The organism is Paenibacillus sp. cl141a (assembly GCF_900109305.1).
Lineage (GTDB): Bacteria > Bacillota > Bacilli > Paenibacillales > Paenibacillaceae > Paenibacillus_AQ > Paenibacillus_AQ lautus_A.
Window position 1 is genome coordinate 461,373 of sequence record NZ_FNZO01000004.1, and the last position, 57,671, is coordinate 519,043.

The 57,671-nt window shown below is 53.5% G+C and carries 47 protein-coding genes and 1 other annotated feature (2 of these 48 cut by a window edge); of the genes, 17 read left to right on the forward strand and 30 right to left on the reverse strand.

Annotated features, from left to right (window positions below; translation table 11 throughout):
* From BMX45_RS14715 to BMX45_RS14730, 4 genes are all read right to left on the reverse strand, one after another.
* A protein-coding gene (locus BMX45_RS14715) for an acyl-CoA dehydrogenase family protein (protein WP_090910307.1) crosses the window boundary here: on the reverse strand, positions 1 to 876 show its start. It extends 915 nt beyond the left edge of the window; the window shows 876 of its 1,791 coding nt (coding positions 1-876); its start codon is at positions 874 to 876; the stop codon falls past the left edge of the window.
* A 575-nt stretch (positions 877 to 1,451) separates the two neighbouring features.
* Positions 1,452 to 2,642 carry an acetyl-CoA C-acyltransferase gene (locus tag BMX45_RS14720; RefSeq protein WP_090910308.1) on the reverse strand — a complete coding sequence of 397 codons (1,191 nt, stop codon included), beginning with the start codon at positions 2,640 to 2,642 and terminating at the stop codon, positions 1,452 to 1,454.
* 347 nt (positions 2,643 to 2,989) lie between these two features.
* On the reverse strand, positions 2,990 to 5,431 hold the full coding sequence (locus BMX45_RS14725; protein ID WP_090910309.1) for a 3-hydroxyacyl-CoA dehydrogenase/enoyl-CoA hydratase family protein: 2,442 nt from the start codon (positions 5,429 to 5,431) through the stop codon (positions 2,990 to 2,992).
* Entirely contained in the window at positions 5,428 to 7,608 is a 2,181-nt protein-coding gene (locus BMX45_RS14730; RefSeq protein ID WP_090910310.1) for a (Fe-S)-binding protein, read from the reverse strand. Before BMX45_RS14730 ends, BMX45_RS14725 begins: the two co-directional genes overlap by 4 nt.
* 480 nt (positions 7,609 to 8,088) lie before the next feature.
* On the opposite strand from BMX45_RS14730, the gene BMX45_RS14735 reads away from it, so the two are divergent.
* The 3 genes from BMX45_RS14735 to BMX45_RS14745 all read left to right on the forward strand — a co-directional run bounded on the left by BMX45_RS14735 (position 8,089) and on the right by BMX45_RS14745 (position 10,736).
* A complete protein-coding gene (locus BMX45_RS14735; protein ID WP_036664878.1) occupies positions 8,089 to 8,679 on the forward strand; it encodes a TetR/AcrR family transcriptional regulator in 591 nt (196 codons plus the stop codon).
* A 38-nt stretch (positions 8,680 to 8,717) separates the two neighbouring features.
* Positions 8,718 to 9,485 carry an electron transfer flavoprotein subunit beta/FixA family protein gene (locus BMX45_RS14740; RefSeq protein ID WP_090910311.1) on the forward strand — a complete coding sequence of 256 codons (768 nt, stop codon included), beginning with the start codon at positions 8,718 to 8,720 and terminating at the stop codon, positions 9,483 to 9,485.
* A gap of 273 nt (positions 9,486 to 9,758) precedes the next feature.
* Complete coding sequence (locus BMX45_RS14745; protein ID WP_090910312.1) at positions 9,759 to 10,736, forward strand: electron transfer flavoprotein subunit alpha/FixB family protein; 978 nt, start codon at positions 9,759 to 9,761, stop codon at positions 10,734 to 10,736.
* A gap of 165 nt (positions 10,737 to 10,901) precedes the next feature.
* On the opposite strand, the gene BMX45_RS14750 is transcribed toward BMX45_RS14745, so the two are convergent.
* Positions 10,902 to 11,219 (reverse strand): MazG nucleotide pyrophosphohydrolase domain-containing protein, encoded by a 318-nt coding sequence (locus BMX45_RS14750; protein ID WP_090910313.1) that lies wholly within the window; start codon positions 11,217 to 11,219, stop codon positions 10,902 to 10,904.
* 215 nt (positions 11,220 to 11,434) lie between these two features.
* On the opposite strand from BMX45_RS14750, the gene BMX45_RS14755 reads away from it, so the two are divergent.
* Positions 11,435 to 12,013 (forward strand): LOG family protein, encoded by a 579-nt coding sequence (locus BMX45_RS14755; RefSeq protein WP_012818487.1) that lies wholly within the window; start codon positions 11,435 to 11,437, stop codon positions 12,011 to 12,013.
* A 165-nt stretch (positions 12,014 to 12,178) separates the two neighbouring features.
* Here the strand turns inward: BMX45_RS14755 and BMX45_RS14760 are convergent, their stop codons facing one another.
* From BMX45_RS14760 to BMX45_RS14775, 4 genes are all read right to left on the reverse strand, one after another.
* Positions 12,179 to 12,922 (reverse strand): SDR family oxidoreductase, encoded by a 744-nt coding sequence (locus tag BMX45_RS14760; protein ID WP_090910314.1) that lies wholly within the window; start codon positions 12,920 to 12,922, stop codon positions 12,179 to 12,181.
* Positions 12,923 to 13,213: 291 nt separating this feature from the next.
* Positions 13,214 to 13,807 carry a TetR/AcrR family transcriptional regulator gene (locus tag BMX45_RS14765; protein WP_254778077.1) on the reverse strand — a complete coding sequence of 198 codons (594 nt, stop codon included), beginning with the start codon at positions 13,805 to 13,807 and terminating at the stop codon, positions 13,214 to 13,216.
* A gap of 281 nt (positions 13,808 to 14,088) precedes the next feature.
* The gene (locus BMX45_RS14770) at positions 14,089 to 14,802 is read right to left on the reverse strand and encodes a class I SAM-dependent methyltransferase (RefSeq protein ID WP_090910316.1); all 714 of its coding nucleotides are present in this window, start codon (positions 14,800 to 14,802) and stop codon (positions 14,089 to 14,091) included.
* 98 nt (positions 14,803 to 14,900) lie between these two features.
* Positions 14,901 to 15,302: a hypothetical protein gene (locus BMX45_RS14775; protein ID WP_254778078.1), complete on the reverse strand. Its 402-nt coding sequence runs from the start codon at positions 15,300 to 15,302 to the stop codon at positions 14,901 to 14,903.
* Between the two features lie 79 nt (positions 15,303 to 15,381).
* Here BMX45_RS14775 and BMX45_RS14780 point away from each other — a divergent pair, with 79 nt between their 5' ends.
* From BMX45_RS14780 to BMX45_RS14785, 3 genes are all read left to right on the forward strand, one after another.
* Positions 15,382 to 16,143, forward strand: coding sequence for a kanamycin nucleotidyltransferase C-terminal domain-containing protein (locus BMX45_RS14780; protein ID WP_090910317.1), 762 nt, complete (start codon positions 15,382 to 15,384; stop codon positions 16,141 to 16,143).
* A 161-nt stretch (positions 16,144 to 16,304) separates the two neighbouring features.
* Complete coding sequence (locus tag BMX45_RS31805; RefSeq protein WP_254778079.1) at positions 16,305 to 16,562, forward strand: hypothetical protein; 258 nt, start codon at positions 16,305 to 16,307, stop codon at positions 16,560 to 16,562.
* Positions 16,511 to 18,052 carry a M28 family peptidase gene (locus BMX45_RS14785; protein ID WP_254778080.1) on the forward strand — a complete coding sequence of 514 codons (1,542 nt, stop codon included), beginning with the start codon at positions 16,511 to 16,513 and terminating at the stop codon, positions 18,050 to 18,052. The genes BMX45_RS31805 and BMX45_RS14785 overlap by 52 nt, the downstream gene beginning before the upstream one ends.
* A gap of 119 nt (positions 18,053 to 18,171) precedes the next feature.
* Here the strand turns inward: BMX45_RS14785 and BMX45_RS31010 are convergent, their stop codons facing one another.
* Complete coding sequence (locus BMX45_RS31010; RefSeq protein ID WP_368087167.1) at positions 18,172 to 18,330, reverse strand: DUF3888 domain-containing protein; 159 nt, start codon at positions 18,328 to 18,330, stop codon at positions 18,172 to 18,174.
* A gap of 213 nt (positions 18,331 to 18,543) precedes the next feature.
* Between BMX45_RS31010 and BMX45_RS14790 the strand changes: the two genes are divergently transcribed.
* Together BMX45_RS14790 and BMX45_RS14795 are read left to right on the forward strand one after the other, a co-directional pair.
* Entirely contained in the window at positions 18,544 to 19,470 is a 927-nt protein-coding gene (locus BMX45_RS14790) for an alpha/beta hydrolase (protein WP_090910420.1), read from the forward strand.
* 311 nt (positions 19,471 to 19,781) lie between these two features.
* The gene (locus BMX45_RS14795) at positions 19,782 to 19,991 is read left to right on the forward strand and encodes a hypothetical protein (RefSeq protein WP_090910318.1); all 210 of its coding nucleotides are present in this window, start codon (positions 19,782 to 19,784) and stop codon (positions 19,989 to 19,991) included.
* Positions 19,992 to 20,197: 206 nt separating this feature from the next.
* On the opposite strand, the gene phnX is transcribed toward BMX45_RS14795, so the two are convergent.
* From phnX to BMX45_RS14820, 5 genes are all read right to left on the reverse strand, one after another.
* Positions 20,198 to 21,016 (reverse strand): phosphonoacetaldehyde hydrolase, encoded by an 819-nt coding sequence (phnX, locus tag BMX45_RS14800; protein ID WP_090910319.1) that lies wholly within the window; start codon positions 21,014 to 21,016, stop codon positions 20,198 to 20,200.
* Positions 21,013 to 22,107 carry a 2-aminoethylphosphonate--pyruvate transaminase gene (gene phnW / locus BMX45_RS14805; RefSeq protein ID WP_090910320.1) on the reverse strand — a complete coding sequence of 365 codons (1,095 nt, stop codon included), beginning with the start codon at positions 22,105 to 22,107 and terminating at the stop codon, positions 21,013 to 21,015. Before phnW ends, phnX begins: the two co-directional genes overlap by 4 nt.
* Before the next feature lie 23 nt (positions 22,108 to 22,130).
* Positions 22,131 to 23,126 (reverse strand): extracellular solute-binding protein, encoded by a 996-nt coding sequence (locus BMX45_RS14810; RefSeq protein ID WP_090910321.1) that lies wholly within the window; start codon positions 23,124 to 23,126, stop codon positions 22,131 to 22,133.
* Between the two features lie 262 nt (positions 23,127 to 23,388).
* Positions 23,389 to 25,005, reverse strand: coding sequence for an ABC transporter permease subunit (locus BMX45_RS14815; protein WP_090910322.1), 1,617 nt, complete (start codon positions 25,003 to 25,005; stop codon positions 23,389 to 23,391).
* Entirely contained in the window at positions 24,998 to 25,750 is a 753-nt protein-coding gene (locus tag BMX45_RS14820; RefSeq protein ID WP_090910323.1) for an ABC transporter ATP-binding protein, read from the reverse strand. The genes BMX45_RS14815 and BMX45_RS14820 overlap by 8 nt, the downstream gene beginning before the upstream one ends.
* Positions 25,751 to 26,001: 251 nt before the next feature.
* Between BMX45_RS14820 and BMX45_RS14825 the strand changes: the two genes are divergently transcribed.
* A complete protein-coding gene (locus tag BMX45_RS14825; RefSeq protein WP_090910324.1) occupies positions 26,002 to 26,766 on the forward strand; it encodes a DeoR/GlpR family DNA-binding transcription regulator in 765 nt (254 codons plus the stop codon).
* A gap of 315 nt (positions 26,767 to 27,081) precedes the next feature.
* Positions 27,082 to 28,140, forward strand: a complete 1,059-nt coding sequence (locus BMX45_RS14830) for a hypothetical protein (RefSeq protein WP_090910325.1) — start codon at positions 27,082 to 27,084, stop codon at positions 28,138 to 28,140.
* A gap of 58 nt (positions 28,141 to 28,198) precedes the next feature.
* Here the strand turns inward: BMX45_RS14830 and BMX45_RS14835 are convergent, their stop codons facing one another.
* Complete coding sequence (locus BMX45_RS14835) at positions 28,199 to 29,083, reverse strand: GNAT family N-acetyltransferase (RefSeq protein WP_090910421.1); 885 nt, start codon at positions 29,081 to 29,083, stop codon at positions 28,199 to 28,201.
* Positions 29,084 to 29,312: 229 nt separating this feature from the next.
* Here BMX45_RS14835 and BMX45_RS14840 point away from each other — a divergent pair, with 229 nt between their 5' ends.
* Both BMX45_RS14840 and BMX45_RS14845 read left to right on the forward strand, forming a co-directional pair.
* A complete protein-coding gene (locus BMX45_RS14840) occupies positions 29,313 to 30,431 on the forward strand; it encodes an ATP-binding protein (protein ID WP_090910326.1) in 1,119 nt (372 codons plus the stop codon).
* A gap of 342 nt (positions 30,432 to 30,773) precedes the next feature.
* Positions 30,774 to 31,589 (forward strand): alpha/beta fold hydrolase, encoded by an 816-nt coding sequence (locus BMX45_RS14845; protein ID WP_254778082.1) that lies wholly within the window; start codon positions 30,774 to 30,776, stop codon positions 31,587 to 31,589.
* Positions 31,590 to 32,648: 1,059 nt separating this feature from the next.
* On the opposite strand, the gene metG is transcribed toward BMX45_RS14845, so the two are convergent.
* The 3 genes from metG to BMX45_RS31335 form a co-directional block, all read right to left on the reverse strand.
* On the reverse strand, positions 32,649 to 34,289 hold the full coding sequence (gene metG / locus BMX45_RS14850) for a methionine--tRNA ligase (RefSeq protein ID WP_090910328.1): 1,641 nt from the start codon (positions 34,287 to 34,289) through the stop codon (positions 32,649 to 32,651).
* A gap of 46 nt (positions 34,290 to 34,335) precedes the next feature.
* Positions 34,336 to 34,607, reverse strand: a binding site (T-box leader).
* A 49-nt stretch (positions 34,608 to 34,656) separates the two neighbouring features.
* Positions 34,657 to 34,977, reverse strand: coding sequence for a sigma-70 family RNA polymerase sigma factor (locus tag BMX45_RS14855; RefSeq protein ID WP_090910329.1), 321 nt, complete (start codon positions 34,975 to 34,977; stop codon positions 34,657 to 34,659).
* 57 nt (positions 34,978 to 35,034) lie between these two features.
* Complete coding sequence (locus BMX45_RS31335; RefSeq protein ID WP_175495112.1) at positions 35,035 to 35,211, reverse strand: hypothetical protein; 177 nt, start codon at positions 35,209 to 35,211, stop codon at positions 35,035 to 35,037.
* A gap of 158 nt (positions 35,212 to 35,369) precedes the next feature.
* Here BMX45_RS31335 and BMX45_RS14860 point away from each other — a divergent pair, with 158 nt between their 5' ends.
* Positions 35,370 to 36,287, forward strand: a complete 918-nt coding sequence (locus BMX45_RS14860) for an ArsR/SmtB family transcription factor (RefSeq protein ID WP_090910330.1) — start codon at positions 35,370 to 35,372, stop codon at positions 36,285 to 36,287.
* Positions 36,288 to 36,475: 188 nt separating this feature from the next.
* Here BMX45_RS14860 and BMX45_RS14865 read toward each other — a convergent pair whose 3' ends face one another.
* The 9 genes from BMX45_RS14865 to BMX45_RS14905 form a co-directional block, all read right to left on the reverse strand.
* Complete coding sequence (locus tag BMX45_RS14865) at positions 36,476 to 37,861, reverse strand: glycoside hydrolase family 30 protein (RefSeq protein WP_090910331.1); 1,386 nt, start codon at positions 37,859 to 37,861, stop codon at positions 36,476 to 36,478.
* A 111-nt stretch (positions 37,862 to 37,972) separates the two neighbouring features.
* Complete coding sequence (locus tag BMX45_RS14870) at positions 37,973 to 39,616, reverse strand: type 2 periplasmic-binding domain-containing protein (protein WP_012818462.1); 1,644 nt, start codon at positions 39,614 to 39,616, stop codon at positions 37,973 to 37,975.
* 96 nt (positions 39,617 to 39,712) lie between these two features.
* Positions 39,713 to 40,597: a carbohydrate ABC transporter permease gene (locus BMX45_RS14875; RefSeq protein WP_090910332.1), complete on the reverse strand. Its 885-nt coding sequence runs from the start codon at positions 40,595 to 40,597 to the stop codon at positions 39,713 to 39,715.
* 23 nt (positions 40,598 to 40,620) lie between these two features.
* Positions 40,621 to 41,610, reverse strand: a complete 990-nt coding sequence (locus BMX45_RS14880; RefSeq protein ID WP_012818460.1) for an ABC transporter permease — start codon at positions 41,608 to 41,610, stop codon at positions 40,621 to 40,623.
* Positions 41,611 to 41,730: 120 nt separating this feature from the next.
* A complete protein-coding gene (locus BMX45_RS14885; protein WP_090910333.1) occupies positions 41,731 to 42,750 on the reverse strand; it encodes a LacI family DNA-binding transcriptional regulator in 1,020 nt (339 codons plus the stop codon).
* A 174-nt stretch (positions 42,751 to 42,924) separates the two neighbouring features.
* A complete protein-coding gene (locus tag BMX45_RS14890; protein WP_254778083.1) occupies positions 42,925 to 43,764 on the reverse strand; it encodes an aminoglycoside phosphotransferase family protein in 840 nt (279 codons plus the stop codon).
* The gene (locus tag BMX45_RS14895; protein ID WP_090910335.1) at positions 43,730 to 45,949 is read right to left on the reverse strand and encodes a DEAD/DEAH box helicase; all 2,220 of its coding nucleotides are present in this window, start codon (positions 45,947 to 45,949) and stop codon (positions 43,730 to 43,732) included. Before BMX45_RS14895 ends, BMX45_RS14890 begins: the two co-directional genes overlap by 35 nt.
* Positions 45,946 to 47,283, reverse strand: a complete 1,338-nt coding sequence (locus tag BMX45_RS14900; protein ID WP_090910336.1) for an ATP-binding protein — start codon at positions 47,281 to 47,283, stop codon at positions 45,946 to 45,948. Before BMX45_RS14900 ends, BMX45_RS14895 begins: the two co-directional genes overlap by 4 nt.
* 62 nt (positions 47,284 to 47,345) lie before the next feature.
* Positions 47,346 to 49,247: a TerB N-terminal domain-containing protein gene (locus tag BMX45_RS14905; protein ID WP_090910337.1), complete on the reverse strand. Its 1,902-nt coding sequence runs from the start codon at positions 49,245 to 49,247 to the stop codon at positions 47,346 to 47,348.
* A 139-nt stretch (positions 49,248 to 49,386) separates the two neighbouring features.
* Between BMX45_RS14905 and BMX45_RS14910 the strand changes: the two genes are divergently transcribed.
* The gene (locus tag BMX45_RS14910; RefSeq protein ID WP_090910338.1) at positions 49,387 to 50,049 is read left to right on the forward strand and encodes a M50 family metallopeptidase; all 663 of its coding nucleotides are present in this window, start codon (positions 49,387 to 49,389) and stop codon (positions 50,047 to 50,049) included.
* Positions 50,050 to 50,258: 209 nt separating this feature from the next.
* Complete coding sequence (locus BMX45_RS14915) at positions 50,259 to 52,949, forward strand: S-layer homology domain-containing protein (protein WP_090910339.1); 2,691 nt, start codon at positions 50,259 to 50,261, stop codon at positions 52,947 to 52,949.
* 156 nt (positions 52,950 to 53,105) lie between these two features.
* On the opposite strand, the gene BMX45_RS14920 is transcribed toward BMX45_RS14915, so the two are convergent.
* Positions 53,106 to 55,874, reverse strand: a complete 2,769-nt coding sequence (locus BMX45_RS14920; protein WP_090910340.1) for a glycoside hydrolase family 2 protein — start codon at positions 55,872 to 55,874, stop codon at positions 53,106 to 53,108.
* 147 nt (positions 55,875 to 56,021) lie between these two features.
* Between BMX45_RS14920 and BMX45_RS14925 the strand changes: the two genes are divergently transcribed.
* Positions 56,022 to 56,954 (forward strand): ArsR/SmtB family transcription factor, encoded by a 933-nt coding sequence (locus BMX45_RS14925; RefSeq protein WP_090910422.1) that lies wholly within the window; start codon positions 56,022 to 56,024, stop codon positions 56,952 to 56,954.
* A 142-nt stretch (positions 56,955 to 57,096) separates the two neighbouring features.
* Here BMX45_RS14925 and fhuB read toward each other — a convergent pair whose 3' ends face one another.
* Positions 57,097 to 57,671, reverse strand: partial view of a Fe(3+)-hydroxamate ABC transporter permease FhuB gene (gene fhuB, locus BMX45_RS14930; RefSeq protein ID WP_090910341.1) — the final stretch only. 1,531 nt of this gene lie beyond the right edge of the window; 575 of the gene's 2,106 nt are visible here — the last part of the coding sequence; the start codon falls outside the window, past its right edge; its stop codon occupies positions 57,097 to 57,099.

Consider the following 57,671-nt stretch of genomic DNA (forward strand, 5'->3'; position numbering starts at 1 on the left):
GGTGTTAGCATATTTCGCGCTCAACTCGATCGATTCCTTCGCTGCACCGACGGTGCCCGCTGCCAATTTATACCTGCCGATGTTCAGGATGTTGAAGGCGATCCGGTGGCCCTTGCCGATCTCGCCAAGCAGGTTCTCCTTCGGCACCTTCACGTCTTCGAAGAAGAGCGGACGCGTCGACGAGCCCTTGATGCCCATCTTCTTCTCCTCCGGCCCGAGCGTGAAGCCTTCCATCTCCTTCTCCACGATGAACGCGGTGAAGTGCTCTCCGTCAATCTTGGCGTAGACGATAAAGATATCCGCAAATCCGGCGTTAGTTATATATAGCTTCGATCCGTTCAAAATATAATACTCCCCGTCGTCGGACAAGCGTGCCGTCGTTTTGGCGCCCAGCGCATCGGAGCCGGAGGTCGGCTCCGTCAAGCAATAAGCCGCGATTTTCGCGCCGCTCGAGAGATCCGGCAGGTACTTCTGTTTCTGCTCGGTCGTGCCGAAGAACACGATCGGCAGCGTACCGATGCCGACATGTGCTCCAAAGGAAAGCGCAAAGGACGATCCCTTCGCCAAGTTTTCGTTAATAATCGTAGAGCTGACCTTATCCAGCCCGATCCCGCCGAACGGCTCCGGCACATCGGCTCCGAGCAGGCCCAGCTCGCCTGCTTTGCGAAGCAGGTCTACCGTCATCTCGTAATTCAGCTTCTCCAGCTCTTCATCGTGGGGCACCACTTCGCCGTCGATAAAATCGCGCACCGTCTCGCCGATCATGCGATGCTCTTCCGTAAAATCCTCCGGTGTCAGAATGCGCTGCACGTCCGGATTGTCGATGACAAAGCTGCCGCCTTTGATTTTCGGTTCTTTGGTTTGGTTATCGCTCATGATTGGTTTCCCCTTTCGGAATTGGAATAAGGTGGAATGCAATGGTGGCCTTGGTGTTTGCTAGGTTGCGAACTTGCTAGTTGGTCATAGATGGTGTATGTGTTACTGCGGCGCAATATTGGCGCTCCGCGTGCGGATTGTACTTCCGATCGCTGTTGAGTTTGGATTTCCGGGAATGAATTGATCCATAGTAGAAATCCAAACTCAAAGGCGACCACTTCGTTTCTCCAGTACAATTCCGCCCTCTCCGCTAGGTTGGCGCACTCAGGTCCTGAGCCGTGCCGACGGTTATCTTGCACTCCACCTGTGGTTGGAGTGAGTGATGCCGTGTCCGATCCGTGTACGGAGCGGACACGGGTACATCGTGCGCACTGCTCCCCGTGCGCACGGTGCGTGGTCCGAGCATGCTTGGATTGGTCGTCGACCCTGGTGACCTTGGCGGGCCACAATTCCCTCCTCGGGACTTGTTCCAGCTCTCCCCAATTAAGAAGGAGGCTACTTCCCTGAGTCTGACAACTAACATGTTTTGCTTTATTTCAATAACGAACGAGTTGCGACTCCTATGGAAGAGGCACTTACGCCCCCGCGGCGTGCACCTCGAACACCCCCGCGGCCCCCATGCCGCCGCCGATGCACATGCTCACGACGCCGTAGCCGCCGCCGCGTCGGGCGAGCTCGGAGACGAGGCTGACGGTCAGCTTGGCGCCGGTGCAGCCGAGCGGATGGCCAAGCGCAATGGCGCCGCCGTTGACGTTGACCTTGCTCTCGTCGATCCCCAGCGCGCGGATGATGTGGAGGCATTGCGATGCGAACGCTTCGTTAATCTCGAACACATCCACCTGATCCAGCTCGATGCCTGCCATGCGCAGCGCCTTCGGGATCGCTTCGACGGGGCCGACGCCCATTATCTCCGGCGCCACGCCTGCCAGGGCAAACGATTTGAAGGTAGCCAGCGGGGTAAGGCCCAGCTCCTCGGCTTTCTCGCGGCTCATGACGGCTACCGCCGCCGCGCCGTCACTCGTCTGCGACGCGTTGCCCGCGGTAACCGAGCCGCCGAGGGCAAAGGCCGGCTTCAGTCTGGCCAGCACATCCGGTGTTGTGTCCGGCCGAACTCCTTCATCCGTATCGATGGCTAAGGTTTTACTGCGCACTTTGCCCTGCTCATCGGCGGCAGCCAGCGTTACGTTCACCGGTACGATCTCGTCCCGGAACTTCCCTTCGGAGATAGCGGCTGCGGCCTTGCGGTGGCTGCTGGCCGCGAAGGCATCCTGCGCCTCGCGGGTGATGCCGAAGCGGCGGGCTACCTCTTCCGCCGTATGGCCCATGCCGATGTAAACCTCCGACATCTCTTCGACGATCGTCGGATGCGGTGCCGGCTTGAAGCCGGTCATCGGCACATGGCTCATGCTCTCGACGCCGCCGGCGACGATGACCTCGGCATGGCCGAGCATAATGCGTTCCGCAGCAAAAGCGATCGCCTGAAGTCCGGACGAACAGAAGCGATTGACGGTCAAGGCCGGCACCGTGACCGGATAACCCGCATACAAGGAAATAATCCGCGCAACGTTAAGGCCCTGCTCGCCTTCCGGCATCGCGCAGCCGAGGATAATGTCCTCGACATCCTCTTTTTTCAGGCCCGGCGCACGCTCAATGACGGCTTCCAGTACGGCTTTGCCGAGATCCTCTACGCGCGTCTGGGCAAAACTGCCCTTCTTCGCCTTCCCCACCGGGGTGCGAGCAAGGGATACTATGACTGCTTCTCTCATGCCATTCACCTCATCAACTAAAAAATTGGTTGGATCCAATACCGATATCATTGCTGGCCGTTCATCGGCCTTGTAATGAGTACGTAACGGGTGGAACTGATTAAAGAGCCGCCATCACCCAAACATCCAGCAGCGCGGACAGTTTGCCACATGTACCGTATGCACGTTTGATTTGGCAAATCGCACGTTGCGGATGATAGCTGATCTATTAGCTGTGAATCTTTAAGGACTATACCAACATTAGCGTTCGTCATGTCCTGATTGCTTTCAAGATGCCGAAGGCAAGGAGAGACCGGAAGGCGAGACGCTCAAAATTGCCAAGGAAGTACAGTCCAAGCTGAATCGCCTTAATTCCGCAGCGGCTTGCCTTTTGCCAGCATATGCTGCATGCGCTGCTGGGTCTTGACCTCCCCGAGCAGGCTGAGGAATGCTTCGCGCTCCAGGTCGAGCAGATGCTGTTCGCTCACCACAGTTCCAGCAGGAACATCGCCGCCGGTCAGGATATGCGCCAGCTTCTTCGCAATCAACAGATCGTGATCACTGATATAGCCGCTTCGCTTCATGTCGATCGCGCCCATTTGGAGCACGGCCCGGCCATCGCGGCCGACAACGCGGGCTTTGCCCGGCTGCGGCGGCACATAACCTGCCCGGTCCATCGCTAACACGGCCTGCTTCGCTTCATGGATCCGGTAATCCTGATTCATGACCACCGTATCCCCGCTGCGTCCATACCCCATGCGGATCGCTTCATGTCCGCTGGTCGATGCATTAGCCATCGCCACCATCTCGAAGATTTTGTTGATCTCCGGCTGGAGGTCGCTGTCCTTGTCGGGATGGCGGTTGCTGGTCATCAGCGCCAGTTCCTTGCAGCCGCCGCCTGCCGGTATCAGACCGACCCCCGTCTCCACTAGGCCGAAATAGGTCTCCGCCGAGAAGATGATTCGGTCCGCCGGCAGACACGCTTCCACACCCCCGCCCAGCGTCATCCGGTGAGGCGCGGCCACAACCGGCTTCTCCAGCCCCTTCAGCTTCATCATGCTGCCCTGGAACAGACGGATGATGTCATCCACCTCATCCCAGTCGCCGCTCTGCGCTTCCATCAGCATGAGCATCAGGTTGGCGCCGACGCAGAAGTTCCGGCCTTCGTTCGCCAGCACCAGTCCGCGGTAATTGGCCCTGACCTCTTCCACGCTCTGCTGAATCATGACCAGAATATCGGCGCCGATCGCGTTGTTCGGCGAAGTGAATTCAAGGCATGCAACGCCATCCCCAATATCGATCAGATTCGCCCCCGTATTTGAGCGGATGATCCGGTTTTGCGATTTGAGCGCTTGCAGCGAGATCAGCTCAGGCTGAACCTCAACGCCCTTATACTCGCCTTTGAAATAATGGAACACCTCGCCGTCCTTCTCTTGATAGAAGGACTTGTTGCCTGCGGCAACCCACTCCTTCACCCACGCCGGGACGGTCACGCCCTCTGCTTCCATGCGCTGCACGGATTCCGGCAGTCCGATCAGATCCCAGGTCTCGAAGGGACCGAGCTCCCAGTTGAAACCCCATTTCATCGCGTTGTCGATGTCCTGGATGGAATCGGCGATCTCTCCCAGCTTGCCGGCCGCATAGACGAGCACTTGCTTCAATACATTCCAGGCCAGCTCCGAGTAACGATCCTGCGTTCCCAGGAAAGCCTTGATCTTCCGCTGGGCTCCCTTTACCGCTTTGGCGGCTTCGATGGAAGCGGAGCTCACTTTGGCGCTCGGGTTGTACTCCATCGTGGACAGATTGAGTGATAGGATTTTGCTGCCTTGATCCCCTTTTACTTTTTTATAGAAGCCCTGGCCGCCCTTTTCCCCGGTCCAGCCGCGGGCGACAAGCTCGTTCATGACGTCAGGCACCGTGAACACGTCTTTCTCCTCGCCGTCCGGTACGGAGTCGTACACGTTTCTGGCCACATGGACAAACGTATCGATGCCCACCAGATCCAGCGTGCGGAAGGTGGCGCTCTTTGGACGCCCCAGAACGGGACCCGTGGCCGCATCTACTTCCTCCACGGTATAGCTGTTCTTCACCATCTCCTGCAGCGTGACCAGAAGTCCGTAGGTGCCGATCCGGTTCGAGATGAAATTCGGTGTGTCCTTCGCAAGCACAACCCCTTTACCAAGGCGCTTCGTGCAAAATTCAACCATGAACTTCGTAATGTCCGGATCGGTATCAAAGCCCGGAATAATCTCCAGCAGCTTCATATGACGCGGCGGATTGAAGAAATGGGTTCCCAGGAAGTGGCTGCGGAATTCCTCGCTGCAGTCCTCGACCATCGCATTGACGGAAATGCCCGAGGTGTTCGTGCTGACGATCGATCCTTCCTTACGCACGCCTTCAATCTGCTTGAAAATGCTCTTTTTGATTTCCAGGCGTTCCGTAACCACCTCGATGATCCAGTCCACATCCTTCAACAGGCTTAGATGGTCCTCGGTGTTTCCCGGCGTGATCCGGCCTGCAAAATCAGCACTGTAGAGCGGAGCGGTGCTTGATTTAGGCAGAGCCGCAATCGCTTTGGCGGCAAGCCTGTTTCGTACCTTCGGATGATCCAGCGTCAGGCCGGCCTTTTCCTCCTCGGCGGTCAAGGAATTCGGAACGATGTCGAGCAGCAGGCAGGGAATGCCTGCGTTGGCAAGATGGGCGGCGATCCCCGACCCCATGACGCCCGAGCCGATCACGGCGGCTTTGGTAATGTTTCGACTTGCGACCCCGGAACCGCTGACGGCTTCTTTGGTAATGGTATTACTCATTGCACAACGACCTCCTGTTCATGGATTTCGGATAGACCGAATACGGATAACTCCAGAATTTCCGCAATATCTCGCGTTTTCACGCTTTCTTCCACTTCCTTCAGCTTCGTGCCGTCCTCCAGCATCGTCAGGCAGAACGGACAGGCGGAGCTGATCATTGTCGGAGATATGGCCAGCGCCTGCTCGGTACGCGCCAGATTCACGCGCTTGCCCGCGTCCTCCTCCATCCACATCTGACCGCCGCCGGCGCCGCAGCACATCCCGTTCTCGCGATTCCGCTCCATCTCCAGCAGCTCGACGCCGGGAATGGCGCGAAGCACGCTGCGCGGCTGATCGTATACATCGTTATACCGTCCCAGGTAGCAGGAGTCATGATAGGTGATTTTCTCCTGAACCTGATACTTGGGCTTAAGACGCCCTTCCTTCACCAGTTGATCCAGCAACTCCGTATGGTGGACGACCTCAGCCTCCAGTCCAAATTCCGGATATTCGTTCTTGAAAATATTGAAGGTATGCGGGCAAGCCGTGACGATTCGTTTCACATCGTATTTCTGAAACGTCTCGATGTTCTCCATGCACAGCTGCTGGAACAGAAATTCATTGCCCATCCGGCGCGGAGTGTCGCCCGAGTTCTTCTCCTCGTTGCCGAGAATGGCGAAGTTGACGCCCGCTTCATTCATGAGCCGGACGAAGGCCCGGGTGATCTTGCGGCTGCGATTGTCGTAGGAACCCATGGAACCGACAAAGAACAGAATGTCGAAGTCCGGATTTTCCTTCACGGTCGGGATCTTCAGGTCCAACGTTCCTTCCGGGTCGACCTCCTTCACCCACTTGCTCCGGTCCGCGCGGCTGATTCCCCAAGGGTTGCCTTGTCGTTCGATGTTTTGCATGGCTCGCTGGCCTTCCTGCGGCACGCTGCCCTCCATCAGAACGAGATGTCGCCGGAGATCCACGATTTTGTCGACATGCTCATTTGCGACCGGACACTGATCCTCGCAGTTGCGGCAGGTCGTGCAAGCCCAAATCTCTTCCTCGGTCATGACGCCGCCGATCAATTGAATGTCCTTCGGGTCTACGCCCTCGACTTGGTGCCAGGAACGCTTCTGCACATCCATCGTCGGTCCGATGTCGGTGATGCCCTCGCCCTTCCAGCCGACAAGCGCCAAATCCGTTGCGCCCATGGAGTGAACGCCCGGCGACCCAAACACGGAGGCAGGCATCCACGCCGATTTGGAGGTGAGCGCGGCACCTTTTTCCGTGAGATGATCCCTCAGCTTCACGATCATGTGCATCGGCGACAGCAGCTTGCCCGTGTTCGAGGCCGGGCACACGTTGGTGCATCGTCCGCATTCAACGCAGGCATAGAAATCCAGCATCTGCTTCTGCGTGAAGTCCTCGATTTTGCCTACCCCGAACTCCTCGGCTTCTTCATCCTCCAGGTCCAGCTTGCTGAGCTTCCCCGGGGGATCCGTGCGACGAACCAGAATGTTGATCGGCGCCGTAATGAGGTGAAAATGCTTCGATTGCGGCACATAAATAAGGAAAGACAGCAGAATCAGCAGGTGAAGCCACCAGAACGCGTAATAACACACCGTTACTGCCACCGGCGGCATCCAGGCAAACGCGGCCGCGATACTCGAGGAAATCGGTGCCATGGCCGACCATGCCAGACTTTCCATGAGCCGTTCAAAGGCCATCGTCAGCAGCACCGAAGCCATCAGCGTGGTGATGAAAAACACGACAATGCTTGGCTTCCAGCCTCGCTTGAGCCGTTTCAGCTTCTCGCCATAGCGGCGATATGCCGCATAACCGATGGCCAGCAGAATCAGCGCAACCGTAATCTCCTGCATGAGGATGAAGCCCGCATGGCCCGGAATCGGCAAGCTGTGACCCGACAGCCCTTTCCAGATGATATCGAGCGCCCCGAACTGCAAAATGATAAATCCGTAAAACACGATAAAGTGCATGATGCCGCTCTTGCGATCCTTAAACAGCTTGCTCTGTCCGAACACCTGGATGGCGAACTGGCTCAGGCGCTCCTTCAGATCCTTCTTCAGATTCGCCGGCTTGCCCAAACGGATATACAGGTAACGGCGATACACCACGGTGGCGAACATGTACACTGCCCAGCCCGTGATTAAGACAAAGAGCAGCGCGTTGATTAATGTTGGAATCATCCCTCTCAGCCCCTTGCGTTAAAAGATCCTTCTTCCACACCCTTCATTTCGTCTCTGCAGCGTCCAATTCTGCAGCTCCTGTCACTCCTTCCAACAACGGCTCGTCATTGTGTCAAGATTGGGACAATATGAAGCGCTTTCATAATAGAGACAAAAATAAGACCTCCACATCGTGCCGTGCCGACCACTCTAAACCGAACATCATGACTGCTAGCTGCATCTCTTCATCTGTACAACGCTACATCCGTATTTGTGTACTTGCCTGCGGATACCCAGCTATTTCTTTCTTCCGGTTAAACTGCCGTCGATGGCTCTGATATGAACGCCTTATTTTGCTGCTCTTCCAGGTCTGCTTCATCCATTTTGCGAGTCTTTGATAACCCATCGTTGACAATGACATGAACGTATTTTATGATGGATACAAGAAATGAATGAGTATTCATTCATAATTTAACTGTATTCTAACACCGGGGTGAGCATATGACAAGTAAAAAAAATGAAAAATACCACCTGATCCTCCAGGGCGCCCTGAAAGTTTTTGCCGAAAACGGCTATCACCGGTCCCAGGTATCCAAGATCGCCAAGGCTGCCGGCGTGGCCGACGGCACCATCTATCTGTACTTTAAGAGGAAGGAGGATATCCTGATCCGCCTGTTCCAAGAAAAGCTTGGGGAGCTGGTCGGCAAATTCCACGAAAGCGTGGAAGGAACCACGGACGCCGTGGAAGCGCTGCGGACGGTGTGCAGCATCCATTTCTCGGAGCTGGAGAGCAATCCCGAACTTGCATATGTCACGCAGATTGAGCTGCGGCAGAGCGATTTGGAGCTGCGCAAGGAAATCGGCAGCGCGCTCAAGCCATATATCGTACTGATCGAGAATATCCTGGAACAGGGCATCCAAGAACAGAAATTCCGTTCAGATCTGAACGTCAAGCTGGTCCGAAACCTGATTTTTGGCGCGATGGACGAAGCGGTAACCTCTTGGCTGATCTCGGGCCGTAAATATTCGTTGTCCGATCAAGCGGATGAGACGCTAAGCTTTTTTCTCAATGGTGTTTCCGGCGGACAATAAGTCCTGCTGATATTCATATTGAAGGGAGAGTTTAACCGATGAAGATTGTGGTATTGCTTAAACAGACCTTTGACACGGAGGAAAAAATCACGATTGAGAACGGATCGATTGCCGAGGATGGGGTGAAATTCGTCATCAATCCGTATGACGAATATGCGGTAGAGGAAGCCGTGAAGCTTCGGGATGACCACGGCGGCAGCGTGACGCTCCTGTCCGTCGGACCCGACCGTACGGCAGAAGCCCTCCGGACCGCCCTTGCGATGGGGGCGGACGATGCGGTGCTGATCTCCGACGAACGGATTCCGGACGATGAATATGCGGTATCGAAGGTGCTGCATGCGTATTTGTCCAAGGAAAGCCCGGATCTGATCCTCGGCGGCAACTTCTCCGTGGACCGCGGCTCGGGCCAAGTAGCTATCCGCCTGGCACAGCTTCTCGGCATTTCGCACACCGGCTCCATTACCAAGCTTACGCTGAGCGGGACCACCGCTGAAGTGCACCGGGATGCGGAAGGCGATCTGGAAGTGCTTGAGGTCCAGCTGCCGGCCATCTTCACCGCACAGCAGGGATTAAACGAACCCCGCTATCCGTCGCTGCCGGGCATCATGAAGGCCAAGAAGAAGCCTTTTCAGACGCTGACCCTGGATGATCTCGGGTTATCCGAACCCGATATTCAGCCGGCAACGAAGCAAAGCGAGCTGTCCTTGCCGCCAGAGCGAAGCGCCGGGCGCATTCTGAAGGGCGAGCCTGCCGAAGTGGCGCATGAGCTGGTATCCTTGCTGCGGACGCAGTCGAAAGTGATTTAATAAAAGAACAAATTGAACGCGTGAATTCCTTCGATTCTCACTATTGAATGCGGTTACATGGCAGCGGCAGAGCCCCTGCCATCGTGCCTTATGTATTCTGATTGTATGGTTTACGGGATGTCCGTCATGCACGCTTTTCGCTTAATGCATCTTGGAAATCGGGGGCAGCAGCGATTGGAGGAATGACCCGCATTCGCTTTGGACGCTCAGGCTGGCCGACATCGTAAAACTCTCTTTACGTTCAACCCCAAATGGATCTTAGGAGGTTATGATATGAGCAAAACGATATTAGTGTATGCCGAGAACCGGGATGGGAAGCTGCGTCAGGTTGCTCTCGAGACGCTTGGCGCTGCCCGTTTAATTGCAGAAGATGGCGACAGCATCCGTATTCTGGTTGCGGGCTCCAACATTACGGAGGCCGTATCGGCCCTGAACGGCTATGGTGCCGATACCATCTATACCGTCGAGCATGAGGATCTGGAGAGCTATAATCCCGAAGCTTATATGGCCGCCATCGAAGCGGTAATCCGTCAGGCACAGCCCGATGCAGTCCTCTTCGGGCATACGGCCATCGGCCGCGACTTGGCACCGCTGGTGGCCGCTTCCTTGAATGCCGGACAGATCTCCGACGTCACCGCCATTGACAACGAAGGCGGAGAAGCGGTATTCACGCGTCCGCTCTATGCGGGTAAAGCCTTTGAGAAACGCGTCTTTCAGAACGGACCGTGGGTGGTCACGGTTCGACCGAACAATATTCCCGCGGCGGAAGCCATCGAAGGCGCCAGCGCCGGCATTGAGGACATCGCTTACCCGGCTCCTTCCCTCCGCTCCGTGGTAAAGGACGTCGTCCGCAAAACCACGGGAAAAATCGACCTATCGGAAGCCAAAATCGTCATCTCCGGCGGGCGCGGCGTGAAGAGCGCGGACGGCTTTAAGCCGCTGGAGGAGCTCGCCGACCTGCTCGGCGGGGCGGTCGGGGCATCGCGCGGCGCCTGCGATGCCGGCTACTGCGATTACGCGCTCCAGATCGGGCAGACCGGCAAAGTCGTCACGCCCGAGATCTATATTGCCTGCGGCATTAGCGGCGCGATCCAGCATTTGGCGGGCATGAGCCAATCCCGGGTCATCATTGCCATCAATAAGGATCCGGAAGCACCGATCTTTAAAGTTGCCGATTACGGCATCGTCGGCGATCTGTTCGATGTCGTCCCGCTGCTGACGCAGGAATTCCGCAAGGTGTTGGTATCCTAGGACTTCATAACGATTCATCATATTCAAAAAAAGGCTGCTCCAAAAGGTCCGGGAACCTGGAGCAGCCTTTTACTTCGTAAGTTTTGCGCCTGCAGCGTCCTTCACCTATGAAGCATTCCGAAGGACTACCACAACGGAATGGGAACCGGCACTAGCCTGTCCCCTTTAAGAGCCAAACCGTTTCAACAGCTTCTGCTGATGAGCCGTAAACGCTTCTTCCAGCGAAATATCATAGAGATCCGCCAGCAGCGAAATGTTGCCGAGCACGTCGCCGATCTCCTCCACCAGATCCTGCTTGAGCTGTTCCCTCGACTGAACCTCCTCATCGGGGCGGTCCCTGCCGATTTCATAAGCGCGAACGGCGCGCGCCGTTTCCCCTGCTTCCTCCATCAAAAATCCAACCCGGATAAAGGGACCGTACCCGGCCCAGCCTCTTTCTCCGTAGAACTGTTTAATCCATTGCTGGGCTTCATTCATATCCATGACGTGTGTTACCTCCGCGATTTCTTGGGATGACTGCATCCTTCTTTTTACACAATTCGAGATTATATCCATGATAAAACGAACATGCATGCCATAAAATAAAAAAGTGCTATGTCGGCGCCGAAAGGATATGCCGAACATTCCATGACACAAATCACTATATATAGTATAATTACTCGAATGAAATATCAACATCTGGGTAAGGAGTGTGCAAATTGAAATCCATATGCGTATTTGCAGGATCGAACATGGGCGAGCATCCGGACTATAAAGCAAAAGCGGCCGAACTTGGCAGGCATATTGCCCACAACCAATACAAATTAGTGTACGGCGGCTCCAACATCGGATTGATGGGGGAAGTTGCCAACGCCGTATTGCAAAATGGCGGCGAAGTGATCGGGGTCATGCCGAGAGGGCTGTTCAAGGGGGAAATCGTACATACCGAGCTGACCCAGCTCATTGAAGTCGCCGACATGCATGAACGCAAAGCAACGATGGGCAAGCTGGCCGACGGGTTTATCGCCATGCCGGGCGGATTTGGAACCTATGAGGAATTGTTCGAGGTATTGTGCTGGTCGCAAATCGGAATTCATCAGAAGCCGATCGGACTGCTCAGTATCCGCGATTATTTCGAACCGTTCATGAAGCTGATTCAGTACAGCATTACCGAGGGCTTCTCCAACTCCTCTCACTTGAACCTGATCAACATGTCCGATGATCCGCTCAAGCTGTTAGAGCTTATGGATAGCTACACGCCTCCGACGCTGGACCTGAAGTGGAAGGACCTGGATTAAGGGTGACCTGAGGGTCTTGAGGGACATAGCGCTCTCTAGGGAAAAATCCTTGGATACAAGAATATGTTGCAGGCATTATGACGCATTGGCCTGGCCTTCCGTCATTCAAAAATGCACCGGAATCCCGGTGCATTTTTATTTTTCGCCATAGAAATAGAGGCGATATTATACAAACCCGCCGTTCACGCGAAGCGTTTGACCCGTGATCCATTTCGACTCTTCGCTGGCCAGGAACAACACGACACCTGCAATATCATCCGTTTCCCCCAGACGTCCGAAGGCATTCATTTTGACAATCCCCGCAATCTGTTCCTCCGATTTACCAACGGTAAATAGCTCCGTATTAACCGGTCCGGGCGCCACTGCGTTAATCGTGATCCCTTTGGGCCCGAATTCCTTGGCCAACTGACGCGTAAACTGCTCCACAGCTCCCTTCGTCCCTGCATACACGCTGTAAGTCGGGAACATCTGCCCAGCGACCGACGTCGAGAAATTGATAATGCGGCCACCCGAATTCATATGGCGAAAAGCCTGCTGGATCGCAAAATAAGTCCCCTTCACGTTAATCGCAAACTGCTGATCGAAATCCTCCTCCGTCATGGCCGCAATCGGCTTGGTGGTCATGATGCCGGCATTGTTCACAAGGATATCGATTCCGCCATAGGCTTCGATCGTTTCACGAAACAGCCGTTCGATCTCTGCTACCTGACTAATATCGGCTTGAATGGCCCGTGCTTCGCCGCCGCCCTGCTTAATGAGGCCCACCACTTCCTCGGCTTTAGCCGGACTGCTTGCATAGTTTACAACAACCTTGGCTCCGTTCTCCGCAAGTCTCTCCGCAATTTCGCGCCCGATGCCTCTCGATGCTCCCGTTACGATTGCTACCTTGCCCGATAAGCCCTTTGTCATGATAAAACCTCCCGCATATGAATTGAGATACACGATTATTGCCCCAGATCGATGTTCTGATTTGCAACTTCTTATTAGTAATTTGATTATATGTCGCCTAATAACTAATTACAAGTGACAGATTTATGATTTTGTCATTTGTAAATGAACCAAAACAAAAAAGAAGCTATTCCCATGCGAGTCTCGCCATGAATAGCATCTTTTTTTACATAGGGAATGATCACATTATGCTAGCCCAACAATCCGCAGCGGCATTCATTATGACGGCGGTTCGCCATATCCCTATTCCCGCTAACCGTTCATCGAAATCCCGGCCAACAATAACGTCCACACCGACTCAAAGGCGGCTTCGATCCCATCCGAAGTCCATTGATAGGCATGGGCCGGATGGTGAAACAAGGAAGTGGCCATGAAAAATGCCTTCGCCGTTGACTCCGGATGGCCTGGCTTGAATTCACCGGCACGCATCCCTTGATCCATGATTTGGGTGATCTGCCCGATTAACAAATTCACATGCGTATCAATGATCTTGACGGCTTCCAGCGTCACGGACGCGTACATGGCAAACATCTCGGGATCCTCGAGAACGTAAGTCCGCTTAGCCCGGATCAGGGTATCCGTCCATAACCGCAAGCGATCGGTGGCGCTGCCGTCCGTCCCGTCTGCAATGATCTGCAGCGGCTCCGCAATCCGCTGAAGCCACCGCTCCGTGACGGCTTCTCTGAGAGCGGCCTTGCTGGGAAAATGCCGATACAGCGAGCCGTGGCTCACCTGCAGCGCTTTGGCCACATCGACAACCGAAGTCTTGTCTGGGCCATAACGTCGAAGCGTCTGCTCAGCTGCATCTAATATAGCTTCTTTCGTTAGTGGTTGGTCATGTGCCATAGGTTCCATGAGCAACGGGATTCCGTTTTCGCCCGCCTGCCCACCTTCACGCCCCCTCTCTGTTGAACACATTATAGCAAACAACCTCATCATATCAATATTGAGCTTTTGTCATTTGTCCTTCCCACCATGAATACCATTCTCCGTGCTCCTGTAGGATTGAAGCATATATGGGATCAATGAACACGACAGATTCTGCTGCTCTGGCGACAATCACCATCCCCAGAAAAAAAGGAAGCCGGCACATTGCCGGCTTCCTCGCTTCTTACCTTCTCAAGCTTCTATATCTTGCGAATGTTTAGCAGCGAATTGCCGTTCTTCATAAACTCATAGGGTACTTTTACTTCCGCTACCCGAAAGCCTTCTGCCTCCAGCTCATGAATCAGACGGTCCAAATGGACGTAGCGGCTCCCCGATAAATCGGTCAACGGGAAGATGCGCACCTCTTCCGAGGCCACTCGCAGCAGCTCCCGAACCGTCTGGACATGAAATTCATAATCCAATCGGTCGCTGTACATGAACAGAAAATGGGCGGACAGCACCAGGTGAAACTGTTCGTTATCAAAAGGCAGTTCCGGCAGTACGGCAGCGACATAGCGATCCGGAAATTCCCGCATATCCCTAACGCAATCGCGGAGCGCTTGCTCGCGATGCCGGCGAAGCCCCTCCACATCCCCGTAATAATCCCAGACATAATTGCTTTTCGTCTGCTCCATCGTTTCCATGGCATGCCCGATATCCTGCAGTCCCTTGGTCTCCAGATCATCCGGTTTGTGATCATAAGCAATATCGCTGGCCGTTATATCAAGACCCTGCTTCGAACCGTGAGCGGTGAACGAACACGCGCCGGAAGGGCAATCCAGCACCCTTTTACCGGCAAGCTCCGGCATCTTCAAATCAAACATGTGAGCGTACTCTTCAAATGTGCGGCCAATGAATACAACCCGGTCCAATTCCTGCTTGGTCTTGCCTCTACTCTGCTCAGCTTTACTCATCTCTTCTCACCTCAGCTATAGATTGGCTGCGGATGAGGCAGCTCCTGCACACTCCGCAAGGATATACTACCATAATATGGTGTAAGGGAATTAGAATATTATGATCCCTGCCTGTTCTTTTTAAGAAAATCTATAACATCATCTAAGTCATCCGTTTTCAAGACGATTTCCTTATCATTCAGCAATACAACAATCGGAAATCTGGTTAGTCCTATAGCATCCGCCCTTTGCCTGCCGGTCTCGTCCCTTACATTATGCAACATAGCAGCCTGCAAAACCTCTCGATCGGCATCGGACATACGGACCTCTTCACTCCACCATGCAACATGCGTCTTCTCATTCGGCCCTTTCGCGGCATTTGCATCCTCGTAGAAATAATGAATTCGTAATTCATCTTCCCTTTCCGCGAGCAGTTCCTCAGGAATTTCTATCTTGCTCAAACCGGAACAACCCATCACGATCGCCAAGACGAACCCGGTTAGAACACTCTTAAACTTCAAAAACCCGTCACCCCCTAAAACAACGGTCCTGTTTATACTATAATATAGATAATTAACTTTCTTCGGAGGGGATTTCCTTATGCTATCTTATCCTGCGGCTACGACCAGAGAAGAGAAAATGAGCATCATTCATCTCATCAAAGACCGGCTGCTTCACTTGCACGGCGATGACATTCTGGCCATCGGCCTGTACGGTTCGATTGCGCAAGGTATCGATGGTCCTTACTCGGACATCGAGCTTCGGGTTGTTACGCAGGACGGGGTCTCCCTGCCCGGATACGAATTCATATATCCCCCATTCAAAATCGAAATCGGAATGAAACAGAAACAGGACATCTTCAAGGCTGCCGCGTCAGTGGATGACTCCTGGGCAATTAAGGCCGGCGCCTACGTACACCTGCAGGAAATCTACGATCCGGGGAACCTGCTCGCCGAGATTCGGAAGCTGCCCCTTGAGGTTTCGGACGAGGCGATCAAAGAAACGATGCGGGAATTCATGATTTGGGAGCCTTACGAAACGATGGGCAAAATCCGAAACAACGTCCAGTCCGGGAACCTTAACTATCTCCCGCTTGGCGCTAAGGACCTGACCTGGCAGACGGCCAAGCTGATTGGGCTTGCCAACCGAACCTTTTATCATACAAGGGCCCGGACGTTGGAGGAATCCCTTACCCTCCCATCCCGACCTTCCGGTTATGACGAGCTGGCACAGTTGGTCATGCGCGGTCAACTTCTCCAAATCGATCATGTCTATGAGCTCTGCGAGCAGCTCTGGACCGGACTAAACGCATGGTATGAACAGATGAATATCGAATATAAATTAAAGGAGCTTCCATTCTGATGGAGGCTCTTTTGTTAGGGTAAGGAGCCATCGTTCTCAATCTTATATTGACACATGTCATATTCTGGAACTACGCTGTGTAAGGGCCTATTTCTTACATATGAGGAAAGATCACACCGCGAATGACCCTGAATGATCCTAAAAGGAAGTGAGTATTGATCATGCAAATTCAATTGAGCAGACCGCCGGACCGCAGACCTCCTTATTGGCTGCCGCTTACGACCATCCTGGCCGTCATACTCTTTATCTCCCTCATGCTGTGGTTCGAGAAGCCGCCGGAAGCCAGAAAGATCGATGCACCCGCAACCGAGTTCTCCGCGGAACGCGCCATGGCACATGTCGAACGGATTGCCCAAGAGCACACCCGATGGGGTCCCCTGCCAATGCGGAAGTCCGGGCTTATTTGGTGGAACAGATGAAGCAGCTCGGCTTGAACCCGGAGGTTCAGGAGTTTAATGACCGTCTGACCACCAAGTACGTCGACGCCGACGTGCAGCTTACGAACATTCTCGGCGTCATTAAAGGAACCGGATCTGGTAAACCGCTCCTTCTGATGTCGCACTATGACTCGGTCCCTACCGGCCCCGGGGCGAATGATGCTTCGGTCAGCGTAGCTTCCTTGCTGGAGACGGCAAGAGCGATCCAGGCCGGACCTCCGCCGCAAAATGACATCTGGATCCTGCTGACAGACGGGGAGGAAAGAGGCCTGCTCGGTGCCGAGGTGTTCTTTCAGGACCCGGCGCACCGTGAGATCGGCATGATTGCGAATTTTGAAGCGCGGGGATCGAAGGGCTCGTCCTTCATGTTCCAGACCAGCGACAGCAATGGACGGATTATTGAAGAATATGCCCGGGCCGTATCCAATCCTGTCAGCAACTCCCTCTTAGTGGATCTCTACAAACAACTGCCGAACGATACCGATCTGACGGTGGCGCTGGAGCATGGCCTCCCGGGACTGAACTTTGCCTATGGCGACGGGTGGGTAGCTTACCATACCCCGATGGACAACACGGAGAATGTCTCCCTTGAGACCATGCAGCATCAAGGCGAGAATGCGCTCGCCATGGCAAGGCATTTTGGCAATCTGGACTTGGCTGACCTGACCTCCACAGGCGACCGTATCTATTTCAATCTGTTTGGCCTGCTGGTTCACTACCCTGCGCAATGGGCAATTCCGATCACCGTGGCGATCGCAGCGCTATGGCTGGCTTTTGCTTGGTTGTTTGCCCGCTTCTCCTTGCTTACCGTTAAGGGAAGCCTGATCGGGCTCGGAACTCCGATTCTGGCCGTCGTGCTCTCAACCGCGCTCAGCTACGGCTTGTGGACGCTCATCGATGCGTTGTGGGCAGGCAAAATGACACAGCCTACAGGCGCAACCTACGATTCGCTTCTGTACAGCGTCAGCTTTGTGCTGGTGACCCTCATCGTTCATGTCGCGCTTACCCGCTGGGTGGTGCGGAAAGCAAATGAAGTGGAGATGCTGCTTGGGGGCGCACTCCTGTTCCTGCTGCTGCTCATCGGCTCGACTTGGTTCCTGCCGGGCGCAAGTTATTTATTCGCGATACCGCTGCTGGTTCATTTCGCGGCTCTGACGTGGGCGGCATTTACCCGGGACCCGCGCGAAACCTTATTCCATCCGGCCGTCGTGTTAGGAACGTCGCTTATCCCGGTTCTGATGTTCACGTCGGTCTTTCACATCGTATTCCTCCTGCTCCCGCCGGGGATTCATCTGTTCAGCGTTGTGCTCATCGGACTGATACTGGCCCTGATGTCACCGGCAGTCCGAATGCTCGCGCATTCTTGGAAATGGGTGCTGCCGGCCGCTTTCATCGCCATCGTTGTCCTGCTCGGCATCGGCTGGAGCCAAGCTGAGCCCGGGCCGGATCGGCCGGTTTATGAGAGCCGATAGGGTTCCCCTAGAGCAGCTGATAGTTGTTACACCTATAAGTGCACTCTATCCTGCATGCCAAACAAGCAAACGCGAACACCGCGTTTGCTTGTTTTTTGCTTAGAACAGCCCAGCCGCCGTTACTTCTTGATGTCTTGCCAATGCGAGGGAAGCTCATACGTGTTCAGATGCTTGTATTCTACCAGCTTCACCATACCGCCGGGAAACGTCGGAGCGATCTCAAAGACAAGGCGGTCCTTTCCCACCGGGATATGGGGGCCGACCCTCTCCTGCCGCAGCTCTTATGGATTAGGTTCTCCCAACCGATAAGATTGATGTAACGCCATCCGAATCGAACGTGATCTGCCATATGGATGAATCAAGATACGTACGATATGATAGGTGGAAGGAAGCTATCGATTCGGCGCATTCCTTCCTCTCGGCATGCCTTCGGCTCATAGATCAACACCGACGGGAGGATACACATCATTAAGAAAAAAAGGATTATGACCATGTCTGCAGCTATTATCGCATTACTAGCAATCATTATCATTTCAGCCAGCTTCTACTTCTATAACGTTGCTATTGCCCGGGCCGACAAGGCCTTCCTGAACGGCAACCCGGACCTGGAAGCCAACTCGAATATCGACAACCCCTTTGCGGATAGCAAGGATTGGTGGGCCAAGCAAAGCTTCGAGGAATGGAGTCTTACCTCAGACGACGGCTTGAAGCTGCATGCGTACTATATACCTGCCGAAGTGCCGACGGATAAAACCGTCATGATCGGGCACGGATACTCCGGCCATTCGGAACAGATGAGCGGATTCGCCCAAATGTACCATGAGGACCTGGGCTACAACGTCCTTCTTCCCGACGCGCGGGGCCATGGAAAGAGCGAAGGCGATTACATCGGCTTCGGTTGGCCGGAGCGGAAGGATTATCTCAGATGGATTGAACGTGTCATCCGGCATACAGGGGAAGACGCCCAGATTGTCCTGCACGGCGTGTCCATGGGCGGGGCAACGGTGATGATGACCAGCGGCGAAGAGCTTCCGCCCCAGGTAAAAGCCATTGTCGAGGACTGCGGGTATACGTCGGTCACGGATGAGCTGACCTATCAGTTGAAGCGCATGTATAAGCTTCCTTCCTTCCCGCTGGTTCAATCCACGAGCCTGCTCACCAAGATCCGGGCCGGATACTCCTTCGGCGAGGCCTCCGCGCTGGAGCAGGTGAAGAAATCCAAGACGCCGACGCTGTTCATACACGGCGGCGGGGACCTGTTCGTCCCTACCGAGATGGTGTATGAGCTGTACGAGAACGGTCCGGAGCATAAGAAGCTGTTCATCGTCCCCGATGCAGGCCACGGTCTGGCGCGCCAGTTCGATCCCGAGGGGTACGACCGGGAAGTGAAGGAGTTTATCGGCACGTATGTGCAATAAATTGAAAGAAGAGCAGTCCATGCGGACTGCTCTTTTTCGGTGAGGTGAATATACCCCTGATCAGCTTTGCGGTCACATTTAAGCCCATGTTGGTGAGCTGTACCATTTGAGCGAACTTAGGTTTAGAACATAAATGTTGGATGCATGATATGAGACCACTTGACCTGATTTCCCTCAGAGATCAACTACATGTTCCTGTTTAGATTCAGAATCATGCTATAATTAGCATATTCTGTAAATACACATTGTTTTTGGAATGAGTAAATAAATTAAAAGGTTTTTAGCTCCATTGTTGAAAGGATGGATTCTTCATGGTAGTTGGAGTACAAGAGCTCATTTTTTTTATAATGATTTTAGCAGCAAATTACTTGCTGATTTACCTGATTGTTAGTAATGCTATTTCAAATTCAGGGTTGAAATCGGAAATGGATAGTCTCAAGAACGAATTGAAAGATATAAAGAAATTGCTAGTGGATCATTCGGCAAAAACACTTGAGGAACGTAAGAATAAAGAACTCTAAATGCTACCTCATTCATTGTTAGCGATTTGCGTTAGAAACTTAACTCGATCTAAAACAGACCCGGCAATTCTGCCGGATCTGTTTTAGATTGAGGTTTAAAGTGAGCCCCTCTCAATGAAGGAAGCCAACAAAACAGTAAAGTAGAAACCGAGACAGAGCTTATGCTCCAGAGAATACCATTCGCGGTTTCTTCATTAAATACCAACCTAACGTTGAATCCCCGGTCTTTGCCCCTCTGCCAGCATATCGTTAATTCTCTCGATTAACTGCGGCAGCTCGCTCATCGTCCGGATCGTAAAATACGCCCCGTTACGGATAAACGTCTCTTCGGTTTTCGAGATCGCGGCTTCCCGGTCCGACTCTGACAGGGCATGAAACTCGTCCAAGCTCAGGCCCATTTCGGAGCTGCCGATAGCAACGCCAACCGACCACACGCCTGCGTTCACGCCTTCTTTCACGTCGGAGACGGTATCGCCGACCTTAACGACTTTCCATGAAGCCGATAATCCAAGAAACTCCATGTTCCGGTAGATCATGTAGGGGTAAGGTCTTCCTTGGGAGCGCGTGTCATCCGGCGTGAAATAAACATCCGGGCTGTACCCCTTTTGCCGCGCATTGGCAACCACGACCTCCATCATGCCGCTCGTATAACCGGTCGTGGAACCGATTTTCAAGCCTTGCGCCTTCAGCGCTTCAACCGCCTCAATGACACCCGGAATCGGGTCCGTGTACTCGGATAAGGAGACCATCAAGGCCGGCTCGAATTCCGCATACAGCCGTTCTACATCCTGCTCACCGAAAGCTCTGCCGTACTTCGCCTCCCATAGCGCAGACACTCTTGGCATGGACAGCATGGCACGAATATGATCGATCTTCAGCATCCCCATCGGCGCTCTCGCTTCCTCCATGGTTACCTCAATACCCGCATTCTTGAAAATATCGACAAACACGTTCACGGGCGCAAAACATCCAAAATCCACGGCCGTTCCAGCCCAGTCCAATATAACGCCTTCGATTCGGTTCATTGTGCCGTCACCCCCATATATTCTTCAATAATCGTACATAATTGCTCGATATCCTGCTCATAGATCTCCCCGATATTCCCGATGCGGAAGGTATCCACGTCGGTTAGCTTGCCCGGGTAGATCACATAACCTCTTTCTTTAATATAAGTATAAAAATGCTCAAAGCTGAACCCTTCGTTCGGGAATAAAAACGTGGTGATGATCGGGGATTGTTTGTCATCGGTGATATACGCCCGGATGCCGATCTGCTCCAATCTCTCCCGCAGCAGTCGATTGTTATTCCGATAACGGCTGAACCTGGCAGGGACGCCGCCTTCTTCATTCAGCTCATCCAACGCTTTGGAGAAGGCCGCCACGACATGGGTCGGCGAGGTATAACGCCATTTGCCGTCCTTGTCCATGCCCTTCCATTGGTCGTACAGGTCGAGCGACAGGCTGCGCGCAATCCCTTCGCAGGCCGTAAGCTTCTCCAGCTTGGCGATCACAAAGCCAAACCCCGGAACACCTTGAACGCATTTATTCGCGCTGCTGATCAGGTAATCGATGCCGAGCCCCTGAACATCGATCTCCATGCCGCCAAAGCTGCTCATCGCATCAAGGATGAGGGTTTTTCCATATTCCCTGGACAGCTTCGAGATCATCTCCAGCGGGTTCAGAATGCCGGTGGTCGTCTCGCAATGAACCATCGCGATATGCGTAATCCGCAAATCCTCATGGAGTATGGCCCGCAGCTCATCCTCGCTTGGATGTTCATCGTAATTCACCTTGTACTCCGCGTAATTCAGTCCGATGTACTCCGCCATCTTCACGATCCGCTCGCCGTAGGCGCCGTTCGTTACGATCAGCACCTTATCGTCTTTCGAAATGGCGGACGTCATGACGGCTTCGACGGCAAACGTGCCGCTTCCCTGCATCAGCACGGCGGTGTACAGCTCTGGATCCGCTCCGGCCAGTGCCAGGAGCTGCGATCTGATTTTTTGCGTAATGGATTTATATTCATCATCCCACGTGCAGCGGTCAAAGAGCATTTCCTCTTTTACCGCCTTGGTTGTGGTCAAAGGTCCCGGTGTCAAAAGCTTGTAGGTTTTCATGTCGCATCGCTCCTAAAGTCGGCTTATTCTTTGGATCCGTTGAAGAATTGCTGATGCTCTTCCAGCAGCTCCACGGTCAGCGGCTTCTCGAAGGTCATCGAGTATGCAGGTTTGTTGACTTCATCGACGGTCTCCCCTTCGTACAGGGCCACCGGGTAGTTCGCAATCAGATCTTTGCGGGCATCCTTTACGATGGTCTCGGCCATCTTCATCGCTAGATCCGTCGTTGCATTCTTCTTGTCCACGACCGCAACCGATTCGGTCAGCGAGAAGTTTCCTTCGACCGGATCCACGTAGTCAATCGGTGCACCGGTGGCTTTAGCCGCTACCGCCTGATGGCGGAGTCCAAACCCGGCCGCCACTTCTCCAGCCTGCACTTTCTTGATCGGACCGGAGCCCGAGCTCTCCAGATGCGGTCCTACGTTGGCGATCAGGTCATGAAGCACCTTACGTCCCGCATCTTCGCCGTATTGCGTAATAATAGCCTGAACGAGCAGCCAGCCGGTGGAAGAATCCATGATGTTCGGAATCGATACGAGTCCGCTGAATTCGGGTTTGGTCAGGTCCGTGATGGATGTGGGCATCGGCAATCCTTTGTCCTTCAGCACTTCCGTATTCACGAAGATGGAGCCGGTATTCGCCAGAATCGGCGTGTAATATGCCGGATAAGAACCGGTAGCGCCTGCGTCAAAAGCCAGCTCCTTAAACATCGAATGCTTGCTCTGCGAGCTTTCGATGAAGTAGGAGCTCATGGTGACGAGATCGGCCTCGATTTTGTTGCCCTCCGCCATCAATTTGCCCCCAAGTTCGGAGGTGCCCAGAGATTGGACAAGGTACTGTCCTTCATATCCGGCATTCTTCAATGAAGTCTCCATTGCCGCAACGGCTTCTTCATCCCCGTTGGTGTAGATGACTACCTTCTTCGCTTCCCCCGCGCTGCCGCTGCCGCAAGCGGCCAAAGCAAACACCATACTGACAGCGATCAATGACAGCAGCATTCCCTTCAGCGTCTTCATCATGATTAACTCCACTCCTTGAATGTTTTTATTGGCTTTAAAATAGGTTCAGTGCTTGATGTCCGCTGCGATACCGTATCGTACCTCCGATCGCTGTTGTCTTCAGATTTCTTCTGATTGGTATGAATCCGACTGTAGAAATTCGCAGACAAAGGCGAACCCATTGGCTTCTCCAGCACGATACGTCCTCTCCGCTGGGTGTTCGAGTATGTTTTTCCCCAACCACAAATCCGGCATCGTAGCGGACAAGCGTAATGGGGCAGCTTTAGCGCTGCGCCGTTCTCCTCTGCCATGCGTCGCACACCAGCTTAATGATCAGATTCGTGAAGAAGATCAGCATCGACAGCACGAAGATCTCATTAAACTTGGCGAAATGCTGCAGCTCTTTGATTTTGCTGGCGACAAGCGACGTCTGGGCCGATACGAGAAAAATGATGCCGCTGATCGTCACCATGGCGTTGATGAAATAGTAGCTGAACATCTCGATGACGGTTGAGGCTGAGTTTGGGAGGATCACCCGATACACGGTCTTGAACCAGCTGTCCCCCAGCAGTTCTCCCGTGGTTTCCCAGGAGGGATTCATCTTGGACAGGGAGTTCTTGGCCATCAGGAACGGCGTCGTAAAGAAATGAACGATGTTGCACAGAACGATAATGATAAAGGTCCCCTTCAGGCTGCTCCCGTTAAAGAAGAGCAGGTAGGATATCCCGAGCACCATGCCGGGCACGGTATTGGTTATCATGGATACGATGTCTACCGCGGACCGGGCTTTTAACGATGTACGCACATTGAGCAGCGCGGATAAGTACGCCATCAAGGTACCGAACAGCGCCGTTAAGAAGGCGACCCAGAGCGAATTGCGATAGACCCCCGTCAAATCACTCGATTGAATCACATCCCGCACATGCTGGAACGTGAAGGTCATGTCATAGGGGTAACTGCTCAACCAAGGAGCGATGAACATCACCGCAAAAATGGACAGCATGCCCATCACAATGGCCGACGACATCACGCCGAAGGCGATATCCCGAACGCGCTGCCGCGGCAGCTCGATATCCGACAGCTTGTCATAGTGGAAATTCCATTTTTCCAGATAATTCAGCAGCCAGATGCCGAAGACGGCCGGAATCAGCATCATCACCGCAATGACAGCGCCTTGATTGAAGTCCGGAATGGAGCCCAGCATCACCTGGTACAGCTGCGTCGCCACGACCGGGTAGGTACCGCCGACGGAAGCCGGAATCCCAAAGTCCGTAAAGCTTAAGATAAAGGACAGCACAAAGGCCCCGCCAAGAGCTCCCGCAAGGGGACGCATAATCGTATTCATAAAACTTTGCATCGTGCCGTCACCCATTAACTTGGATACGATGATGAATTTTTTATCAATGTACTTAAACGCGTTATGAATCAGCAGGAATACCGGCGGCAGCGTGTAAATGACGTAGCCGATGAGCAGCCCGTTCCATCCGTAGATCTCGAACAGATTGTGCCCGACAAGCCGGGTGATCAAGCCCTGGTTACCGAACGAATACATGATGGCGAACCCATAGGTAATGGTCGGAAGCAGCATGGGGACCATGATGACGGTTTTCAGCAGGCCTTTGACGGGCCGGTATATTTTGGTGCAATGAATGGAATACGCGAGTATGAACCCCAGAACGGTCGTGATCACGGCCGTTACGCCCGATACCTTCACGCTGTTGCCGATCGCCGCGACGAATTCCCGATTCGCCACTATGGATGCATAGTGTCCAAGGGTAAATCCCCGATCGGATCCGAAGGAGCGGACCAGCAATATGAGCAGCGGCAGGAACAGAAACACGGCGAACAATAACAGGATGACGGTAAAGATAACCCGCATTTCCGGCTTCGCGCTACGCATACTGTTCACCGAACAGGTTGTAGATGTTCTGCCTTTTGATATGCAGCTGCTTGATAATGAACTGCTTCACAAAATCATTGCTCGGATGATGGACAATCTCCTGGGGCGTGCCGAATTGAGCAATCTGTCCCTGATGGATGATCAGGATTTTGTCCGAGAGCGTCAGCGCCTCTTCCGGGTCATGCGTCACAATGATCGTGGTCAGCTTGAATTCCCTGGCGATCGACTGGATCCGCTGCTTGATCGATTCCTTGATCACGCCGTCCAGCGCGCTGAGCGGCTCATCGAGCAGCAGGATTTTCGGTTTCGTGACCAGCGTTCTGGCCAGGGCCACCCTCTGCTTCTGCCCCCCTGACAGTTCGCCGATCCGCTTGTCCAAGTGGGGCTGGAGCTCCAGAAAATCGATATATTCCCGGACCTCCTGCTTGCTTACGGTCCCCTTCTTATTGCGCAGGCCGTATACGATATTGTCGTAGGCATTCAAGTTGGGGAATAAGGCATAGTCCTGAAACACGATATTAAATCCCCGCTTCTTCATCGGTACGTTGCTCAGATCTTGACCCTGGAACACGATTTTTCCCTGATCCATTCGGGTGAGTCCCAAAATAATATTCAGCAATGTGGTCTTCCCGCTCCCGCTCGGACCGAGCAGCGATACAATCTCGCCCGTGCCGATTTCTATGTTGATGTCATCCAAAACCACTTTATCGTCGAATTGTTTGCAAATATGCTCTAGCTTCAGCAAACGGCTCACCTCCTTAAACACATCCTTAGTATAGAAACCATATGTAAATAAGAATCATGGGAACTGTTAAATGTAAGTAAATTATGCATATATCATTCATAAATTATTACTAACTATTGACCATATTCACTCAAAACTGATGCCTAACTTATGAATAATATAGGTAACTCTATTGAACATGGCCGTGCGAATCGGTAAACTAGACATGAATACAGGCATCAACCACTAATGCGGATTGAATGGGTGAGCGAATGTTTCCATTGGAGAGACAAAAGAAAATACTTGAGCTGCTTACGATTCGAAAAGTACTGAAGATCACGGAGCTTACGGAAGAACTGAACGTCTCCGTGGATACGCTGCGGCGGGATTTGAACACCCTGACCAAGCAAGGGCGGATTGAGAAGATCTATGGCGGGGTGAAGCTCGTGGAGTCCCGGATCGGCGAATCCTCCATGGATGAGCGCATGGTTAGCCAGCTGGAAGAGAAGGACCGGATCGCCCGCAAATGCAGCGAATTCGTTCATGACGGCGACTGCATCTACATCGACAGCGGCTCGACCACGTACCAAATCGCCAAATACGTGAAGCATAAGAAGAAGCTGACGGTGGTTACGAATTCACTTCCGGTCGCGATCGAACTGATGGACAGCGACGTGGAACTGATTATGATCGGCGGCAAAATCCGGCGGGAGGAGCAATCCGTTGTCGCGTATGAATACATCTTCAACTTTCATGAGCTGAATGTGCTGAAGGCGTTTATCTGCTGCAGCGGCATCACCATCGAAAAAGGCATCTCCGACTACAACCTGGAAGAAGCCATCACACGCAAAAAAATGATCGAGCTGTCCAAAGAGGTGATTGTCATGGCGGACAGCACCAAGTTTGGCAAAGACGTTACCATTTCCATCGCTCCGCTCGACAGAATCGATACCATCGTGACGGATGCGAACGTCCATCCAAGCTTTATTCCAACGTTCAAGAAGACCAATACAACGCTTGTGATTGCAGATGAATAGAATAGAGAATCACGCCAAAAACGGACATTACCGATCGCCGAACGACAGCGAGTATGGGAATGTCCGTTTTTTATTTCACACTGGTGGAGACCGGTGCCAGCTTATATGTATCGAGCCTTTTCCAGAATCCTGCATCCATAAAAGATTGATCTTCTTTGCATGCATCTCCATCTCTTTATTATGGGGATGACGGACCAAGCCCCTTTGTAAGCGGTTGTACATTGGAAGGGAAGTCCATATAATGATGAAGGAATGAAAATTAGGATATTTTTATTACTTTCTACGACACCATGCAGGTAGAGGAGGAATCTGATTATGAACGTTGGATCAGCACGAGCAGCGGCAACGGATTGGGTCTTGCAGCATGCCAGCAGGGAGCCTGGATTCATGGGTGCTTACTTCAGCGGCTCCACGGTCGGGAAGCCGGACGATGCCGAGATGGCTCCGTCATCAGACATTGACGTCGTTGTAGTCACCGCGGATCCGGAGCCCCCGCTGAAACCGGGGAAGTTTATCTACCAGGACGCCTTGATCGAGGTCACCTATCTGTCCTGGCAGGACCTAGCTTCGCCCGAGCAAGTATTAACGTCCTACCATTTGGCCGGCAGCTTCCGCGTAGACACCCTGATGTCCGACCCGACCGGGCAGCTGCGCAAGCTGCAGACGGACGTCTCGCGGCACTTTGCCGACCGGATCTGGGTCACCCGCCGCTGTGAGAACGTTCGCGAACGTATCATGAACGGCCTCCAATCCATAGATCCTTCCGCTCCTTGGCATCGCCAGGTGACCTCGTGGCTGTTTCCTACCGGCGTAACCACCCATATGCTTCTGGTCGCTGCGCTTCGCAACCCCACGGTCAGACTCCGCTATGCGGCCGTTCGCGACGTGCTGAAGGAATATAACCAAGAGGAGGTCTACGAGGAGCTGTTACGTTTGCTGGGCTGTAAAGACATGTCTGCCGAGCAAGCCATGAATCATCTCAACGGACTGGCCGGCACCTTCGACGCCGCTGCTGCGATTGCCAAGACGCCCTTCTTCTTCAGCAGTGACATTACGCCGGAAGCAAGACCGATTGCCATTGACGGCAGCCGCGAGCTGATCCTAAACGGAAGCCATCGGGAAGCCGTCTTCTGGATGGTGGCCACCTTCGCCCGCTGCCACAACATCTTGGAGGTTGACGGGAGTCCTGAATTTCAGGAGGAGTATGTACCCGCTTTCGATGCGATTCTGGCCGATCTCGGCATAACGTCCACCGATGACCTGCTCCAGCGGGCCGAAGAGACCCTCCGTTTCCTGCCGAAGCTGTGGGATGTCACGGTAGGCATTCTGGATGCCAATCCGTATGTATCCGGCGGCGAAGAATCAACCTCATAACTCCTAATTTCATATAGAAAAGACCACGCCAGGATTCGTTCCTGGCGTGGTCTTTGTATTAGCCGACTTCCTGCTCCAGCGGCAGGTAAAACCGGTGCTCCTCTTGGTCTCTGGCAAAGCCGACCGACTGATAAAGTGACAACGCCGTATCATTGGCTGCCTTTACTTGCAGCTTGACGGTGGCGGACCCATGAGCCTGAAGATAAGACATGGCGCGGCAAAGCAGATATTTGGCGATCCCTCGCCGTCTCCACGGTTCCCGCACAAACACATCTTCAATCACGCCATCCCCCTCCTCCTGCCATGCCATGGTACTGCCGACGATCGTATCCTCTTCCAGAACATTCATGGCGATCCAGTTGGAATGCGCCTTATATTCCCGTAATCGTTCGAGACCCAGCGGCGCTTCCGGCCAAATTTCAGCTTCGAGCTTTAGATACTCCACTTCCTCTTCCGCAGACTCGATCCTCCACAACCGATTTTGATAGCGACCATCTAACGGCGAGGCAGGAATGGGCTCCTCCAACGATCGTTTCATGGCATAAAGGTTCTCCAGCGGCTGAAACCCCTTCATCTCCGTAAAAAAAGCATTATTTGCGCTCTCATGGACATAATTGCCCACGCACAAATACGTCTCGTACGTCTTCGGCAAAGTCCTCATTAAGACAACCGCCCGTTCATACAGGACCTGATACAATTCGTCCAACAGGCCATAATCCCGCTCACGATGCGGAACCGCCTTGAGATTCACGTAAATATGATGCTTGCAGTTCGGGGCACATCCCGGCGGAATCACGTTTATGAGCCCGACCTGACCCTTAGCTACCATCTTCCCGTCTTCGATAGCGCAGAACACGTTTTCCCAATTCTCCCGGTCACCCACCCACCAGAACAGCGCATTCTCGGCGGATACCGCCTGATATAACTCGCCTAGCAGAGGCATGTCGCCCTGCCCAAAATTACGAATGATTCTTTCGCTCAAATGAATGTCACCAGCCTTTGCGTTCATTGTAAGGTGATCGGAGTGCCAACAACAGAGAAAAAACAACTATAGACAAACAAGCGGCTTTTTCAAACAACGATCTCCTTATAATGGGTGTACAATAATGAAATTACGTAATATAATAATTACGTAATAACATAATACTCAAAAGTGAGGTTGATGATTCCACATGACACGTGATCTATTCCAAGAGATGGATGTCTTAAAGAATCAAATGGCGGAGCTGCAGCAGCTTGTTTATCAAGCTCTTATGGAACGAAAACCTGCATCCGCATCAAATCCATACCGCCAAGAAATCGCAACAGCGCCCACCATAAATGAACCCAATCCCGAAGACGGCTCTGTCTTCTACTCCGGGCAGGTGCACCTGAACGGACAAAACATCCGCTGGGAGCCACAGCAACGCCGATTGAATCAATTACTGGACATGAATACCGAGAAGGCGGCCAAAATCCTCGCTGCCCTGGGCAACAAGCAGCGCCTGGATATTTTGAAGGCCGTCATGGCGGAGCCGCTATCGGGCTCCGAGCTGGTGGAACGGTTGAACATGGGGACGACGGGTCAGTTGTATCATCATCTCAAGGCGCTGCTCGGCGCAGACCTGCTCGTCCAGGAGCAGGGGGGCCGCTACGCTCTTCCCCAGCATCGAAGCCTGCCGTTCCTTCTGCTGTTGTCCGCTGCCGGCGATCTGCTCGATGCCAGCGATTACCTCGAGATGTCGGAAACCCGCAACAATGCAGGGATGTACTTCGGTCCCTCGCATGGCTTTGATATTCATCAGCTGCTTTGGGCCGTGGTGGAAAATTCGATTTTGGAGCATACGAGCGGGTATGGCGATCAGATCGGCATTTTCCTGCATGAGGATGGCAGCGTGACGGTGACCGACAACGGAAGAGGCATTCCGGTGCAGGCCCTCCCGAATTCCGATGTCCCCGTTGTGCAGTCGATTCTGACCGATGTCCACCGCTTCAACAACAGCGCGCACTTTCTGGTTCCCGGCGCGGAAAAAGGCATCAGCATTGCCGTGGTCAATGCCCTCTCCAAGCAGCTGTCCGTGGAAATTCGGCGTGACGGGAACATATACCGGCAGGAATACCGGCACGGCATACCGCAGACGGGTCTTTTGACGGTTGGTTTGACTCAAGAGACGGGAACCAGCGTGACGTTCAAGCCCGAGCCGGAATTGTTCAGCTCAGCCTTTGAATTTGACCGCATCCTTGAGCGCAAGGACGCGATTGCCGCGGATTATCCTGCACTTGCCCTGACCATTCGGAACACCGCTGAATAAGTGGCTTTTCGAAGCGGTCCGAACTTGTATACTTTGTTTTTTTGCAGCAGCGGCAGATATGGTTGGCACCCATCCAAGCATGCCCCGGACCACGTGCCGTGCTTACAGGGAGCAGTTTCGTGCGATGTACGAAAGCCTGGTATCCGGTACACCGAGTGCCTGCGCTCCTATGCTATACTGAGCTTGAACGAACGCTAATCGAGGTGATATAGAATGCTGGAACGTTCTATGGAGAATGTAATGGAATCCGAACAGGAAAGGGGCTGGTGCGATTAAAAAATAAAACGAAACGAGGACGATACACATGAATACACGAGATACGTTAATGAGCGAGGTTTTGCATTGAATGTTTCCATTCGCGGAAACGGCAAGCCCATATTGGTGGTGGGAAGCAGCGTTTACTACCCCCGCTTGTTTTCGGAGCAGCTTTATACGTTATTTCAATTGATTTTCCTGGACCATCGAGGCTTTGTGGAGCCTCCTCGGACACTGGAACCGGAAGACTATACGCTGAATAAGGTTCTGGATGATATCGAAAGGGCAAGACAAGCGTTGGGACTGGAGGATTTTATCATATTGGGGCATTCAGGACACGCCATTATAGCGCTGGCGTATGCCCAAACCTTTCCGGAACGCGTCGGCAAGGTGATCCTGCTGAATACGGCACCCTCCAATAGTTCGGAGCGGCAGCAGCAGAGCATCGCTTTTTTCAATGAGACGGCAAGCCCTGAGCGGAAACGGCAGTTCGAAGCGGATATCGCTCTGCTGGAGGAGGATATCCAAAGGGAGCCTGAACGGCGGTTTGCTCATATGTGCATTCGGATGGGAGCCCACAGCTTTTATGATTATGCCTATGATGCGGCTTGGATGTGGAATGGTATTTTTACCAGCATGCCCGTCTTGGATCATTTATGGGGAGAAGCCTTCGCGCGGCTGAATCTGATCGATTGCCTGGAAGAGGTGGATATCCCCGTCTTCATCGGTCTTGGACGGTACGACTATTTGGTCGGCCCCGTGTCGCTATGGGATGCCGTAGACGGCTCGCAAGCAAACGTGAGAAAGGTCGTTTTTGAGCAAAGCGGCCATAATCCGATGTTCGAGGAGCCTGAGCTTTTTAACGCCGTCTTGACGGATTGGATTCACGAAACGGATCGCTGATCTTGTAAAAGCTTGAATGAAGAGTAGCCCGCGGCATTTCCCGCTGGGCTCCCTTTGTATTTACCGGTGCTTCAAGCGGCGTACTCTCGCTTCATAAGGCTTCAAAGGCGCATCGTCCGATGCTCTACTCGCTCAAAGTCGCTCTTTTTGGGTCGGATGCGGCCACAGCTTCCGTTATTTGGTGATATTCGGGCCTCTTTTGGGCCAATGAGCGGATATGGATCCGCCATTCGCCGATTTTCGTTCCTTTTTTGAGTCCATGCGGACACTGGTTCCGCTATTTACTGATATTCGGGCCTCTTTTGGGCCAATGCGGACATAGGATCCGTTAATGCAGCCTTTACGCGGTTGAATCCCAGTAAATTTTGAATATAGCGGATCTCCTGTCCTCAAATCGCTGCAATATGGCTTAAAACATAGAAATAACGGAACCATTGTCCTCCAAACGCCACAAATCCAGAACCATCAAAAACCTCCATCACTCACGCGACGTTGCTTCATCAGTTTTCGCACATTGCCAAAGTTCCCCTACTACTCTGCTCCAACGATCCTCGACTCTTGATACTCTGCTCCAGCGATCCCACCCTTGATACTTCGCTTCCTCGATCCCCGACTCTTGTTACTTTGCTTCCTCAATCTCCGACCGTATACTCCGCTTCACCGATCCCGGACTCTCGATACTCGGTTTCCTCGATCCCGGCCTTTGTTACTTTGCTTCCTTGAACCTCGACTCCCGATAATCTGCTTCCTCATTCCTCGACTCTTGATACTTTGCTTCCTTGATCCTCGACTCCCGATACTTTGCTTTCTCGATTCCGAACTCTTGTTACTCTGCTCCATCAATCCTCGACTCCCGATACTCTGCTTCCTCGATCCCCAACTCTTGTTACTTTGCTTCCTGGCTCCTCTCCCCTTGGTCTCTACATCCCCCTTCCCATGATCATGCTTTTATTTCACCTCGCAGAGTCCTCGTACAAATACGAATTTCATCATGGCGACGATAGCTCGCACCCTCCTATTGCTTCTGACCCTATGGGTGGGTAGCCGTGAGTTTCCCCATTAAAGGGATAGCTCCCCCAGCCGACGGCTCTCCTCCTCAATCCGGCTTGGATCGATGCGCTCAAACAACAGCTCCACCCCATGAATCGGAATGCCGGCCGGAACGTGGCACCACTTCCACGAAGGCGGCTCCAGCGAGAGAAAATCCCGGATCCTATCGCAAGAGAACGGAATAAACGGCTGCAGCAGGTTCGCCAGATTGGCTATAATCAGAATGCAGGTGTACAGCGTGGTCCCGCAGGCGGCTCGATCCTCCTTGATCTGAATCCACGGCTTCCGTTCATCGAAATATTTGTTCGCCTGGCGTACCACGCTGAAAATCAACTCCAACGCTTCTTTCAGTCGACCCTCCTCAATAAGCGCCCCGGCCTGCCGGTACAGTTCCTCCACCCGGCCCTGCCACTCATCGGATATGCTGCCCTCAGGCACTTTCCCGTCAAACGATTTGTTCACAAACACCAGGGTCCGGTTGACCAAATTCCCGAACGCGCCAAGCAGCTCGCCGTTATGGCTGTGAATGAACTCCCTCCAGGAGAAATCCGCATCCCGCTTCTCGGGACCGTTCGCAAGGAGGAAATAACGAACCGAGTCCGGCTGATACCGGCTTAACAAATCCGGCACCCATATGGCCCAATTGCGACTGGTCGAGAATTTCTTCCCTTCCAGCGTCATGTATTCGCAAGAAATGATCCGATCCGGCTGATGCAAATCCCCGGCTCCCTTAAGCAGCGCGGGCCAGATCAACGTATGAAACGGGATATTGTCCTTTCCATGAACATAGTAAGCGGTCACTTCGTCCTGCCCCTTGCGCCAAAAGGGCTCCCAATCGCCGCCCGTCTCCGCGGCCCACTGCTTGCTGGCGGACAAGTAGCCGCTGACCGCTTCGATCCAAACATAGATTTTCTTATCCTCGAAGCCCGGAACCGGGACATCCACGCCCCAGGTCAGATCCCGCGTAGCCGCCCGGTCCTGAAGTCCTTCCTCCAAGTATCTTCGGGTCATATGCACGGCATTATCCCGCCACCCTTGGGCGTTACTCAAATCATCCGCCAGCTCAGCTTGGAAACTCGACAATGATATATAAAAATGCTCGGTGGGCCGCTCCACCGGCGGGTTCCCGCAAATGCTGCATGTCCTGTTCGTCAGATCGGACGGATCAAGCATCGTGGAACAGGCATCGCACTGATCCCCGCGGGCCCTGCTCCCGCATACGGGGCAATCTCCTTCCACATAACGATCCGGCAGAAACCGCCGATCGGTTTCGCAATACGTTTGCAGCACGGTTTTACGGTACAGATGGCCGTTGTCCAGCAGCTTCAGGAACAGCTCTTGTACCACGCCATGGTGAAACGCCTGATCGGTTCGCGTGTATAAGTCATAAGAGAAACCCAGCTGTGCAAAGCACTCCGCAAACTCCGCATGGTACCGATCGGCAATATCCCCCGGCGTTACGCCCTCTTGAATCGCTTGCACCGCCACCGGCGTGCCGTGGCAATCGCTGCCCGATACGTACAGGACGCGATCGCCCTTCGCGCGGAAATAACGCGCCAACACGTCGCCGGGCAGGAGACTGGCAAGCCGCCCTAAATGTAAGGATCCGTTGGCATAAGGCCAGGCACCGCCGATAAAAATGTTCGTCATATCAAATCATCCTCCTTTTTTTGGACAACAAAAAAAGCCCTCATCCCAAAGGGACGAGAGCTTATGGCTCACGTGGTACCACCCAATTTCATTCATGCCTTGCGGCATTCACCTCTTCAGGTACGACGCCAATATATCGCGTGTATACCCTAGCACGTTAACGGGTGCGGGTTCCGGCACAGCCTACAACCCCATGCAGGGTTTCGGTGCACAGCTCAGAGACCATATTCCCAAGGCTCCTTCTTTACCCCTTTTCACCAGCCGGGGCTCTCTGTTCAAAGACGCTGCCAAGGTACTCTTTCTCTTCATTGCTTTTGTCTCGCATTATTCAATTACTGGAAATCATACTCGAATTTCACGGAAGAAGTCAAGGGGACGAATGCGCAACTTTTCTAGCTCTTTCCCGGCCGTCCCGTATCGCTCCCAGCTTCTTGCCCAGCATCATTTTAAGCTTCTTGCGGGCTCTGCTCATGCGGTTCCGGACATTTTCGGGCTCAATCTGCAGCACCTCCGCAATTTCCAAGGTGTTGAAATCCTCGTAGTAGTACAAATACATCGGTTGTCTTAAGGTTTCGGGCAGCCTAAGCACGGCGGACAACAGCTCGTCATGGTTTTCTTTGCTGTACATGATCGATTCAGGCACCTGTACGGCACACTCGCTTAAACGGTTCTCAGCCAAAAGGTCCATTCATTTCAACTCCTTTTTTCCCTTAGATGGATATGGAGCGGTTCTTCCTTGTTCCCGTTAGTTCAAATTTCGAGCTCTTTTCTTGACCGGCTGAAATTGCCGTCTCTTCGCTGGGAAGAAGCGTGCCAACAGACGTACCCGATCATGCGTATATTTCCAGGACTCTCCGGCCTCTCGATCCAACCCCGCCTGCTGCTGCTTGATCAGAGATTCCACAACGAACCAATTGGTCATATCCAGTCACTCCTCTTCCTCCGCACAATAGTTCATGTTTTTTTGAACTAATAATTTAAGTTCAATTATATATGAACTTTATAAAAGTTCAATATTTATTTTCCCTAAGATGTGGTAACATGAGACTGGAATGATAAGTACCGGAGGAGAGAGTGCTCATGACCTTTATCAGAGTTGACTATTCGCCTGTTCACGAGCTGGTCACCAGCTTGTTCGCATATACGGATAATAAAAACCAAATGCATGATCTGGGAAATAAATGGAGGAAGGATATACAGAAGAAGCTTCCTGCGTCTTTTATGGATAAGTTGGAAGAGCTGGACTTGTGCGAGATTATTGCTTATCTGCACCTGGTCATCGCAGACAGCCCGGAGAAAAACAATGTGGAGCGTTTTCTTGCCTGGTTCGCCGATTTGGGAGAAGGCCATTTGTACGAAATCCTGGCGCCTTATCTGGAAGATGGATTTCCGATGGGACTAAAAACCTTTCGGGAGCTGAGCCATGAAATCATGTCGGAGTGGCATCGGGCATATCCCATCACGCCGGAAATTCACGAGCTGTTAGGGCGTTCCGCCGCCCGCATGGAGCTGCTGAGCCGGGAGCTTCCCTACATTGATTTGATCGATGAGGCAACAAGCGGGATCGTGCTCGATCCCGAAGACGAATATAACGCCATTCTGCTCATTCCCACCTATCACATCAAGCCGTTAAACCGGATGGACTACGTGAGCAAACAACAGCTCATTATCAGTTATGCCGTAGAAGATGAGCAGCTAGACGAAGATACGCCGACCCATCAGCTGCTGCGCATGACCAAGGGGTTGGCTGACGAGAAGAGGCTCGTGCTGCTGCACATTCTGGCTGACGGCCCCGTCACGTTTACGGAGCTGCAGCAGAAGACCGGACTTTCCAAGAGCAACCTGCACTACCACCTTTCCTTGCTTAAAACCGCGGGCCTTCTGCGCATGCACTTCAAAATGCCGAATGAACGATATAAATACAGCGCAAGACCGGAATCCTTCACTCAGCTGAAGGCTTTCCTGGAGTCTTACGTGTTCGGTCTGACAAAAGAATAAGCGCTGCGTTGTCCCCCACCGAATTCGGGAACACAGCGATAGTCATGCAAGAACAGATCGCAATTGTCTTGCGAGATCAGAGCCAACAGCTCTAAAGGTTTATACGTTCTGATCTCTAACGAAAACAGAAAAAAGCCTGGAACCATCGTTCCAGGCTTTTTATCATTCAGATATAAAGGTCGCCGCTTTCAATCAGTTGCTGTTATAGAGGCCGCCGCAGCCTCCAATCCGTTGCTCTCCAACTTGACTGTCAGCGCGCTCTTGGCCGGCATTTCCAGCTGCAGCGCCTCTTCCCTGCGCAGCTGGATCGCCACGCTCTCCGAAGCCTCGCTGTCGTTGAATAACACAACGGCTATCGAGCCGTCCGTGTTCTTGAAGGCTACCGAACGGATGGACTCATGGCTGGTAGATGCCACACGCCGTGCTTTGGGACGGATCACCTTGCTAAAATGCGCCAGCGCGTAGTAATCCAGCGTATAGGTAAGTTCCTTCGTCTGCTGATTCACCGTCACGATGCCGCGGCAGGTGCTTTTGCCAAAGCCCGGCACGGTAGGTCCGTTCTTCTCGTTCAGTGCCATATTCCACAGCACGTAAGATTTACTGTGATTGCGGAGAATCTCGATTCCGGTCCGCATCACATTGGAGAAGGCTTGCTCAAACGGCGGAATCCACTCCCCGCCCGATCCTTCCGTAAAATGAACCTCTTTCCCCGGGAATGCCTCGAAGACTTCCGATTGGGCCGACGGTTGGCCGCCGTACCAGTGCCAGGCAACCCCATCCACCGCGTCGGCCGCTTGCTCTAATACGGTCAGCGGGTAGTCCGGCTTGTCCCAGTTATGGTCATAACAGAGGATTTTCGTATCGATGCCGTTCTTTACGAATTGCGGCTTCAGATGATTCTTGATGAAATCGCTTTGCGCCTCGGGCAGCATGATCATGCCAGGATAATGACCAGGCGAGTATAATGCCTCATTTTGCGGTGTAATTGCATAGATTGGCAGCCCGTTGGCTTCATACCCTTTGATGTAACGCACAAAATAATCAGCATACACCGAATAGTATTCGGGTTTCAGTTCTCCGCCGATCATCGACCCGCTCGTCTTCATCCAGCCGGGCGGACTCCACGGGGAACCCATCAGCTTCACGTCCGGATTCAATCTCACCGCTTCCTGCAGGAGAGGAATGATATCTTCCTCGTCATGCGCAATGGAGAACTGCTCCAGCTCTACATCCGTCTGCCCCTCAGGCATATCATTGTAGCTGTAGAAGTCACGCGCGTAATCCGATGCCCCCATCGGCTGTCGGAGTACGGATAACCCGATCCCTTCGTTTGGATCGAACAGCTGCGTCATGAGCTCGGAACGCTGCTTCGTCTCCAGCACCTGATGGATCAGATAAGCAGCGGAGTCCGTGAAGGACGCGCCGAAGCCGTCCATCTCCTGAAACGTCTGCTCCTCATCGATGACAACCGTATGCTTCGCTGGACCCGTAGTTACGGGCGTCAGCTGCGCCTTGTCTTTCTTCACGAATAATTCTTCTTCACCGTTTGACTGGTAGATGGTGATGTTCAGCATGTTGTTTCCCTCCAGGTTTCTTATGTCTTCCTGCCCATGGCTTACCGAAGATAACTTGGAAAGAGCCCCTCTCCTGCCAAGAAAGGGGCCCTCCCATCCATTAACGCAAAGTTATTTCAGCCCCAGCTTCTCTTTGTTCGCCTTCATCTTCTCGTTGCGGACTTCGACGATTTTATCCCAGTTGTTATCGTCCAGGAACTTTTTATAATCGTTCAAGAGGCTATCGAAGGTCGCATCATCCTTCGAGCGAATCATGCTGACGAGCGTGGAGTTCCATTTCGTATTGATGGCCGTCAGGGAGCGCGCTTCCGGCGTGCCCTGATCCGGATTGATATTCTCCAAAATAAAGTGCGGCGTCAGCTTGCCTTTGCCCCATTCCTGCATTTGCTTGATCGCATCCGGGAAAGCATCCCCGCTCAGCGCCTTGTGGCGGTCATGTCCGAAGAACATGAATTCGCCCATGCGGTAGTCCTTTTTGAACGTATCCGGATTGTTCATCTGGAGCTCCTTCACGTCTGGCAGGAATTCCACCGTTCCGTCTGCGTTCACTTGGTAAGTCTCGCCTTCGATGCCATAGTTCATCAGCATTTGTCCTTCTTCGCTTAACAGGTACGTGAAGAGCTGAATGGATTTGGCAGGGTCTGCGTTCTCTTTCGTGATAAAGCTGATCATCCAGCCCGTGATGCCGGATTGGTTCAAAGTCGGCGCATGTCCGACCGTGCTTTGCGGTCCGTCAATCGCGATGTACTCTTTGCCTTTGTTGTTGCTGTAGAAGCTTTGTAGGTTTCCGCCCTGCTGCGGCGTGCCGTCCAGCATGATTGTTGCGTATTTGCCCGCCTTAACCTTCTCTTCAAAAGCCGTTCCGTCATCGGCAAAGCTGTCATCGCTGATCGCGCCGTCACGGTATACGGTATTGAACGCCTTTACCCAAGTCAGATAGTCTTCATCCAGGTTCCGGTTATAGAAGCCGCCGTTCTCGTCTTCCAGCGGCACGCCGATGAAATCCTGCAGCACGTCGCCGAGCGAGCCCGTTCCTTCGCCGATGGAGTTGAAGCCCAGTGGAATCAGGGCAGGGAATTGCTTTTTGATATCCGCGAGAGCAGCCTGGAATTCCTCAGGCGTTCCCATCGCAGGCTTGCCGATAGCCTCGTACACGTCCTTGCGGATGATAAATGCCGTTTTGGCAGGAATGTTGCCGCTGTCATAGTCTTCCTGCGTATTGGAATAGTTTGGGTATCCGTACGTTTTGCCGTCCTTCAATTGGAACCAGTTGAGGGTATCCTGCGCCGCTACCTTATTGAAGTAAGGGTCATATTTCTCGGCCAGATCGTTCAGCGGCAGCGCCCATGTAGCCGCTTTCTGTACGACCGGGGAGTTCGAGTCAAACGTCGTGATCAAATCCGGCATATCCCCGCCGGCAAAAAACGTATTCAATTTGGTATCGTCACCCGTAATGAATTTGATATTGATATTCAGGTCTTCCTTGATCTTCTTCGTTACAACGTCCTTGCCGAAATCCGTGTTCCACCAGTCCGCATTCACGTACCAAGTCAGCTCGGTGGTCTCTTCTTTTTTGTCCAGCTGCCAAGCCGGCTTTTCCGGATCCGGCGTATACCGGTCCTCGATCGAAACCCAATTCTCCTTCTTGGAGCCGGAGCCCCCCGATCCGCCGCAGCCGCTCACAACCAGCACAACGGCCATCAAAGCCGTAAGCAGCGTAAGTCCTCTCTTACCCATAGCCTTGTTCATCAACATCCTGTAACCCTCCCTTTAAATAAAAGCGCTTTCTCAATAAACCCTTGTCTTTACAGGCTTGCTTCTGTTCCACTCCCTTAAAGAGCTGCGGCTTCGCTACTCCTTAACAGCTCCGAGCATCATGCCGGAGATAAAATATCTCTGTAATATTGGATACATCACAACAATCGGCAGCGTCGTCACGACAATTGTTGCTAGTTGGACCCCTTTGGTCGTCGTCTGAATCGCGACCGAACCGATATTTTGCATCGATTGGGTCTGGGACTGCACAATAATCTCATACAGCATCATCTGTAATGGATACAGTGACTGATCCGTGATATACAATTTGGTGGTCATAAAATCGTTCCACTGCCCGACTCCGTTAAAGAGGGCAATCGTCGCCATAGCCGGCATGGAAAGCGGAATGAAGATGCTCAGGAATATTCTCCAGTCGCCCCCGCCGTCGATCTTTGCCGACTCTTCCAGCGAATCCGGCACGTTGCGGAAGAAGTTCATCAGAATGATAACGTCGTAAAAGCTTAACAGAGCCGGGATGATATAGACCCAGAAGCTGTTTAGCAGCCCCAAGTCCTTGATCAACAAGTACGTAGGAATCATGCCGCCCGAGAAAAACATGGTGACAACGCCCATCGCCACGTAAAACTTGCGGCCGCGGACGTATTTTTTACTCAAGCCGTAACCCACCATGGCACAGAAGAACACGTGCGTGATGACCCCGATCACGGTTTTGGCCACCGAGATGAAGAAGGCATTCCATATGTTGGCATCCCTGAACACGGCCTGATAATTCTCAAGGGAGAACTCGGTAGGCCAGAAGATGAACCCGCCCTCGGCAAGGGATCTGCCCGAGCTGAAGGATGAGACGACGACGTTCCATAACGGAACGACGATGATGATCGTAAACGTAACCAGTAAAATGATGTTGATCGTATCAAAGATCCGGCTGTCGAGATCTCCTTTTGCTGCTTTGAAATTCACCGTTATACCCCCTTCTGCATGACCTATAGAACGGATTGATTATCGTTTAATTTACTGGTCACCTTATTCGCCGTAACGAGCAGAATGACGGAGATGATGGATACGCCCAAACCAACCGCTGTGGCATAGGAGAAATCTCCCTGCGTCATACCCATCCGGTACACGTACGAGTTAATGACTTCGGCCTTTTCCCGGTTCTGCGAATTCATGAGCACCAAGGTTTGATCCAGATTCGATCCCAATAAACCGCTTACAGTCAGGATCAAATTCAAGCTGATAATCATCTTCATGTTCGGCAGGGTGATGTTCCAGATTTGTCTCAAGCGGCTGGCCCCGTCGATTCTTGCGGCCTCGTAGTAGGTAGGATCGATCTTGGCCATGATCGCCAGGTACAGAATCGTTCCCCAGCCGGCCTCTTTCCAAATATCCGACAGCGTTGCAATCCACCAATACTTGCTTGGATCGAGCAAAATGTTTTGCGGCTGCGAGATCAGCCCCAGAGCAAGCAAAATTTCGTTGAACAGGCCGGATGTCGAGAACCAAGTAATGAGCATGCCGCCCAATACGATCCAGGACAAGAAGTGGGGCAGGTACGAGACGGTTTGGACGAATTTTTTGAAGCGCCCCATGCCAACCTCGTAAATCATAATGGCCAGAATAATCGGAATGACAAAGCCGATCGCCAATTTCAAGAAGCTGATGCCCAGCGTGTTGACGACGGAGTCCCAGAAATACTTGTCCGACATAATGATCTTGAAATTGTCCAGGCCGACCCACGGCGCGGAATCCAGCGTATCGATAACGGTGTAATTTTTAAACGCAATCGTCAAACCGTAAATCGGTATGTAGCAGAAGATGAACATGAAGATGACGCCGGGAATGATCATCGATTGAAGCTCCCATTGCCGCTTGTAATCCATAAAGAATTCCTTGATCCTCTGCCCCATGGGCTTCTTCCCGGTGGGTTGAACCGCTCCCGTGCCAGTTGACTGAACTGCAGCTGTTTTGCTCACCTGCTTAACCCCCTTTGATCAAAAACGCTTCGCAATAAAAACGTTTTTATTTTTTGCGAAAAAAACCCCAAATTTTAAAAATCATTTAAAAAAACAGTTTGACGCAATCGTTCCCTTCAGCTAAACCGGTTCATTCCGGTTCATCTTCACATGACTGGAGCCGCGAACGACCAGTTCTCCCGGCAGCTTCTGAATCTTGCCCTTCTCTTTCTTCTGAATCATGCGCACCAGATGATCCACGACCAGAATTCCCTGTCTGGCAATCTGGTTGCGAACGGTCGATAGAGGCGGCGTAAAATACTGCGCGATATCGATATCATCGAAGCCCACGACGCTGACGTCTTGCGGAACCTCGTATCCGTGGGACTTCAGGGCCCGGATGCAGCCGATGGCGCTCACGTCGTTACCGGCGAGAAAAGCATCCGGCACTTTGCCTGGGTGTAAGTGAAGAAACGATTTGACGGCGTTATAGGAACCCTCTTCCTCGAAATAGCCTTGCAGTATGTAGTCTCCCTCGATCGGGAACTGGCACTCCCGGAGCGCAGCCAGATACCCTTCCTTCCGCTGCACGCTGTCAAACATCGTATCCACGCCGGAGATGTAGGCAATCTTCTTATGCCCCAGGCTGATCAGGTACTTGGTTGCTTCATAACCGGCTACGTAAGAGTCGAATATGATGCTGCCCATCGTCTCATTCTGAACCTCGCGATCCAGGAAAACGGCCTTGATCTTATCCTTCTCCATGGCAGCGATGTCTTTGTCGTCGATCTTCAGCTCTTCGAAGATAATGACGCCGTCCACCCGGCCGCCCATAATATTGCTCATGATCACCTGCTTATCCTTCGTCACAAACACGTTCAAACCATAACCCAGACGGTCACATTCCCGTGACATCGACTCCACCAATGTGTAGAAGTAAGGCCCTGACACGCTTGTTGTAAAGAAGCCCAGCATCTTGGTCTTGCCCGACTTCAACAGCTTTCCGTTCAGGTTAGGTACGTAATTGAGCCGCTCCGCCACCTTCAGCACATGGGATTTGGTCTCCGGGTTCAATACATCTACGTCATTCAATGCATTCGAAACCGTAGAAATGGAGACTCCGGCTTCTCTTGCCACATCCTTGATCGTTACTTTACCCATATAACCATTCCATTTCCTTTGCGATAAAAACGTTTTTATGTTCATAAGTTACCACATATGTGAGGTGAACACAATGCTTTTTTGGAAGGGGTTACAAATATTTTTTTCAGTTATGCTCACCAACCCTTGGAGGGATAATATGAAAAAAGGCAGGCACTCTTCAAATCGTACCCTTCATCGGTACCACTCATCAAAGTGTGCCTGCAGAAATTGAATCTCTTTTTCGTAATGGGCCACATGTCCCTCATCGATCATGTTCTGGTAAGCCTTGTTGCCTTGTGCCGCACCGGTTGTAAGTGTATCGCATAATGCCTTGAGGCGTCTTATAGTCCATTCTTTCAAGTTGGGAGGCGGTGATATGCCATAGGATTTAAAAAACAGCGATATTCTGTTCGTGCGATCCGCAGCATGCAATTCGGATCGATAAGGTATCGATGTCCCTGTCGTGTAATCTATTGCAAAGCTTGCCAGCGGGACTGAGGTGTACAGCATATAAACCATGTCCCAGATACGCGGACCTGGTGCAGCCAAATCAAAATCGATCAGTGCAACCGGTACTTCGTCTTTAAACACGATATTGTACAAAGCGGCATCATTGTGACAGATCACTTCATCGTCCCATTCCACCGAAGCCTGAGAGTTATGTGCAGACTCCATTTGGATTGAAGTTGCTGTAAAGCCTTGTACGGCGTCATGATATCGCCGTAACAACGCTGCACTCTGGATAAGGGCATGGTCCGACCATATATAGGGTTTAAAATCAGGATATTGGTTTCCCGGCACTTCGCCAGGAATGTAGGACAAGATCTCCCGACCGCTATGATCAATGCCTATGAACTTAGGGGCGCCTTCAAAACCCTGCTTATCCAAGTGTCGAAGCAAGTCATGCACGAAGGAACTCCATTTCGTAGTACGGTGAACGTTATTTCCGATACGTACGACTTCGTTAACATTTCCACCGGGAAGTATTTCTTCCTTGTCACACATCCGCAGCTCCCCTTCCCGCTGCTCCACGTGCCATCCCCAGCGCCTCTGCCAGCCCCTCCAGATCCAGTCCGTCGGCGGCAAAAGCGGTGCGAACGAGCTTCGGCGGGACGAACTCGTCATATTTGCCGAGATACGGCGCTTCGTCGGGATCGAGAAGCGCGCCGGCGTCCTCGCAGTCCGCCAATTCCTGCTTAATTTCCTCCATCAGCGTCTCGTTATCGACCTTGCCCGCGACAACCATATAGTACGGCTCCATCGGCACGATAGATCGGAGAGCCAGCCGCTCCGACAGATTATGCTTCAGCAATCGCTCCAGCGTTCGGAACTGCTTGCTGCCTGCCCAAGGGAGAATGAATAGAGAATCGCCGCCCGCCGGTAAGACCACCTGCTTCAGCAGTCCGCTCTCCCGAGCAAGTCGGCGGGCCCGCTCCAGGCGATTCACCGCACCCGGCGCCAGGTACGGATAGATGGCGCTGTCAGCGAGCACCTCCCGCATCTTCTGCACCACGCGGGTATGCACATCGCCGCCTGCGCCAAGCCACAACGTATCGACCTTGCCCTTGGCCGACTTCACGTACAGGGCCTTATGCTTCGTATCGACTTCCTCCACCTTCCACAGCTTGCCCGCGAGCGAGAAGCAGTAGCCCGGCGGCGGCACGGTCGTAATCGATCCGATTTCTTCGGACCCGTTATAGACGACATGCTCTTCATCGTCCTTAAACACCGCATAGAAGCGGTAGTTGTTCACGATCTTCTCCCCGCCAAGGCCGATGATCAGGCTGCCTTCTTCCGTCCGCTGGATATGGTCCGTTTGGAGCAAATACTGCAGGAACTCCTTGTATTCCTCCGGCTCAATGCCGCGGAAAGCCGGCAGCGTCAACACCGCTCTCGCCAAATCCGGCGGCTCAGCCTCGCCCATGCTCTTGAGCGTGCTCATCGTTTGATGGTAAAGCACGCCCACCGGTTTCTTCCGCAGGGCCAGCGGTTCGACCCATTTCTCGCGAATGTACAGCTCAATGACGGCAATGGCCCGAAGCAGCATCCACGGCATGCGCGCAGGCAGCATGGCCTCCTCGTCCTCGTCCTCCGGACAGAGGAACATCATCTCGGAGGCCTGATCCCCGCGCCGGCCGGAGCGGCCCAGCCGCTGAACGAAGCTGGAGCAGCTGTACGGCGCGCCCAGTTGGATCACCCGCTCCAGCTCGCCGAGATCGATGCCGAGCTCCAGTGTCAGGGTGGCCGCCGCAACGGCTGGCCCCGGGCCTTCGCGGAGCGCGGCCTCGGCTTCCTCGCGCAGCATGGCGGAGATGCTTCCATGATGCACGTGGAAGACATCCCGCTGCTCGCGCTTGGCCGCAATCCGCCGCAGCTCGAGCGTGGTCAGCTCGGCATCCGAACGGCTGTTGGTGAAGACCAGCGCTTTTTTCAGATGGGTGTTGTCATATACGAAATCGTAATAAGCTTTACGAGCAAGCTCCAGCTGCTCCGCCTGCTTCTCGTCCCGGGCATCCGGGAAGGAGAAATGCTCAACCGACAGCCGCAGCTTCCGCCCCCCTTGCGGCGAAACGACCTCGACTGCGTGCTTCGTGCCTGCGCCCAGCCAGCCGGCTGCCGTCTCGTAATCGCTGAGCGTTGCCGACAGCCCGATGCGGCGAGGGGAACAGGAAGCCATCCGCTCGATCCGGGTCAGCTGGCTCAGCACCTGAATGCCCCGGTCGGCTCCCATGAAAGCATGCACCTCGTCAATGATGACATACCGCAAATCCTGGAACAGCGCCGGGATGGCGTTCGGACGATTCATGAGCAGCCCTTCAAGCGATTCCGGCGTAATCTGCAGCACGCCCGACGGCTTCTGCATCAGCTTCGTTTTCTCGGCCTGGGACACGTCGCCGTGCCAATGCCATACCGGCACCTGGCCTTCCTTCAGCAGATCGGTGATGCGTTCGAATTGGTCGTTGATCAGTGCCTTTAGCGGCCCGATATACAGGATCCCGACCGAGCTGGAAGGCATGTTGTACAGCTCCGTCAGCGCCGGGAAGAATGCGGCTTCGGTCTTGCCCGATGCCGTGCCGGAAGCGATCAGCAGATGATTGGGCGTATCGAACAGAACGCGGCAGGCTTCCACCTGCGCCTCGCGAAGCGTGTCCCATCTTTTTTTATAGATAAACTCCTGAATGAACGGGGCCAGTCTGGAAAAAGGATTCGCGCTCATAATTCAAACTCCGCCAGCAGATCGTCTAGATCGTCCGAAGGAACATCGCTTTGCCCTTTGCCCTGCGGCTGCGCTGCGGCCCGCTCGCCTAACAGCTGTTCAAACGTCGCCTCCGGATGCTGATGCAGCGTATGCAGCAGATCCATGAAATCCCGCACCACCTCGCGGGTGGTTAGCAGCTCCTCAGCTCCCAGCCGGTTCACGGCCGTCTGCATGAACGCGATCAGCTGCTCATCCGTCGACTGCGCTTCGTACTTGAAATGCAAGGCATGGATGTCGCGCAGCTTTTGCAGGAGGATGAGAATCTCCTCATACGACAGCATGTCCAGCTTCAGGATAGGCGACGTGTAGGTTCTCAGCGAACTGCTGCCGTAGCGTCCGTCGATCAGGCGGGAGCGCAGCGCGTCATAACTGAACAGTCCCCGGCGCTCATCCTCGACAAACTGCGGCGTTCCGCCCATATAGATGCCCAGATGCTCCGCTTTGCCCTGCATCGTGTCGTTGAACATGGTCAGCAGCTTCTCATAGTTGCTCTGGCGGGACACGCTGTTGGTGATTTTGTAGAGGTTAACCCCTTCGTCAATAAACAGCAGCAATCCCTTATACCCGATGGCCGCCGTAAATTCGGACCACAGCTTCATGTAATCGTACCAATTGTCGTCATCGATAATGACCCCGACGCCAAGGTCCTTGCGGGCCTCCGTCTTCGTCGGAACTTCCCCGCGGAGCCAGCGCAGCGCAGCTCCCTTACGGTCATCGTCGCCAAGCTTATAGCCGTTCCAGTAAGCAGCGAGGACCTTCGCAAAATCAAAACCGTGCACCAGATTCTGCATGCCGTTCGTCACGGCATAAATCTGCGTTTCCACCTTATCGTTCAGCACAGGGTCATCCGGGCGCAGGCCCGTCTCCTGCATGATGTCCTGCTGGATCGCGGCGATCCATTTTTGCAAAATGGCCTCCAGCGCGCCTCCGTCCGGACGCGTTCTCGTGGACAGATGGGTCATCAGCTCGCGGTATGTGGCAAGCCCTTGCCCTTTCGTGCCCACAAGCCGCCGCTCCGGCGACAGATCCGCATCCGCCACCACAAAATCGCGATCCATCGCGTAGTTGCGGATGATCTGCAGCAGGAAGCTTTTTCCGCTTCCGTAGCGGCCGGTAATCAGCCGGAAGGCGGCGCCGCCCTCGGCGATATTATCCATGTCGCGCAGGATCGACTCCACCTCCGGCTTGCGGCCGACGGCAATGAACTCCAGCCCCACCCGCGGCACGACCCCGGCCGTCAAAGAGTTCACGAGGGCGGTCGTGAGCCGCTTCGGTATTTTCAGTTCCGTCATGGTTCCACCTCTTTCAAGCATCTTACAGTCATAACGAGTCCCATCGATGTCAATCCGTCCGGTTATACGGACTTCAATGTTTCCAGCATATCTATATAATCATCCGCAATGGACTCCCCATCGATCAGCAGATCGCCGACGGTATCCATCGCGGCCTCGTTGATCTCATCAAGCAGCAGCGCCGGCATGGAGCCGGCCTGCTCCGCAATCCGCTGCAGCTGTGTTCGGTTCGATCCGGACTTGAGGGCGTGCAGAACCTCCAAGTGTATAAGGTTAAGACGCTCTCCGAGCTCCTGCCAATCCTCATCCAGTCCGTCCGTATTCCAAACCACCGCACCCTCAGATGATTTACCAGCCGCCGGGACGGATGGTTCCTTACTCTCGGGTGCAGCGAGCGCTGTTCCTTCATCCTCCGAAGCAGCGATTGCCTTTTCTTCCTTCTCGATCACAACGAGCGCTTCTTGCTCCTTAGCTTCATTCCGGGCTTCCTCTGGAACTGGCGTCTCTTCATAAATAACCGCATCAAAATCCATCACTGCCTGGAACACTTCCGGGTTCTTCGCCGCGGATTTTGGAGAGGAATGCCCCTTTGAAGACGCACCCGTTCTCCTGTTAGTTGCTGCATGTCCCCCATAGCCCGAAAAGGCCCCCGCATCCGTTACAATTTCCGCTGCAGATCGGCTGTTCTCCGCTTCAACCTCCTGCTGCCCGGCTTCCTCCGTAAGCAGCATGTCGCGGACCTGGTCCGATTCCCGCTGCAAGCGGCGCAGCTTCCCCGTATCGATCTGAACCTCAGGCAGGCTCTGCTTGCGCTCGGCCTCCATCTGCTCCTGAATCTCTTTTTTCAGATAACGGGTGATGATCTCTTCCACTTCGGGTTCTACCGCATCCGCTCCGCGCAGCCTTCCCTTGAAGCCCCTCAATTCCCGCAGCTTATTCTCGGTCAAGCGGACCAGCCCGGTTATATAGGAGCGTAAAGGAGCGTGCTCGCTTAAGGACACCACCGTCAGCACGACGGTTCGGCCGTATAACCCGTGATCGTACACCGCGCTGCGGAATAAATGTCGTTTCACCTGCCGGGGCCGCGGCTGAAAGCGGTCGATAAGACGCTGCCCCTTCATTTTGGCCCAATAGCTGTCCACGAGTGCAATCACCTTCGGAGCGTACCCTTCCAGGTCCTTGCGTCCCTTCTCCTGGTAAAAACGGCTCTTCTCCACGTCATAATCCAGCAAATCGAGCAGCAGCTCCCACGTCAGCTCCACCGGCTGGAGGGAGAACCGGCGCTTCCATTCCTTCTCCTTCAGCTCAGCGGATAAGACGCGCGGAAAACGCTGGTACGTCTCCCGGATCGGCATATCCAGGCCATGCACGATCATAAAATCATATAACCACTCCCGCAGATACGTATCCAGTTTGGCATAACGCTTGCGGTAGGCCGTCCACGCTTGCTCCATCAATGCATAGCCCTGCAGGGGATCGCTCCAGCCCACGCCATGGATCAGCTCGTAAAAATAGACAAAAAGATAGGAAAGGTCCGTATCCGGGTACCGCCCGGACCTTACTTCCTCCCGCCAGTAAAAATACCATTTGAACTGGTCGCTGGCCATCTGGTCGTAGGTCGGCCAATAGCTTTTGAAGGCTACGAAAGGGGCCTCGTCCTCCACATGCCATGCGAGTTCCCTCGCCTTCTGCACGAATTGCTGTTCCTTGGTCACATAGCGGAAGTCCTCGCCCCAATTCATGTCCAGCGGCTGCTGCGGCTTCACAATCAGGGAATTCTTCGCTTGCGCGTTAGGAATAACGATCTCCTGTTCCTTATGGCCCGGCCGCTTCTCCGGCAGTGGAATATCCTGCTCATCACCGGCCAGCTCGAATTCGGCAAAACGAATCCCTTGGTCGGTCACGTGCGTAGTATGTCTTATCGAATCTATGTGATTGTCGTTGTTAGGCTTATCGTTTTTCATCGAACATGAACCTCCGTCACAACTTCAATTATACCATTTAACCTATGGGCGCCACCTGAGTTTTCACATGTTTCTCATCTGTATTATAATGGACGGAATGATAGTCTAGCGAATGACTTTATGCTGAAAGGACCTTCGAATGAATAAATGGCTGAAAGCATTGTTATTTCTGACGGGCGCGGCTTTTCTGACGAGGCTGATCCCCTTCTCTTCCTGGTTCCGTATCCTGGATACGATGATCCATGAGCTGGGGCATGCCGCCATGACCCTTCTCATGTCGGGCCGGGTGCTCAGCATCGAGCTGAATCCCGACCACAGCGGCGTCACCTATTCCATGCTGGCTTCCGGCGGCTGGAGTCCGATCGTGGTCTCGCTTGCAGGCTATACGTCGGCATCCCTGTTCGCCATTCTGATGTTCTACGGCTATGCCAAGAAAAAACAGGCTACCGGCCTGATCACCATTACCGTGCTAGCTCTCATCATGATCATTTTCTTTGTTCGCGCCGGTTACGGATTATGGTGGCTTATCATATTTATGATCGTGAATCTGATTTTCTATTTCCTCGGCGATAAGGTCCGCAACTTCTATTATCTGCTGCTCGCCTTTCTCGTGCTGGAAGAATCCGTGGTCGGTCCGCTGACCCTCTTGACCATGGCGCTGACCCAACCCAAGCAAGCGGGCGACGCGTCCAACCTGGCCAACATGACCGTGCTCCCGGCGTTCGCCTGGGCGCTGCTGTTCCTGCTGTTCTCCCTATGGTGCGCAAAGGTGGCGCTCCAGCTGTTCTGGAAGAAGCGGTAACGAATCGTGATTGCTTTATATTTAATATAAAAGACCATTCCATGATGGAAATGGTCTTTTTTCGTTCCAATATTTTCTTTGACTCTATCAATATTCCAAAATATAATAACATAGTCCTAGTATTTTAATCTCATATTAGGTATTTAGCAATGATTGAAGAGGGTTTCAAGAACTATATTCATATAAAATCTTACCAGGAGGCTACTAGAATGCACATCACGAAAGAACTAAAGAAACCCGTCTTTGTCATGATCATGCTCATCTTCTCGCTGTCCATCATGACGACGGCATGGGCCGCACAACCGGATGCGGACGATCTTCAAGGACATTGGGCGGAAACCCGGCTGCGCAGCTGGTCCGATCAGGGTCTGCTTCAGGGCTACAACGGGAAATTCAACCCCGATCGTCCTGTAACGCGGGCCGAATTGGTAACGCTGATCAACCGTTCTTTTGAAGTATCCGAACCAAGCAGCATCTCGTTTAAGGACTTGGAAACTTCTCATTGGGCTTATGACCAAATCGCCAGAGCCGTGAAAGCAGGCTACATCGATGGATATAACGACAATACGGTTCGCCCGGACCATACGGTTACTCGCGAAGAAGCCGCCGTCATGGTGGCCAAATTGACGGAGCTTGTCTCCGCCGAAACCGTGCCTGCAACCGATTTTAAGGACGACTCCTCCATTTCCAAATGGAGTAAACCGGCGGTTTCCGCCTTGGCTGAGAAAGCCGTTATCACCGGCAGCGCCAAAGGGAACTTTAATCCGCAGGGCAAACTTACTCGCGCGGAGGCCGTTACCCTGCTCGATAAATCACTGGAGTACAAGGTTCCGACGGATATTACATACGATAAGGCTGGAACTTACGGACCGGCTGCCGGCGTCGAAACGATCAAAGGGAATGTCATCGTAGCCGCGCCGGGCGTTACCCTTCAAAATGTGGTGATCGAAGGGAACCTTACGCTGACCGAGGCCGTCGGAGAGGGTGATGCCTTCTTCAAAAAAGTAAACGTCAAAGGCACCACGACCATTCAAGGCGGCGGAGCCAACTCGGTCCACTTCGAGGACTCTGTATTGGTTCGCGTATCCGTCGACAAGCAAACCGGCACCGTGCGTGTCGTTGTTGTTGGACAATCCGCGATTCAGCATGTGGTTGTCCATTCTCCGGTCAAGCTTGAGGAATCCAGCGTGACCGACAGCGGATTCGCCAATGTGGAAATCGCGAAGAACATGCCTCAAGGCTCCGAGGTTCAGCTTGTCGGCCAATTCGAGAATGTTCGCGTGCTTTCATCGGACATCAAAGTCAGCATCCCTAGCGGGTCCGTTAAGCAGTTGAACGTGGAAGAAGGAGCCAAAAACACGGAGATCAACGTCAATGCCAATGCTTCGGTCATGGATCTCGTTCTGAACGCTGTTGCCAAACTGCTTGGTCAAGGCACCATCGCCAATGCAACGGTTAACGCGGATGCCGCCGGCTCTACATTCCAGAAGCGCCCTGGCGCGGTTGCCGGCGATGCGGCAAACACGATATCGGCACCGCCCGCAAGCGGCAGCACGGCAGGCAGCGGCAACAACAACAGCAACAACGGCGGCGGTGTGGTGGATGGCGGCTCCGGCGGAAACGACGGCGGCAATAATGGGAGCAACCCGGGACCAGGCAACGGTGGCGGAAACGGCGGAGAACCCGTTCCTTGCACAGGAACGGCAGACCAGTGCAGAGACGCCCGTCTGGTGGATCTCACCGTATCCGGCTTCACCATGAACCAGTTGGATGCGAACGAGTACACTACGGGAGTCACCGGCTTTAGTCCGGACACGTTCGAATACAGCATCGTGACGGACCGCAGTATGACGCAACCCGTACAGGCTACGGTATCTGTCACGAAAGCGACTTACAACAAGGTAGACTATACCGTCTGGGAGGATGGAGCGAATACCTTGGCTTCCGGGACGATCACCGACGAGAATCCTGCATTCAACCTGGAGATCAAAGGCATGAAGGATGTACGGGTTCGCTTGACCGTCACGAGCGGAGACGGAATCGGCAAGAAGGTCTACGAAATTTTCATTCAATACCCAAGAACGATCCAAGAGGGCCTAAAGATCGGTTCCCACAAGGGGACGCACAGCAACAACGGAGTGCTGGTAGGGGAAAAGATGTACTACAACCTCATTAAAGGCAATGTAGGCGGAATCAAGCTGGGGGAACTGTACACGGTTCTCTTATATGAGCCGAACGCTTCCACGCCGTTCCTGACCTGCCAATATACCAGCTGTAACCTGCCGGACGGCAAATTTACCAAGGATACCGCAGGTACCTGGAGGGTAGAGATTCTTCGCGACGGTGCGGTTGTAGACTCCGGCGATTATCAATACGATTTCACGACGGCGCCGGTGCTGACCAACGACATCGGATTGCGGGCTTCTGCCGTTACCAAGCAGGAATTGATCGATTTCTTCTTGAGCGGAGGAAACTTCACCACGCCGTTTAAGTACGGTTATCTCGTCTATGCGGACATGTCCAAGCTTCGCGCCGAGTTTCCGACAGCCAAATTCTTCGTGGAAGGGTCGTATGAGATGTACATGCCGACCTCCTCGCTCCCTTCGGGATTGAGCGTAGACGAATTGAAGGGCAATTTGCAGCCGTACGGGTACCAAGCTTACCAAATGAGCAGCTTGCGCCCGATTCCATCCGGTTCGGGAGAGGTACAGCTCACCGGGGGGTACTACCACCAATCCGACTATGATAATGAAAAAATAGTCAACGATAAAGTCGTGTACCTGAGTCTATACGATGAAAATCACAACATCATCGGTCAATACGTCACCATCCTGGAGTTCGACCAGGACCATGTTGCTGACGGGTTTACGCCGTCTGAAACCTGGCAGCCGACTCCGTAAGTAGGAGTTAACTAAAAGAGGAGCATCGTTGTAGCTTACGCTACAACGATGCTCCTTTGCTGTTCCCTAGGTCGGTCCATGGGCCGGTCGCCAATGATCGCCTCCCACATTCCTCACCACTAAATTCAAGGCTGCCCTTCATCAACCTTTCTTATATCACCGGCACCGCACCAGCAAATCGATCGGATAACGGCCTGCATTCCGACCATACAAACTGATGCCGCCCTCCTCGGTGCGCAGCTCCAGACGGAAGCTCCGCTTGCGGTCCAGCTCTGCCGCGAGTCTGCCCGGCACCTGCGCCTGGCACAGATAGCCGTACGAACCGGCCTCTTCCAGAAGGTTATGAACCGGCTGATAGTGCCACGACAGCACGCCCCGGCTGTCGGCAGGGTCATCCGCGAGCACGGCCTCGCCGATTTTGACATCGTCCACCCACACCGATACACGAGATTCATGCAGCTCTTCATCCGTCATATAATAGGTGCTTCGATTATATTCCACGTCCGCCGACGCCCCGTGCATAAAGTCGATTCCGTGAGCACGTTGCCGCGCGCCCTCGATATTTCTGGCCAATAAGCGCTTCGCGCCTGCCTCGAAAACAATGTCGATATCGCGGATCAGCGGCTGTTCCTCATGGTCCGGCAGCTGCACGTCATAGACGAGCCGCCCTTCACCGCCGCCGTTTACTTTGGAGCCCAGAAGCGCCTCCCACATGTAGGCAAAGCTTTGCTCACGGAACGTGTTAACCGGGATGCTTACGATTCTGCCTTCCACTCCGTCGTTCCCCTGTGCCTCTCCGCCACGCACATCAAACGTCGTAAAGTTGCGCGTTACCACACCGTTCGCTGCATTCAAGAGACGAACACCGAGGATCGCGACCGCATCGGCCTCCGGCATGCGAAGCTGCAGTTCGGTCAGCGGCGCCACGCCGTAGCCGTCCCAGGCTACTTCCAGACTTCCTTGATCCGCCACGACCTTCGTGCCAAGCCGGTCATAGGATAACTCCCAGGCTACGGTCAGCTTCTGCCCGTGATATTGATCCGAATAACTGGAACGCAGCAGCGGTATGGTCTTCTCAGCCCCTTGGTCCAGCGTCTGGCAAGGCGGTGCGTCGATCACGATAAAGTCCGGCGTGTGCAGATCGGCGATTGTCATGCCCGGCACAAAATCCTCGTACCCGAATTTTTTGTCCGTCCCATCCAGCCGATAATAGCCGTTGAACTCGTTCGTGACGTCGCGGAATTCCGTGAACACGAAGCCGCACAGCTTATCATGGCGGCGGAATTCGTTCAGCATGTAACGATAGTGCCACGCGAGATCGCTGTCCCCGGCTCCCCCTTCGATTCCCCACACATTTCCGCATTCGCTGTTCATGAGCGGAGCATCGCCTTGCTGGTTGCCGCCGATGTAGTTATGCTCCGATCCCGGATACGTCTTCCGTACAATTTCCTCGATATGATTCCGCAGCGGTTCATAACCGTTGATATAAAAATGCCAGGTGTTGATATCTGTCTCCACATGATCATAATTGCATGGCGAATTGTCCTCCACGATTCGGGTAGGGTCAACACTCTTGGCCCAGCGGTACTTCTCCCGCACCCACTCCTGCGTCTCCGGGAGATAATAATGTTGCTGTCCTTCGCCGCCTGTCAGGCCGGCAGCCTCGCTATCCGTGCGAAGCCCCCAAGTTTCGTTGAACATAACCCACGAAAAAATCGACGGATGATTCCGGTCCCGTTCAATCACTTCCAGCGCCTCGCGCTCATAGGCGGAACGCGCCGTCTCGTCCGGGTTGCCCCAGAAGCACGGCATATCCTCCATCACCAGAATCCCGAGTTTATCCGCCCAATACAGCTTACGGGGCTCCTCCGGCTTAATATGAATCCGCACGAAGTTCAGCCCGAGCCGTTTCATCAGGTAAATCTCGTCCCGCATCTCCGTATCCGTCGGGTAAGTGAAGAATCCCGTCTGATGGTAAGACTGGTCCAGCGTTCCGTTTAAATATACCGGCTTCCCGTTCAACGTAATCCAGCGGTAATCCCGGCCGTTGAACCTCGCCGTCCCGATCTCGCGTATTCCAAAATAAGTATGAACGACATCCTCGCCGGCGGAACCCGCCAAGCGCAGCTCCCCTTCGTATAAATACGGGGTTTCGGGACTCCACAGTTTCGGGTCATCGACCTGGAAAACCGTTGTTATTTCATTCGCGCCTTCTTGCAGCTCCCACTCCGCCTGATGGGTGATCGAGCCTCCAGCGAACGAGAGTCCGAGTGTCACGGCGCCTGCTTCCTGCGCCTGGATTTTGGATTTCAACTCGACGCGGCCGTCCATGGAAGTCGTAAAGGTTGCTTGCTCCAAGTAGGTATTCGGCCGGGCCTCCAGCCAAACCGGCTGCCAAATCCCTCTGATCTCGCCGTACCCCTGTTTCCCGCGGGCTTGGTAGTTATGGTCGTAATCCTCGGCACGAACCACGAGAATATTGTCTTGTTCCGTATTCCAAACGGTTGTCACCTCAAACTCGAAGGTTCCGTATCCGCCTTGATGCGAGCCGACATGCTTGCCGTTGACCCATACGTCGCACAAATAATCCACGGCGCCGAATCGCAGGAAGATCCGCGATGGTTTCTCGGCCGGCTCCCATTTCACGGACCGGCGATACCAGCCGACTCCCTTCTCGTCCCGTGCGATGCCGGATAAGGGACTGACCCACGAGAACGGCACCGTGATCTCCGAATCAAAAAGCCCTGCGTCTCCCCCTTGCAACTGTTTCGAGCCCGCGCCGCCTTGCTCCAAAGCGCCGCCGGTCTCGAGCGTAAACGACCACGGCCCGTTCAAATTCAGCCAGTCTTTTCGTTCAAAATCCGGTCTCGGATACTCGGGACGTGGAATTTCCGTACGGATGGGCGCTGCCACAGGAATCTTCATGAAGCGAACACAACCTTTCCTTGTTCTGAATTTGCCCCTATTCTAGCATCTATATATAATTATTGCAATGTACATTATACTTTTACAATATAATAAATTTATTGTACACTTGGAGTCACTACAATGCTTCAGAAAAGGAAGGGAATTATGAACGAATCGAAGCTGGAAACCAACCGTTATCCGGCATCCCGGATCGTGGAAGTCGCCAAAGCCTTATCCAGCGATGTCCGGGTCCGCATCCTTGAAGCGCTCGGCGATAAACCGATGAGCGTCGGTCAGTTGGCGGAGGCGCTGGGGATTGCCCAGCCTACGGTGTCCATTAATGTCCAAATGCTGGAGCAAGCGGAGCTGATCGTCTCTTCGCAAGGTGCGAATCGGGAAAAAATCTGCGCCGTCACCTGCCGCTCCATTCTTCTCGAGCTGCCCTCGAAGCCGGGAGAAGGGCTGCAGCGCACGGAAGAAATCCACATGCCGATCGGCATGTTTTCCCACTGCTGCATCGAGCCTACGTGCGGCATGGCGGCCCGGGACGGCTCGCTGATCGGATCGCCTGACGATCCGCGCGCCTTTTACATGCCGGAACGAACGGAGGCTGCGCTCCTCTGGTTCTCGGGGGCGGGATACATCGAATATTATTTTGCGAACCCCATGCCGCCCGGTGCTGCCCTCGATGAGCTGCGCATCCGCGCGGAGCTGAGCTCCGAGGCCCCTTCCTTCCAGCAGGAATGGCCGTCCGACATCACCGTCAGCATCAACGGCCTACCTGTAGGCACCTGGAGAAGCCCCGGTGATTTTGGCGACCGCAAAGGGAAGCTTACCCCGGATAAATGGAGGAGCGGCAGCGAGTACGGCATGCTGACGGAATGGCGCGTGACGAAACAAGGCAGCCAGGTCGACGGCCATGCGTCCAGTGCCACGACCATCGATTCGCTGGACCTTGCCTTTAACCGGCCGATCCGCGTCCGCTTTGAGGTAAAAAAAGACGCGGAATATCCAAACGGACTGAATCTTTACGGTTCGGGCTTCGGTGATCATCCGCAGGATATCATCCTGTCTTTTGTGCGGTACACGGAAGCCTGATCCTCATACGCCACGACGAACGGAATGATCGTCAACTTGGCCGTCCCCAGCAGTACAGGGGCGATAGAACGCAAAAAGGCTATTCCATGTCACCCCTTGGCGACGATGGAATAGCCTCTTACGCTATTATAATCCTAACGGTTTATTTCTTCTTCAGTTTATTGGATTTCCCCATTAAATATAACAGATACGGTGCTCCCAGGAGCGCGGTAACGATACCCGAAGGCAGCTCCTTCGGTATGATGACCACCCTGCCGATCCAGTCTGCCCCAGCCAGCAGAATTCCGCCGAGCAGCGCCGCAATCACCATCGATTGCCGGTGACGGGCACCGACCAGCATTCTGGCGGCGTGTGGCGCAAGCAGCCCGATAAAACCGACCGAGCCGACGTTCGCGGCAGCGATAGAAGCCAGCAGCACCGCAATGATCGCGACATACATCCGGGTATTCCGCACATTCAGTCCAAGTCCGGTGGAGCTTTCTTCGTTAAACGTCAGCAGATCCACCTTCCGTCCGAGCCATGCCGCCAAAGGCAGCAGGATGAGGATCGCCGGAACAATCCGTTGCACCTCCGTCCAGCCCCGGTTATAGGTGCTTCCCGCCATCCAGGATAAAGCGGGCGCAACGTCGACCTTCGCATGGACAATCATCAAATTGATGATGGCGGAACCCAGCGCGGCGACGGCAATGCCGACCAGCGTAAGAATTGTCGGGTGAA

Bases quoted from the DNA above. Each gene is read 5' to 3' on its own strand.
- BMX45_RS14770 (WP_090910316.1), bottom strand. From the start codon at position 14,802: ATGAGTAAAGCTGAGCAGAGTAGAGGCAAGACCAAGCAGGAATTGGAC.
- BMX45_RS14925 (WP_090910422.1), top strand. From the start codon at position 56,022: ATGAACGAATCGAAGCTGGAAACCAACCGTTATCCGGCATCCCGGATC.
- BMX45_RS14725 (WP_090910309.1), bottom strand. From the start codon at position 5,431: ATGAGTAATACCATTACCAAAGAAGCCGTCAGCGGTTCCGGGGTCGCA.
- BMX45_RS14745 (WP_090910312.1), top strand. From the start codon at position 9,759: ATGAGCAAAACGATATTAGTGTATGCCGAGAACCGGGATGGGAAGCTG.
- BMX45_RS14735 (WP_036664878.1), top strand. From the start codon at position 8,089: ATGACAAGTAAAAAAAATGAAAAATACCACCTGATCCTCCAGGGCGCC.
- BMX45_RS14720 (WP_090910308.1), bottom strand. From the start codon at position 2,642: ATGAGAGAAGCAGTCATAGTATCCCTTGCTCGCACCCCGGTGGGGAAG.
- BMX45_RS14730 (WP_090910310.1), bottom strand. From the start codon at position 7,608: ATGATTCCAACATTAATCAACGCGCTGCTCTTTGTCTTAATCACGGGC.
- BMX45_RS14860 (WP_090910330.1), top strand. From the start codon at position 35,370: ATGACCTTTATCAGAGTTGACTATTCGCCTGTTCACGAGCTGGTCACC.
- BMX45_RS14750 (WP_090910313.1), bottom strand. From the start codon at position 11,219: ATGGATATGAATGAAGCCCAGCAATGGATTAAACAGTTCTACGGAGAA.
- BMX45_RS14780 (WP_090910317.1), top strand. From the start codon at position 15,382: ATGCTATCTTATCCTGCGGCTACGACCAGAGAAGAGAAAATGAGCATC.
- BMX45_RS14795 (WP_090910318.1), top strand. From the start codon at position 19,782: ATGGTAGTTGGAGTACAAGAGCTCATTTTTTTTATAATGATTTTAGCA.
- BMX45_RS14830 (WP_090910325.1), top strand. From the start codon at position 27,082: ATGAACGTTGGATCAGCACGAGCAGCGGCAACGGATTGGGTCTTGCAG.
- metG (WP_090910328.1), bottom strand. From the start codon at position 34,289: ATGACGAACATTTTTATCGGCGGTGCCTGGCCTTATGCCAACGGATCC.
- phnX (WP_090910319.1), bottom strand. From the start codon at position 21,016: ATGAACCGAATCGAAGGCGTTATATTGGACTGGGCTGGAACGGCCGTG.
- BMX45_RS14835 (WP_090910421.1), bottom strand. From the start codon at position 29,083: ATGCCTCTGCTAGGCGAGTTATATCAGGCGGTATCCGCCGAGAATGCG.
- BMX45_RS14870 (WP_012818462.1), bottom strand. From the start codon at position 39,616: ATGTTGATGAACAAGGCTATGGGTAAGAGAGGACTTACGCTGCTTACG.
- BMX45_RS14865 (WP_090910331.1), bottom strand. From the start codon at position 37,861: ATGCTGAACATCACCATCTACCAGTCAAACGGTGAAGAAGAATTATTC.
- BMX45_RS14810 (WP_090910321.1), bottom strand. From the start codon at position 23,126: ATGATGAAGACGCTGAAGGGAATGCTGCTGTCATTGATCGCTGTCAGT.
- BMX45_RS14760 (WP_090910314.1), bottom strand. From the start codon at position 12,922: ATGACAAAGGGCTTATCGGGCAAGGTAGCAATCGTAACGGGAGCATCG.
- BMX45_RS14905 (WP_090910337.1), bottom strand. From the start codon at position 49,247: ATGAAAAACGATAAGCCTAACAACGACAATCACATAGATTCGATAAGA.
- BMX45_RS14895 (WP_090910335.1), bottom strand. From the start codon at position 45,949: ATGAGCGCGAATCCTTTTTCCAGACTGGCCCCGTTCATTCAGGAGTTT.
- BMX45_RS14740 (WP_090910311.1), top strand. From the start codon at position 8,718: ATGAAGATTGTGGTATTGCTTAAACAGACCTTTGACACGGAGGAAAAA.
- BMX45_RS31335 (WP_175495112.1), bottom strand. From the start codon at position 35,211: ATGACCAATTGGTTCGTTGTGGAATCTCTGATCAAGCAGCAGCAGGCG.
- BMX45_RS14920 (WP_090910340.1), bottom strand. From the start codon at position 55,874: ATGAAGATTCCTGTGGCAGCGCCCATCCGTACGGAAATTCCACGTCCC.
- BMX45_RS14785 (WP_254778080.1), top strand. From the start codon at position 16,511: ATGGGGTCCCCTGCCAATGCGGAAGTCCGGGCTTATTTGGTGGAACAG.
- BMX45_RS14790 (WP_090910420.1), top strand. From the start codon at position 18,544: ATGTCTGCAGCTATTATCGCATTACTAGCAATCATTATCATTTCAGCC.
- BMX45_RS14885 (WP_090910333.1), bottom strand. From the start codon at position 42,750: ATGGGTAAAGTAACGATCAAGGATGTGGCAAGAGAAGCCGGAGTCTCC.
- BMX45_RS14815 (WP_090910322.1), bottom strand. From the start codon at position 25,005: ATGCGTAGCGCGAAGCCGGAAATGCGGGTTATCTTTACCGTCATCCTG.
- BMX45_RS14765 (WP_254778077.1), bottom strand. From the start codon at position 13,807: ATGGCACATGACCAACCACTAACGAAAGAAGCTATATTAGATGCAGCT.
- BMX45_RS14915 (WP_090910339.1), top strand. From the start codon at position 50,259: ATGCACATCACGAAAGAACTAAAGAAACCCGTCTTTGTCATGATCATG.
- BMX45_RS14900 (WP_090910336.1), bottom strand. From the start codon at position 47,283: ATGACGGAACTGAAAATACCGAAGCGGCTCACGACCGCCCTCGTGAAC.
- BMX45_RS14855 (WP_090910329.1), bottom strand. From the start codon at position 34,977: ATGGACCTTTTGGCTGAGAACCGTTTAAGCGAGTGTGCCGTACAGGTG.
- phnW (WP_090910320.1), bottom strand. From the start codon at position 22,107: ATGAAAACCTACAAGCTTTTGACACCGGGACCTTTGACCACAACCAAG.
- BMX45_RS14910 (WP_090910338.1), top strand. From the start codon at position 49,387: ATGAATAAATGGCTGAAAGCATTGTTATTTCTGACGGGCGCGGCTTTT.
- BMX45_RS14840 (WP_090910326.1), top strand. From the start codon at position 29,313: ATGACACGTGATCTATTCCAAGAGATGGATGTCTTAAAGAATCAAATG.
- BMX45_RS31805 (WP_254778079.1), top strand. From the start codon at position 16,305: ATGCAAATTCAATTGAGCAGACCGCCGGACCGCAGACCTCCTTATTGG.
- BMX45_RS14825 (WP_090910324.1), top strand. From the start codon at position 26,002: ATGTTTCCATTGGAGAGACAAAAGAAAATACTTGAGCTGCTTACGATT.